The sequence below is a fragment of the Staphylococcus massiliensis CCUG 55927 genome (genome assembly GCF_000298075.1).
In the GTDB taxonomy this organism is placed as follows: domain Bacteria; phylum Bacillota; class Bacilli; order Staphylococcales; family Staphylococcaceae; genus Staphylococcus; species Staphylococcus massiliensis.
Window position 1 is genome coordinate 174,598 of sequence record NZ_JH815593.1, and the last position, 40,646, is coordinate 215,243.

Annotated in this window: 42 protein-coding genes, 1 riboswitch and 3 other annotated features; of the genes, 40 read left to right on the forward strand and 2 right to left on the reverse strand. The window is 36.7% G+C overall.

What is annotated here, in order from left to right; genetic code table 11:
• The first annotated feature begins 685 nt into the window (after positions 1-685).
• The 20 genes from nrdR (at position 686) to A33S_RS0101305 (ending at position 22,991) form a co-directional block, all read left to right on the forward strand.
• Entirely contained in the window at positions 686-1,153 is a 468-nt protein-coding gene (gene nrdR / locus A33S_RS0101205) for a transcriptional regulator NrdR (RefSeq protein WP_009381903.1), read from the forward strand.
• Positions 1,154-1,155: 2 nt separating this feature from the next.
• Positions 1,156-2,544: a replication initiation and membrane attachment family protein gene (locus tag A33S_RS0101210; protein WP_017176465.1), complete on the forward strand. Its 1,389-nt coding sequence runs from the start codon at positions 1,156-1,158 to the stop codon at positions 2,542-2,544.
• The gene (gene dnaI, locus A33S_RS0101215; protein WP_009381892.1) at positions 2,544-3,467 is read left to right on the forward strand and encodes a primosomal protein DnaI; all 924 of its coding nucleotides are present in this window, start codon (positions 2,544-2,546) and stop codon (positions 3,465-3,467) included. Before A33S_RS0101210 ends, dnaI begins: the two co-directional genes overlap by 1 nt.
• Positions 3,468-3,773: 306 nt before the next feature.
• Positions 3,774-5,705, forward strand: coding sequence for a threonine--tRNA ligase (thrS, locus tag A33S_RS0101220; RefSeq protein WP_009381891.1), 1,932 nt, complete (start codon positions 3,774-3,776; stop codon positions 5,703-5,705).
• Positions 5,706-5,760: 55 nt separating this feature from the next.
• A riboswitch (Lysine riboswitch) is annotated at positions 5,761-5,933 on the forward strand.
• A gap of 70 nt (positions 5,934-6,003) precedes the next feature.
• Positions 6,004-7,497, forward strand: coding sequence for an amino acid permease (locus tag A33S_RS0101225; protein ID WP_017176466.1), 1,494 nt, complete (start codon positions 6,004-6,006; stop codon positions 7,495-7,497).
• Positions 7,498-7,560: 63 nt separating this feature from the next.
• Positions 7,561-7,694 (forward strand) — a sequence feature (ribosomal protein L20 leader region).
• A 23-nt stretch (positions 7,695-7,717) separates the two neighbouring features.
• Positions 7,718-8,245, forward strand: coding sequence for a translation initiation factor IF-3 (gene infC, locus A33S_RS0101230; protein WP_009381887.1), 528 nt, complete (start codon positions 7,718-7,720; stop codon positions 8,243-8,245).
• Positions 8,246-8,269: 24 nt separating this feature from the next.
• Positions 8,270-8,470, forward strand: a complete 201-nt coding sequence (gene rpmI / locus A33S_RS0101235) for a 50S ribosomal protein L35 (protein ID WP_009381881.1) — start codon at positions 8,270-8,272, stop codon at positions 8,468-8,470.
• Between the two features lie 57 nt (positions 8,471-8,527).
• Complete coding sequence (rplT, locus tag A33S_RS0101240; protein ID WP_009381875.1) at positions 8,528-8,884, forward strand: 50S ribosomal protein L20; 357 nt, start codon at positions 8,528-8,530, stop codon at positions 8,882-8,884.
• 822 nt (positions 8,885-9,706) lie between these two features.
• On the forward strand, positions 9,707-10,318 hold the full coding sequence (locus A33S_RS0101250; protein WP_009381874.1) for an NUDIX domain-containing protein: 612 nt from the start codon (positions 9,707-9,709) through the stop codon (positions 10,316-10,318).
• A 12-nt stretch (positions 10,319-10,330) separates the two neighbouring features.
• Positions 10,331-11,269, forward strand: coding sequence for a hypothetical protein (locus A33S_RS0101255; protein ID WP_009381873.1), 939 nt, complete (start codon positions 10,331-10,333; stop codon positions 11,267-11,269).
• 73 nt (positions 11,270-11,342) lie between these two features.
• The gene (gene tig / locus A33S_RS0101260; protein ID WP_009381872.1) at positions 11,343-12,662 is read left to right on the forward strand and encodes a trigger factor; all 1,320 of its coding nucleotides are present in this window, start codon (positions 11,343-11,345) and stop codon (positions 12,660-12,662) included.
• 373 nt (positions 12,663-13,035) lie between these two features.
• Positions 13,036-14,298, forward strand: coding sequence for an ATP-dependent Clp protease ATP-binding subunit ClpX (gene clpX / locus A33S_RS0101265; RefSeq protein ID WP_009381871.1), 1,263 nt, complete (start codon positions 13,036-13,038; stop codon positions 14,296-14,298).
• A gap of 108 nt (positions 14,299-14,406) precedes the next feature.
• A complete protein-coding gene (yihA, locus tag A33S_RS0101270; RefSeq protein ID WP_009381869.1) occupies positions 14,407-14,994 on the forward strand; it encodes a ribosome biogenesis GTP-binding protein YihA/YsxC in 588 nt (195 codons plus the stop codon).
• Between the two features lie 162 nt (positions 14,995-15,156).
• A complete protein-coding gene (gene hemA, locus A33S_RS0101275; RefSeq protein ID WP_009381867.1) occupies positions 15,157-16,503 on the forward strand; it encodes a glutamyl-tRNA reductase in 1,347 nt (448 codons plus the stop codon).
• Positions 16,504-16,513: 10 nt separating this feature from the next.
• Positions 16,514-17,350, forward strand: coding sequence for a cytochrome C assembly family protein (locus A33S_RS0101280; RefSeq protein WP_009381865.1), 837 nt, complete (start codon positions 16,514-16,516; stop codon positions 17,348-17,350).
• 29 nt (positions 17,351-17,379) lie between these two features.
• Entirely contained in the window at positions 17,380-18,306 is a 927-nt protein-coding gene (gene hemC / locus A33S_RS0101285) for a hydroxymethylbilane synthase (protein WP_009381863.1), read from the forward strand.
• Between the two features lie 20 nt (positions 18,307-18,326).
• A complete protein-coding gene (locus tag A33S_RS0101290; RefSeq protein WP_009381862.1) occupies positions 18,327-18,992 on the forward strand; it encodes a uroporphyrinogen-III synthase in 666 nt (221 codons plus the stop codon).
• Between the two features lie 8 nt (positions 18,993-19,000).
• Positions 19,001-19,975, forward strand: coding sequence for a porphobilinogen synthase (gene hemB, locus A33S_RS0101295; protein ID WP_009381861.1), 975 nt, complete (start codon positions 19,001-19,003; stop codon positions 19,973-19,975).
• A 12-nt stretch (positions 19,976-19,987) separates the two neighbouring features.
• Positions 19,988-21,271, forward strand: coding sequence for a glutamate-1-semialdehyde 2,1-aminomutase (gene hemL, locus A33S_RS0101300; protein WP_009381860.1), 1,284 nt, complete (start codon positions 19,988-19,990; stop codon positions 21,269-21,271).
• A gap of 649 nt (positions 21,272-21,920) precedes the next feature.
• Positions 21,921-22,991, forward strand: coding sequence for an AbrB family transcriptional regulator (locus A33S_RS0101305; RefSeq protein ID WP_017176468.1), 1,071 nt, complete (start codon positions 21,921-21,923; stop codon positions 22,989-22,991).
• Between the two features lie 22 nt (positions 22,992-23,013).
• Here A33S_RS0101305 and A33S_RS0101310 read toward each other — a convergent pair whose 3' ends face one another.
• Positions 23,014-23,580: a DNA-3-methyladenine glycosylase I gene (locus tag A33S_RS0101310; protein ID WP_009381858.1), complete on the reverse strand. Its 567-nt coding sequence runs from the start codon at positions 23,578-23,580 to the stop codon at positions 23,014-23,016.
• Positions 23,581-23,640: 60 nt separating this feature from the next.
• Positions 23,641-23,861: a binding site (T-box leader), on the forward strand.
• A gap of 38 nt (positions 23,862-23,899) precedes the next feature.
• Here A33S_RS0101310 and A33S_RS0101315 point away from each other — a divergent pair.
• The 5 genes from A33S_RS0101315 (at position 23,900) to A33S_RS0101335 (ending at position 29,812) form a co-directional block, all read left to right on the forward strand.
• Entirely contained in the window at positions 23,900-26,530 is a 2,631-nt protein-coding gene (locus tag A33S_RS0101315) for a valine--tRNA ligase (RefSeq protein ID WP_009381857.1), read from the forward strand.
• Between the two features lie 10 nt (positions 26,531-26,540).
• Positions 26,541-27,803, forward strand: a complete 1,263-nt coding sequence (locus A33S_RS0101320) for a bifunctional folylpolyglutamate synthase/dihydrofolate synthase (protein WP_009381856.1) — start codon at positions 26,541-26,543, stop codon at positions 27,801-27,803.
• A 274-nt stretch (positions 27,804-28,077) separates the two neighbouring features.
• Complete coding sequence (locus tag A33S_RS0101325) at positions 28,078-28,791, forward strand: prepilin peptidase (protein ID WP_009381855.1); 714 nt, start codon at positions 28,078-28,080, stop codon at positions 28,789-28,791.
• A 3-nt stretch (positions 28,792-28,794) separates the two neighbouring features.
• Entirely contained in the window at positions 28,795-29,487 is a 693-nt protein-coding gene (gene radC, locus A33S_RS0101330) for a RadC family protein (protein ID WP_009381854.1), read from the forward strand.
• A gap of 49 nt (positions 29,488-29,536) precedes the next feature.
• Positions 29,537-29,812: a hypothetical protein gene (locus tag A33S_RS0101335; RefSeq protein ID WP_009381853.1), complete on the forward strand. Its 276-nt coding sequence runs from the start codon at positions 29,537-29,539 to the stop codon at positions 29,810-29,812.
• 218 nt (positions 29,813-30,030) lie between these two features.
• On the opposite strand, the gene A33S_RS12155 is transcribed toward A33S_RS0101335, so the two are convergent.
• On the reverse strand, positions 30,031-30,177 hold the full coding sequence (locus A33S_RS12155) for a hypothetical protein (RefSeq protein ID WP_017176469.1): 147 nt from the start codon (positions 30,175-30,177) through the stop codon (positions 30,031-30,033).
• 148 nt (positions 30,178-30,325) lie between these two features.
• Here A33S_RS12155 and A33S_RS0101345 point away from each other — a divergent pair, with 148 nt between their 5' ends.
• The 15 genes from A33S_RS0101345 to A33S_RS11520 all read left to right on the forward strand — a co-directional run.
• The gene (locus A33S_RS0101345) at positions 30,326-30,787 is read left to right on the forward strand and encodes a DUF4930 family protein (RefSeq protein ID WP_009381851.1); all 462 of its coding nucleotides are present in this window, start codon (positions 30,326-30,328) and stop codon (positions 30,785-30,787) included.
• A 71-nt stretch (positions 30,788-30,858) separates the two neighbouring features.
• Positions 30,859-31,008 (forward strand): hypothetical protein, encoded by a 150-nt coding sequence (locus A33S_RS12395; protein ID WP_009381849.1) that lies wholly within the window; start codon positions 30,859-30,861, stop codon positions 31,006-31,008.
• A gap of 186 nt (positions 31,009-31,194) precedes the next feature.
• Positions 31,195-32,040 (forward strand): rod shape-determining protein MreC, encoded by an 846-nt coding sequence (gene mreC, locus A33S_RS0101355; RefSeq protein ID WP_009382713.1) that lies wholly within the window; start codon positions 31,195-31,197, stop codon positions 32,038-32,040.
• A gap of 2 nt (positions 32,041-32,042) precedes the next feature.
• A complete protein-coding gene (gene mreD, locus A33S_RS0101360; protein ID WP_017176470.1) occupies positions 32,043-32,567 on the forward strand; it encodes a rod shape-determining protein MreD in 525 nt (174 codons plus the stop codon).
• Between the two features lie 30 nt (positions 32,568-32,597).
• Positions 32,598-32,671: a sequence feature (ribosomal protein L21 leader region), on the forward strand.
• A 12-nt stretch (positions 32,672-32,683) separates the two neighbouring features.
• Positions 32,684-32,992 (forward strand): 50S ribosomal protein L21, encoded by a 309-nt coding sequence (rplU, locus tag A33S_RS0101365; protein WP_009382708.1) that lies wholly within the window; start codon positions 32,684-32,686, stop codon positions 32,990-32,992.
• Between the two features lie 2 nt (positions 32,993-32,994).
• Positions 32,995-33,315, forward strand: a complete 321-nt coding sequence (locus A33S_RS0101370) for a ribosomal-processing cysteine protease Prp (protein WP_017176471.1) — start codon at positions 32,995-32,997, stop codon at positions 33,313-33,315.
• Between the two features lie 10 nt (positions 33,316-33,325).
• On the forward strand, positions 33,326-33,610 hold the full coding sequence (gene rpmA, locus A33S_RS0101375) for a 50S ribosomal protein L27 (protein WP_009382703.1): 285 nt from the start codon (positions 33,326-33,328) through the stop codon (positions 33,608-33,610).
• A gap of 175 nt (positions 33,611-33,785) precedes the next feature.
• The gene (obgE, locus tag A33S_RS0101380; protein WP_017176472.1) at positions 33,786-35,081 is read left to right on the forward strand and encodes a GTPase ObgE; all 1,296 of its coding nucleotides are present in this window, start codon (positions 33,786-33,788) and stop codon (positions 35,079-35,081) included.
• Positions 35,082-35,092: 11 nt separating this feature from the next.
• The gene (locus A33S_RS0101385; protein WP_009382699.1) at positions 35,093-35,548 is read left to right on the forward strand and encodes an ACT domain-containing protein; all 456 of its coding nucleotides are present in this window, start codon (positions 35,093-35,095) and stop codon (positions 35,546-35,548) included.
• Between the two features lie 12 nt (positions 35,549-35,560).
• On the forward strand, positions 35,561-36,163 hold the full coding sequence (gene ruvA, locus A33S_RS0101390; protein ID WP_009382696.1) for a Holliday junction branch migration protein RuvA: 603 nt from the start codon (positions 35,561-35,563) through the stop codon (positions 36,161-36,163).
• Between the two features lie 20 nt (positions 36,164-36,183).
• A complete protein-coding gene (ruvB, locus tag A33S_RS0101395) occupies positions 36,184-37,176 on the forward strand; it encodes a Holliday junction branch migration DNA helicase RuvB (RefSeq protein WP_009382684.1) in 993 nt (330 codons plus the stop codon).
• Positions 37,177-37,190: 14 nt separating this feature from the next.
• The gene (gene queA / locus A33S_RS0101400; protein ID WP_009382670.1) at positions 37,191-38,216 is read left to right on the forward strand and encodes a tRNA preQ1(34) S-adenosylmethionine ribosyltransferase-isomerase QueA; all 1,026 of its coding nucleotides are present in this window, start codon (positions 37,191-37,193) and stop codon (positions 38,214-38,216) included.
• Between the two features lie 19 nt (positions 38,217-38,235).
• Positions 38,236-39,375, forward strand: a complete 1,140-nt coding sequence (gene tgt, locus A33S_RS0101405; RefSeq protein WP_009382668.1) for a tRNA guanosine(34) transglycosylase Tgt — start codon at positions 38,236-38,238, stop codon at positions 39,373-39,375.
• A gap of 15 nt (positions 39,376-39,390) precedes the next feature.
• Positions 39,391-39,654, forward strand: coding sequence for a preprotein translocase subunit YajC (gene yajC, locus A33S_RS0101410; protein ID WP_009382666.1), 264 nt, complete (start codon positions 39,391-39,393; stop codon positions 39,652-39,654).
• A gap of 287 nt (positions 39,655-39,941) precedes the next feature.
• The coding region (locus A33S_RS11520) for a SecDF P1 head subdomain-containing protein (RefSeq protein ID WP_037556594.1) at positions 39,942-40,646 on the forward strand (705 nt) is incomplete at its 3' end.

The following is a 40,646-nucleotide window of genomic DNA, read 5'->3' on the forward strand; positions in this document are numbered from 1 at the left end:
ATGTTACTATGTTTAATTGAGTTTTTGTAACAAGGCGCCCATATTACATGTTTGATTGAGTCTTTGTAACAAGGCGTCCATGTTACATTGTTTGAGTTGATCTTTGTAACAAGGCGCCCATGTTACATTGTTTGAGTTGATCTTTGTAACAAGGCGTCCATGTTACATTGTTTGAGTTGATCTTTGTAACAAGGCGCCCATATTACATTGTTTGATTAAGTCTTTGTAACAAGGAGAATTTTCGCCATCGAAAATTTTTTCATTATTTGAATCGTTGGTTTAATTATTGATTATGATTTCTATATGATAGCGTTGCCGTTATGCGATTGTTTTATTTTTCTTTCGCGTAACGGCCTCGTTATGCGATTGTTTAAAATTTCTATCGCGTAACGGCCTCGTTATGCGATTGTTTTGAAAATCTTTCGCGTAACGGCCTCGTTATGCGATTGTTTGAAATTTCTTTCGCATAACTGACCCAATACAAGACTATTTAAAATCATATTTTCCTTAAAAGTCTCAAACAAGAAACGTTCGTCTGTTTAGACGAACGTTAACCCGCTTCCTTCTTAACTTTTCAGAAGTATCATCTAAAGGGCTTTTCAAGGAGGGGACACGTCCTTTCTTTTGTGAAAGCGTGATTTATAGTATAATAAAGAGAAATTAAATGGATGAAAGGTGAGAATGGATGAAATGCCCCAAATGTAATGCTACTCAATCTCGCGTGGTAGATTCTCGTCACGCGGATGAAATGAATGCAATAAGAAGACGTCGCGAGTGTGAAACTTGTGGTACACGTTTTACTACATTTGAACATATTGAAGTGAGTCCATTAATTGTAGTGAAGAAAGACGGTACGAGAGAGCAATTCAACCGCGATAAGATTTTGAATGGGCTGGTCCGTTCATGTGAGAAAAGACCCGTACAATTTCAAAAATTAGAGGAAATTACGAATAAAGTAGAATGGCAATTGCGAGAAGATGGTCATTCAGAAATATCTTCACGTGAGATTGGTGAGTACGTGATGGATTTATTGATGCACGTTGACCAAGTATCCTACGTGCGCTTTGCGTCAGTTTATCGAGAATTTAAAGATGTCGATCAATTATTACAATCCATGCAAGGTATTTTAAAAGATAATAAACGGAGTGAGTAAGTATGTCGATGTCGTCTTATGATTTTAGCCTAAGACCTCAAGATGGTTTTAGTGTAGTACAAGACTTTCACTTTTCACATATGCAGCAAAATGTACTAAATAGACTCTTTACGCCGTTAATCGGGCCTAAAGCAGTAGGTATCTATATTTATTTAAGTCAATTTGGCGAAATGATGGAAGCGGTACCGTTAACGCATTATACGATTATGAATGAATTAAAAGTTAATTTGATGAAATTTAGAGCCGCGATGGATGCGTTAGAGGGCATTGGGCTTATTAAATCCTTTGTGCAACATAATCAAGATGCGTCACATTTTATTTATCAACTATTGCCTTTACCTACACCACATCAATTCTTCCAAGATCCAATGTTATCTGTGTATTTATATCAAGCTGTAGAGAAGAAGCGTTACCAACAATTGAAGGCGTATTTTACGAAGCCAAACGAAGACTTAAGTGCTTTTCAAGAGATAACGAAGAAGTTCACGGATGTCTTTGAAATACCTAAGGACGCGCTTAGCTTGGACGCGACGAACGTTCAAGGGGAGCAGAAGTATCAAGGTGTCGACTTATCAGAGCTTAAATTTAACTTTGAGACGTTATATGATTTATTGCAACATCACTATGTGAGTAAGGAAATTGTGTCGAAGGATATTAAGGCGCTCATCATACAACTCGCGACGCTATACGGATTGAATGAGTCGTCGATGAAATCTATCATTCTAAAATCTTTAACGAGTAATCAACGCATTTCGACTGAGTCGCTGCGTAAATATGCGCGTTCGTATTATCTGATGGAGCATGAAAAAGAATTGCCTGAATTAAAACAGCAATCGTATGAGCGCGAGGATTCTAAAACGCGTGAACAGGCGACTTCATCTGAAGATGGAATGGCAGCTTGGTTTGAATTGTTGGATGAGACGAGTCCAATTGATATGTTAGCATCGTGGTCAGAATCTGAACCAACCATACGTCAAAAGAAACTCATAGAAGATTTGATTGAACGTGAGAAATTACCATTCGGCGTTATTAATATCTTGCTACAATATGTCATGCTTAAAAATGATTACACGATTAATCGTTCTTATGTAGAAGAAATTGCGTCAAGCTGGAAGAAAAAGGGCTTACTAAATGCTGAACAAGCCTATGAACACTCTAAGAACATTCAAGAAAGCCAACAAAAGCGAAAAGCTTCTAAAGCGAAATCATCTCAGAAACAAATTGTTTCTAAAGAGAAAACGCCTAAATGGCTTCAAAATAAGAAATCGAATGCATCTAAACCTGCTAAAGGTAAGAAAACATTGTCAGCTGAAGAAGAAGCGGAACTTGAGAAGAAACGACAGGCCTTTTACAAAAGGTTACAAGAAAATTGGGGGGAGGATGACGTATAATGAAATCTTTCGGAAGTATTATGGGAAACCAAGATAAGTTACAAGCGCGCATTGACAAAATCAAACGCGATGTGCTAAAGGATCCTGATGTTAAGGAGTTCTTAGATGCGCATCAATCAGAATTGACGACACATATGATTGATCAAGATTTGAATATTCTGCAGGAGTATAAAGACCAGCAAAAACATTACACAGACAATCATAAGTTCGAAGATTGTCCGAATTTCGTTAAAGGTCACGTACCGAGCCTGTACATCGAGAATGGTCGTATTAAGATCAAATATACGCCGTGCCCATGTAAAATTAAGCACGATGAAGAGAAAGCATTTAAGAATTTGATTACGTCATACCACATGCATCATGATACGTTAAATGCGAACTTGAAAGACATTCATTTAGATGACCATCAACGTATTGAAATTGCGCAGGAAGCTGAGAAAGTGTGTAATGCAATAACGGAAGGTCGTTCTGTAAAAGGTTTTTATATCTATGGGCCTTTTGGCACAGGGAAATCGTTCATCATTGGTGCCATGGCTAATCAATTACGTACTAAAAAAGTGCCGTCAACGGTTGTCTACTTGCCTGAATTTATCCGTGCGTTGAAATCTGGTATTAAGGATGGGTCGTTTGAAGATAAATTAAAATTTGTTCGAGAGGCTAACGTGTTGATGTTAGATGACATTGGTGCTGAAGAAGTGACACCATGGGTTCGTGATGAAATTATTGGACCAGTATTACATTATAGAATGGTGAATGAATTACCGACGTTCTTTACATCTAACTTTGATTTAGACGAGCTTGAACATCACCTTTCAATTACCCGTGGAGGCGCGGAAGCTACGAAGGCTGCACGTATCTTGGAGCGTATTAAAACATTAGCAACGCCATTTTATTTAGATGGTGAAAATTATAGAAACAATTGAAATTTGAGATAAGTGTTGTATAATAGACTTAAATTCAAAGGAAAAATCTCGAGGATACGATAGATGAATCACTGTATGTACAGAGAATTATGCATATGTTGAGAGCATGAGATACATATTTATTTGTTACTCCCTCTTTGTTGGTGTTTGTAATGAACACCCGGCTCAAGACCGTTATCTTAAGTAGAGTTACTTTTAAGTGCGCATGCATTTATGAGTCAATTAGGGTGGTAACGCGATTTAGACCTCGTCCCTTTATGGGATGGGGTCTTTTTTGCGTTTTTTAAAATAAAAGGAGGCAATATCATGGATCAAATTAAAGTAAAATTTCCAGATGGTAATGTGAAGGAATTTGAACACGGTACAACTACTGAAGATATCGCGCAATCTATTAGTCCTGGATTACGTAAAAAAGCAGTTGCCGGTAAATATAATGGGCAAATGGTTGATTTAACACGTCCACTTGAAGAAGATGGAGAACTTGAAATAATTACGCCTGGTAGTGAAGAGGCGTTAGAAGTATTACGTCACTCAACAGCACACTTAATGGCGCAAGCGTTAAAACGTTTATATGGCGATGTTAAGTTTGGTGTTGGTCCTGTTATCGAAGAGGGCTTCTACTATGACTTTGATATGGACACTCGTATTTCAAGTGAAGATTTTGACAAGATTGAAAAGACAATGAAGAAAATTGTCGACGAAAATCATAAAATTGAACGTAAAGTTGTATCACGTGACGAAGCTAAAGATTTCTTTAGCGATGATCCATACAAGCTTGAATTAATTGATGCGATTCCTGAAGATGAGAACGTGACACTTTATTCTCAAGGTGAATTTACTGACCTTTGTCGCGGTGTACACGTACCTTCAACTTCTAAAATTAAGGAATTTAAATTATTATCAACAGCTGGTGCTTATTGGAGAGGCGATAGTAACAATAAAATGCTTCAACGTATTTATGGTACAGCCTTCTTCGATAAGAAAGCATTAAAAGAGCATTTAAAAGTTTTAGAAGAGCGTAAAGAACGTGACCACCGTCGTATTGGTAAAGACTTAGAGCTTTTCACAAATAATCAATTAGTTGGTGCTGGGTTACCATTATGGTTACCAAATGGTGCAACAATTCGTCGTGAAATCGAACGCTATATTGTTGATAAAGAGGTTGCGCTTGGTTATGACCACGTGTATACACCAGTTATGGCGAACGTTGATTTATACAAAACGTCAGGTCACTGGGATCACTATCAAGATGATATGTTCCCGACAATGAAATTAGATGAATCTGAAGAAATGGTAATGCGTCCGATGAACTGTCCACACCACATGATGATTTATGCGAACAAGCCGCATTCTTATCGTGAATTACCAATCCGTATTGCGGAACTTGGTACAATGCATCGTTATGAAGCAAGTGGTGCTGTTTCAGGTTTACAACGTGTTCGAGGTATGACTTTAAATGATGCACATATCTTCGTGCGTCCAGATCAAATTAAAGAAGAGTTCAAACGCGTTGTTGAAATGATTATTGAGGTTTACAAAGATTTCGGATTTGAAGATTACCGTTTCCGTTTAAGTTATCGTGACCTTGAGGATAAAGATAAATACTTCGATGACGATGACATGTGGTTAAAAGCAGAAGGCATGTTAAAAGAAGCGGTTGATGAGTTAGGCTTAGAATATGAAGAAGCAATTGGCGAAGCGGCATTCTATGGTCCTAAGCTTGATGTTCAGGTTAAAACTGCGATGGGTAAAGAAGAAACGTTATCTACAGCACAACTAGACTTCTTATTACCACAAAAGTTTGATTTAACATACATCGGTAGTGATGGTGAACATCACCGTCCAGTCGTTATTCACCGTGGTGTCGTATCAACTATGGAACGTTTCGTTGCTTTCTTAACTGAAGAAACTAAAGGTGCATTCCCAACATGGTTAGCGCCTAAACAAGTCGAAATTATTCCAGTAAATGTAGACTTACACTATGATTATGCAAGACTTTTACAAGATGAGTTAAAATCTCAAGGCGTACGTGTATCAATCGACGACCGTAATGAGAAAATGGGTTATAAAATCCGTGAAGCGCAAATGAAGAAAATCCCTTACCAAATTGTTATTGGTGACAAAGAGGTTGAAAATAAAGAAGTTAACGTGCGTAAATACGGTTCACAAGATCAAGAAACTGTTGAACGCGATACATTTATCTGGGATTTAGTTGACGAAATTCGTCTGAAAAAGTAATGAAAGCTTGAAAATATACACATTATAATGTATAGTTATCTTTAATTAAATATTTAAAGAAGTTAGAGGTCGCAACTTTAATCAGTAGTACTTCAGAAGTTTGATGAAACATATGTTGAAAGTACGAAAGGTAACGTTGCCGAAACAAAGCGTATTCATCGTACGTTTTGTTGGGCCAATTGCCGAAAGGAATTGGACTGTCACAACATGTGATGTGCTACCTATATAAATGACAAAAGGTTGCATTTCAAAATGCAGCCTTTTATTTTTGCCTCTCAACTGAAGAAAGGATAAGAATATGGAAAATAATCATAAGACACAAAATGAAGTACAACGCGGTCTTAAAGATCGTCACGTCTCCATGATTGCTATTGGAGGTTGTATTGGTACAGGATTATTTATGACATCTGGTGGTGCCATTCACGATGCTGGGCCACTTGGTGCCTTACTCGGTTATGCGATAATCGGGATTATGGTATTCTTCTTAATGACCTCACTCGGTGAAATGGCAACATATTTACCGGTTTCAGGTTCATTTAGTACATATGCGACACGATTTGTAGATCCGTCGCTAGGATTCGCCTTAGGTTGGAACTACTGGTTTAACTGGGTCATTACCGTTGCAGCCGATGTAACCATTGCAGCGCAAGTTATACAGTATTGGTCGCCGTTACAATTTTTACCAGCTTGGGGTTGGAGTGCGATATTCTTAGCCATTATTTTTGGACTTAATATGTTAAGTGTTCAAGTATATGGTGAGAGTGAGTATTGGTTTGCTTTAATCAAAGTTTTAACAGTAATCGTGTTTATTATAGTAGGTTTACTTACAATTTTTGGTATTTTAGGTGGACCATTCATTGGATTTGAAACGTTTATGCAAGGTGAAGGACCTATTTTAGGTGATGGCCTTGGTGGTAGTTTCTTAACGATTCTTGGTGTATTCTTAATCGCCGGTTTCTCATTCCAAGGTACTGAGTTAATCGGTATTACAGCAGGGGAATCTGAGAATCCAGAGCGTGCTGTGCCAAAAGCTATAAAGCAAGTATTCTGGAGAATTTTGTTATTCTACATTTTAGCCATCTTTGTAATTGGTATGTTAATTCCGTATACAAGTGGTGCTTTAATGGGTGGCGAAGAAGATATCGCGATGTCGCCGTTTACACTTGTATTTAAGAATGCAGGACTTGCTTTTGCAGCATCATTTATGAATGCCGTTATCTTAACTTCTGTATTATCAGCAGGTAACTCAGGCATGTATGCGTCAACGCGTATGCTTTTCTCAATGAGTAAAGATAAACTTGCTTGGAAACAGTTCGGTCAAACGAATAAACAAGGTACACCGATTATGTCATTATTAGCAACTGCGATTATTGTTATTATCGTATTCTTACTTCAACATATTAGTGGTGAAGCTTATGAGTACATCGTTGCGGCAAGTGGTTTAACAGGCTTTATTGCCTGGGTTGGTATTGCGATTTCCCATTATCGATTTAGACGTGCGTTCAAAGCGCAAGATTATGATAAATCTAAGTTAAAGTATAAAGCGATGTTCTTCCCATTCGGCCCAATTTTCGCTGGTTTACTCTGTGTACTTGTTATCTTAGGTCAGGATGTTGACTTAATTAAAACAGGTGATTTTGATATTAAACGATTCTTCATCACTTACATGGGTATTCCGATATTCTTAGCATTCTTTATCTATCATAAAATAAGATATAAAACGAAGAAGATTCCATTAAAAGAAGTTGATTTAAGTCAAGAGAACTCAATGGATCAAGTAAAACATAATTAATTTAGAAAAAGTGATTGACTTTAATGAACATACTTGGTAAGATAGTAGACGTTGAATACGAAACGGACCAAGTAGAAGCATCCCGCTTCTCACCTGTAGCGACGCACAAGCTGTTGGCAGGTTAACGACAATTACATGTATGTTCATGTGCGTTAAGGAGCGGGAGACATTTATGTCTTTCGCTCTTTTTTGCTTGGACGATTCGTAAATTCATTGGGAGGTGTCAACCATAGCTAAAGATCAAACGCAAGTTAATGAGAGAATCCGCGCAAAAGAATTACGTTTAATCGGTCAAGATGGTGATCAAATTGGAGTTAAATCTAAAAAAGAAGCCCTTGATATGGCCGATCGTGTTGGTTTAGATGTCGTAGTAGTAGCACCTAAAGCAAAACCACCAGTTGCTAGAATCATGGATTACGGTAAATACAAGTTCGAGCAACAGAAGAAAGAAAAAGAAATGAAGAAGAAACAAAAAGTCGTTAACGTAAAAGAAATCCGTTTAAGTCCTACAATTGAAGAGCACGATTTCAATACAAAACTTAAAAACGGGCGTAAATTCTTAACTAAAGGCGACAAATGTAAAGTTTCAATTCGTTTCCGTGGTCGTGCGATTACTCATAAAGAAATTGGTCAACGTGTCTTAGAACAATTCGCTGAAGAATGTAAAGACATTGCGACTGTTGAGCAAAAGGCTAAAATGGAAGGACGCCAAATGTTCTTAATGTTAGCCCCAATCAACGAAAAATAAACAAATCTATAGGAGGAATTATTCATGCCTAAAATGAAAACTCACCGTGGAGCTGCTAAACGTGTTAAAAGAACAGGTTCAGGTAAATTAAAACGTTCTAGAGCTTTCACTTCTCACTTATTTGCAAACAAAACAACTAAACAAAAACGTAAATTACGTAAAGCTTCATTAGTTTCAAAAAGTGATGCTAAACGTGTACGTCAATTATTAACATACGTAAAATAATCTAAATTCAAAGAATGCATGAATAGACATGCGAAAAGTTAAAAGGAGGAATTCTATATGCCACGTGTAAAAGGTGGAACAGTAACAAGAGCGCGTCGTAAAAAAACGATCAAATTAGCTAAAGGTTACTTCGGTGCTAAAAGCACTTTATATAAAGTAGCAAAACAACAAGTAATGAAATCAGGTCAATATGCATACCGTGACCGTCGTCAAAGAAAACGTGATTTCCGTAAATTATGGATCACTCGTATCAATGCAGCAGCTCGTCAACACGACATGAGCTACTCAAGATTAATGAACGGTTTAAAACAAGCTGGTATCGATATTAACCGTAAAATGTTATCTGAAATCGCTATTTCAGACGATAAAGCGTTCGGCGAATTAGTATCAAAAGCTAAAGACGCTTTAAAATAATATAAATGATTCAAACTAGGACATAAGTACGTGTCCTAGTTTTTTTGTTTTTAGATGGGGATTGTTGAAGGCAGTTCGGTTAGGTGGGGATGGATGGGCTGTTATAGAAGGGTTATTTGTAGAAAGGGTGTTGCAGGGGGCTATTATGGTAGTTCCGTTACGCGAAAGAAATTAGAAACAATCGCATAAGGGGTCTGTTACGCGAAAGATTTTAGAAACAATCGCATAAGGAGGCCGTTATGCCAAAGAAATTAAAAACAATCGCATAACGCCCCTCGACACCATATAAAAAACTAAATCAAAATTTACATCTGTGATTTAAATTATGAGAAATTTTCGCTGACGAAAATTCTCCTTATCACAAAGAATAACGCCAACAATGTAATAAGGGCGCCATGTTACAAAGACTTACGCAAACAATGTAATAAGGAAGCCATGTTACAAAGTCTGACGCCAACAATGTAATAAGGGCGCCATGTTACAAAGACTTACGCAAACAATGTAATAAGGAAGCCATGTTACAAAGTCTGACGCAAACAATGTAACATGGACGCCTTGTTACAAAGACCAACGCCAACAATGTAATAAGGAAGCCTTATCATAAAAATTTACATAAACTATGTGACATGGCGATGCATAAATACTTACTATTGCCCAACTGAACGTAAACTGCCAACTTAACTCTTAGGGGCTTTTCCCAACGAAATAAGCTAATCCATCATAATACGCAAGGCCGAATTATTACCAACATCCCGTAACCTCACTTTTGTTTGGAAATTAACTTTGATAAAATAAAGGCAAGTCATAGCAAAGGAGATTATTATGTCTAAATTTGATGAAATGATTACGGTTGTTCCGAGAGAGGTTATCTTTAACAAGGAACAAAATGCGTTTAACGGGTTTATATCTAATGAAGATAAACGTGCAAATGAAATTTATGAAACTTTAAAACAATATGAAATTAAAAGACGTGGCGATATGGAAGAAGATCCAAATTATAAACAATTAATTTCTTACGTTATCTTAGAAAACGAAGATAACGATATTCTTGTATACGAACGTCTTTCAGGTGGCGGCGAAGAACGTTTACACGGTCAATCATCCATCGGCGTTGGTGGTCATATGAATGATGTAGAGGACGCTAAGACGATTGAAGATGTAGTACGTACGAATGCTGCACGTGAACTTGAAGAAGAAGTAGGGCTTTCAGAAGAAGCCTGTAAAAATATGGAACATATCGGATTTATTAACGATGATGGCAATGAAGTAGGCCGAGTTCACATCGGTGTAGTCTTCAAAGTAAAAGTTAATAAAGACGAAGTTGAATCAAAAGAAACGGATACGCTTAAATTAGAGTGGGTGAAAGAAGACGACATTCAAGATCTTTCATCATTTGAATCATGGAGTGCACTCATTTTAAAAGCATTCCAATAAGAGGTGAATACGATGTCAGACATCATACCTTTTCCGCACCTAAAAGAAAAACTTATTCGAGACATTAAGTCCGAGATGGATAAAGGTCAGTATGAAGAGGCCTATGATTCATTCATGGAATATGAGAGACACTATGAAATGTCTGATGAACTGGCGCTTAAGAAATGCGATTTACTATACAAGATGGAAGCGTTTCTCGAGTTACGAGAAGAAACAAGCATCTTACTGAATAAAGGCATCAAAGATTACGATCATCTCATATACTTACACGTCTTAAGTCTGTATGAATTAAAGCAATATTTCATTGCGGTTGAAATTATTGACCAGATTATGGATGAAGTGGTTGAGCACAAGACGCGTTTAAAGTTACTACCGATTAAAGATCAAGCTGAGGAGAAACTTGAGCATAAACGTAAGCATGCGCAAGTGATCTTGCAGGATTTCGAGAATCAGACGATGCGCGAACAGATTCAAATCATGCTGACGTTAATTGATGACAATCAATTCTTATTCAAACATACGGTAGCAGAACTTCTAACGACACAAACGTTCCATCCAAACGTCATGAGTATTATGCTTGAATACTTGCGTTTTGCTACTTTCCGAAAAGAACTTAAGATACAAAAACTTGAACAAACGATTACGGTCGTACCATCGCGATTACCAGGTATAGAAAAAAGTCAATTTAAGACAGATATCATACCTGAAATCGTTGATAAACTTGAAGACGATATGCCATCCATTCTTACCGATGCGTTTACGGTATTAAATACGCATGCAATTCTCATGTATCCTCTAGATATTTATGAGATATTTGATAAGGAAACATGGATAAATGGCTATGTATTTTATTTTGAACAAATGGTCGATCATACGTTAGAATATAATGATGAGTATGATGATTTCATGTCATTTATTAAAAAATTAGAATCAATAAGTATCGGCAGTTGAAAGAACTGTCACCTATGTTATAATGTAGAAGTTGAAAAATTTTAAAATAGGAATATCATGGAGGTTTTTATACATGACAGCAACTTGGGAAAAAAAAGAAGGCAATGAAGGGTTACTAAAAGTAACTGTACCTTCTGAAGAATTAGATAAAGCATTAGACAAAGCTTTTAAAAAAGTAAGTAAACAAATCAACGTACCTGGTTTCCGTAAAGGTAAAGTACCACGTCAAATCTTCGAACAACGTTTCGGTGTGGAAGCATTATATCAAGATGCTGTAGATATCTTATTACCAGAAGCTTATGGTAAAGCTATCGATGAAACTGAAATCAACCCAGTTGATCAACCAGAAGTAAACGTAACTCAAATCGAAAAAGGTAAACCTTTCGAATTTGAAGCTACAGTTACAGTTGAACCTGAAGTTGAATTAGGCGACTACAAAGGCCTAAAAATCGAAAAACAAGATACTGAGTTAACTGATGAAGAAGTTGACGAACAAATCAACCAAAGCTTAGAACAAATGGCTGACATGGTTGTTAAAGAAGAAGGCGCTGTTGAAGAAGGTAACACTGTAAACATCGACTTTGATGGTTATGTTGATGGTGAACAATTTGAAGGCGGCCAAGCTGATGGTTATGACTTAGAAATCGGTTCAGGTATGTTCATCCCTGGTTTCGAAGAACAATTAGTTGGTCTTAAAGTAGGCGAAGAAAAAGACGTTGAAGTAACGTTCCCAGAAGAATACCACGCTGAAGAATTAGCTGGTAAAAAAGCTACTTTCAAAACTAAGTTAAACGAAATCAAACAAAAAGAAGTACCAGAATTAGACGATGAAGTTGCAAATGAATTAGATCCAGAAGCAAATTCAGTAGATGAGTATAAAGAAAACTTACGTAAGCGTTTAGCTGAACAAAAAGAACAAAACGCTGAAAACGCTAAGAAAGAAGAAGCAATCACAAAAGCTACTGAAAATGCTAAAGTAGATATTCCAGATGCAATGATCAAAACTGAAACTGACCGTATGTTACAAGAGTTTGGTCAAAGATTACAACAACAAGGTCTTAACCTTGAAACGTACTTCCAAATCTCTGGTCAATCTGAAGATGACTTACGTGAACAAATGAAAGATGACGCAACTGAACGCGTTAAAACAAACTTAACGTTAAGCGCAATTGCTGACACTGAAAACATCGAAGTTAACGACGGCGATGTTGACGCTGAATTAGAAAACATGAGTAAGCAATTCAACATTTCAGTTGAAGACATCAAGAAAACTTTAGGTAACACTGATATCGTTAAGAATGACGTTCGTGTTAAAAAAGTTATCGACTTATTAGTATCTGAAGCTAAATTAGTTGAAGCTAAAGATAATAAAGAAGACGACAAAGAAGCGTAATTAAAACAATCGTTAAATTAAATAAATGATGTATGGAGCTGGGACAATTCATGTTCTAGCTCCATGCTATTTCTTAAGGAAACTTAAGACGCAAAATTTTAAATAAATCAAGTTAAAACTTTATGTTGATTGCATACAAATCTAATCTAAAAGATAAGCATTAAAATTTGACTATACCTTAAATTTTGTTATATTTTGATAAGACTCCAAAACAAGCGTCATTTTGGTTAATAAATAAAGAGAGATTTACCATTAATTCGCACATTTACACAAAACTAAATATATATCTAAATTAATTTGAACCGAAATGACCTTAAATTTGCATAATAAAGTGTGAAATAGTATAGTCGGTAAGGAATAGGGGTGTAAAAGTATGTTTAAATTTAATGAAGGTGAAGAAAACTTAAAATGTTCATTCTGCGGAAAAGACCAAGATCAAGTTAAAAAACTTGTCGCAGGTAGTGGCGTTTATATTTGTAATGAATGTATCGAATTATGTTCTGAAATCGTTGAAGAAGAACTAGCTCAAAAAGATACAACAGAAGTTACAGAATTACCTACACCTAAAGAAATTATGGAACAGCTTAATAATTATGTTATCGGCCAAGATAAAGCTAAAAAATCTTTAGCTGTTGCTGTTTATAATCATTATAAACGTGTACAACAACTTGGACCTAACGAAGATGAAGTTGAATTACAAAAAAGTAATGTTGCTTTAATCGGACCTACAGGTAGCGGTAAAACATTACTCGCTCAAACTTTAGCTAAGTCACTTAACGTACCATTTGCCATTGCAGATGCGACAAGCCTTACTGAAGCGGGTTACGTTGGTGAAGACGTTGAAAATATCTTACTTCGTCTTATTCAAGCTGCAGACTTTGATATTGATAAAGCTGAAAAAGGTATCATCTATGTCGATGAAATTGATAAAATCGCACGTAAATCTGAAAATACGTCAATTACACGTGACGTTTCAGGTGAAGGTGTACAACAAGCCTTACTTAAAATCTTAGAAGGTACAACTGCAAGTGTGCCTCCTCAAGGTGGACGTAAGCATCCTAACCAAGAATTTATTCAAATTGATACAACTAATATTTTATTCATTCTTGGCGGTGCTTTTGATGGAATCGATGATGTTATCAAACGTCGTTTAGGTGAAAAAGTTATTGGTTTCGCTAGTAATGAAGCTGATAAATACGACGAAGACTCCCTACTTGAGCACATTCGTCCAGAAGACCTTCAAACGTATGGTTTAATCCCAGAATTTATCGGTCGTATTCCAATTGTAGCGAACCTAGAATCACTAGACGTTGAAGCCTTAAAAAATATTTTAACGAAGCCTAAAAATGCGCTTGTTAAACAATATACGAAAATGCTAGAACTTGATAATGTTGATTTAGACTTCACTGAAGATGCGCTTGCTGCAATTAGTGAAAAGGCTATTGAACGTAAGACAGGTGCACGTGGTCTAAGATCAATTATTGAAGAAGCATTAATTGAAATTATGTATGATATTCCATCATCAGATGAAGTAGCTAAAGTCGTGATCACGAAAGATACGATTGAGAATGAAGATGCTCCTGAGTTATATGATTCAGAAGGTAATCTTGTTAATGATGAAAAAACATCAGCATAATCAAACTGCTTAACAATTAGATTGGTGCATTAACGTTGTTTAATGTATCAATCTTTTTTTAATGGGTATGAGTGAAACTATATCAAGTAATTAAGTGAGGAAGAAATTATGGAAATCAATCCTAATGAAATTGAATTATTAATTAGTGCTGTCCGAAAAGACCAATATCCAGAAACAGGTTTATCTGAAGTTGCTTTAAGTGGACGTTCTAATGTAGGTAAATCTACATTTATCAATAGTATGATCGGGCGTAAGAACATGGCACGTACATCGCAACAACCTGGTAAAACGCAAACGCTCAATTTCTATAATCTCGATAATAAGCTCGTGTTTGTCGATGTACCAGGATATGGTTATGCCAAAGTGAGTAAGAAAAAGCGCGAAGAATTCGGTAAGATGATTGAAAAATATATCACTGAACGTGAAAGTTTAAAGCTCGTTGTCCAATTAATCGACATCCGTCATAAACCGACTGAAGATGATATTCTTATGTATGATTATTTAAAACACTTCGATTTACCGACTTTAGTTATCGCAACGAAAGAAGACAAGATTGCTAAAGGTAAGGTTCAAAAGCATATTAAAGTGATTAAAGAAGCGCTAGAACTTGAGCCTGAAGATCAAATTATTAGTTATTCATCTTTAAATACGAATAAAAAGCAAGTTATTTGGGATGCGATTGAAAGTTATTTATAATCGTTATAAAGACGAGATAAGTATTAGGGCGAATGATGATGAAATTCGACAAAATTATGACGATAGATTAAAATCTTTCTAATTTAGGCGTTATCGTATCGCATTGAAAATTAGCCCTATGTTACAATATGAATAATGGAAATTTAAGAAGGGGCGTTATACATGCATTTAATTGCAATAAGTATTAATCATCGTACTGCAGAAGTTTCATTACGTGAACAAGTTGCTTTTAAAAATGATGAAATCGAGCGTGTTCATACGCAATTATTTGATACGAAATCAATTTTAGAAAATGTAATATATTCAACTTGCAACCGTACAGAAGTATACGCTGTTGTAGACCAGATCCACACAGGGCGTTACTATATTCAACGCTTTTTAGCGCAATCATTTAACATGGAAGTTGATGACATTAAAGATATGTCAGAGGTATTCATTGGTGATGCAGCAGTTGAACATTTATTTAAAGTTACGACAGGCCTAGATTCCATCGTTCTTGGTGAAACTCAAATCTTAGGTCAAATTCGTAATGCATTCTTTACTGCACAAGACATGCATACGACAGGAACGATCTTTAATCATTTATTTAAACAAGCGATTACCTTTAGTAAACGTGCACATCATGAAACAGATATCGCAGACAATGCTGTTAGCGTATCATATGCTGCGGTAGAACTTGCGAAGAAGGTATTCGGTAACCTTCATAAGAAACGTGCGTTAATTATCGGTGCCGGTGAAATGAGTGAATTATCACTGCTTAACTTGAAGGGTGCAGGTATGACAGATATTCACATTGTTAACCGTTCCTTTGAAAAAGCAGATGCACTTGCCTCTAAACACAATGTTATGAGTCATGATATGTCTCAGTTAACGACATTACTTCGTGATGTTGATGTGGTGATTAGTTCCACTCGAAAAGATGGCTTTGTACTTGATCGTGACATGGTGCAAGATGCTACGATGCAACGCCATAATGATTCATTAGTAATGATTGATATCGCTGTACCTCGTGATATTGATCCAAAGGTCGCTGACATCGATTGTGTATTCAACTATGACGTAGATGATTTAAATGGCTTAGTAGACGCAAACCTTAAAGAACGTCAATCAGCAGCCAATGAAATTTTATCTATGATTCCAAATGAAATTGATGCGCATAACGATTGGGTAAACATGTTAGGTGTGGTACCTGTAATTCGAGCTTTAAGAGAAAAAGCGATGGGTATCCAACAAGACACAATGGCAAGCATCGACCGCAAATTACCTGATTTAAATGAGAGAGAACGTAAAGTGATATCTAAGCACACGAAAAGTATTATCAATCAAATGCTTAAAGATCCAATTAAACAAGCTAAAGAACTTAGCAATGATAAAAATAGTAAAGCGCGTTTAGAATTATTCCAAGAAATCTTTGATATTGATGTTTTAGATGAATATCAACAAGAAATTGAAACGCGTAAGTCATATTCCAAGAAGCGCAGTATCTTTAATTTAAATCATTTAACATGATGGTGATGTCATGCAAGATTCAATATTTATACGTTTTCATGAAATTATTCTTTTAATCTATGTCTTAAGTATAGGTTTTTATTTCATTGATTTTATTAAACACAACTACAAAGTTAAAATGCTCGGTGTCTATACACTTGGGATTGTTTGGGTTTTGCAAACAATCTCTTTAACTATGTTTATAATTGAAACGAGAGACTTTCCGTTTGGGTCGATATCCGAAGTATTTAATGTTCTAACCTGGCTCATTATACTCGTCTCTCTAATCACACACCGTATTAAGCGATTAGACTTTTCAATATTTTTATTAAACCTTATAGGATTTACGCTACTTACCTTGCACACTTTCCAACCTACACAGTATAGTTCAGGTGGTTTAAGACTTGAAGCTGTAAATGAACTCCTGATGATTCACATTTCACTTGCGATTGTAAGTTATGTCGCTTTTGCTTTCGCATTTGTAAATGGCTTACTCTTTCTCGTTCAATATCGTAACCTCAAGGAAAAGCGCTTTGACCATTCGTACTTCAGAATTGGTAGCGTAGCCTTCTTAGAACAATTATTATTCTACAGTACGTTAACGGGATTTATTATTCTTGTCTTAAGTTTAATATTAGGTGGTCTGTGGGGTTTATTTACGATAGGTAGTGGTATCTTACTTGATCCTAAGGTTATCTCTTCATCAATTATCGCTTTATTGTATGGCATCTTTATTTATTTATTCGTACGACGTAAGCTTAATCCAAAACATTTAATCTATATCAATATCGTGTTATTTTTGCTTTGTATGATTAACATGATCGTTATCACGCAATTATCCACGTTCCATCAATGGACAGGGAAGTAATGTTTAGCCAATTTTGTTAGGAGGCAACTATGAGAAAATTAATCGTAGGTTCTAGACGTAGTAAATTAGCACTTACACAAAGTAAGCAATTTATAGAACAACTTAAAAGTGTATCTGAAGGGCTTGAAGTTGAAATTAAAGAAATCGTTACGAAAGGTGACCAAATTGTAGACCGTCAATTATCTAAAGTTGGCGGTAAAGGGCTTTTCGTGAAGGAAATTGAGCAAGCACTTTATAATCATGAAATCGATTTAGCGATCCATTCGCTAAAGGATGTACCGAGTGTCATGCCTGAAGGTTTAACGCTTGGTTGTATTCCTGACCGTGAGAATCCGTTTGATGCGTATATTGCGATTGACCATGTGCCATTAGATGAACTTAAGCCTGGTAGTATTGTTGGTACAAGTTCGTTGCGTCGTGGCGCGCAAATTCTCGCTAAATATCCGCATCTTGAAATTAAATGGATTCGCGGTAATATTGATACGCGCTTACAGAAGCTACAAGATGAAGATTATGATGCGATTATTCTTGCCGCTGCAGGTTTAAAACGCATGGGTTGGCCAAGTGATATGGTTACGACGTACTTACAACCTGACACGTTAATCCCGGCTATCGGTCAGGGCGCGCTTGGTATTGAATGCCGAAGTGATGATACAGAATTATTAGAATTACTTCAGAAGGTGCATAATGCATCTGTTGAACGTTGTGTGACGAGTGAGCGTACGTTCTTAAAAGAAATGGACGGCAGTTGTTCAGTACCTATCGGTGGTTATGCGACTGAAGATGATGAAGGTACGATTACGTTTACAGGTCTAATTATGACGCCTGATGGTAAAGAGCGTTATGAATGTACGAAAGAAGGCACTGACCCAGTAGCTTTAGGTAAAGCTGTTAGTGATGAACTTAAATCACAAGGTGCTTATGAAATTATTAAAAACTTAAATGAAAATCAATAATACGTAAGGAGGGCTAATTTATGAAACCGACGATTATTATGACACAGTCTACGCGTTATCAACATCCTGATGCGCATGTGTTACATCTACCGTTCATTAAAATTAGTCCTCTTTCTTTACCTTCGAACTTTAATAATCAATCGTATGACTGGTTAATTCTAACGTCTAAAAATGCGGTCACACATTTTAAACCCTATTTAGACCATATCCATTATAAGAAGCTCGCAGTTATTGGAGAAAAGACGAAGCAACTGTGTCATGATTTAGGTTTGAAGGTGGACTTTTGTCCAAAGGACTTTTCACAAGAGGGGTTTCTTGAAGCATTTCATGGAAAGGAAGGACGTGTTCTGATTCCAAGTAGTCTTAAGGCACGACCTAAACTTGCTGAAACGCTTCGAAATCGTGGTTTAGAAGTTACAAAACTTGATTTATATGAGCCAATCGCACATGATAAACATATACAAGAAGCAATTCAATTAATTGAAAGTAATCTAATAAATGCGTTAACATTTGCTAGTAGTTCAAGTGCACGCTATTACTTTTCAAAGGGTGGCGATACGACGTTTCAACATTATTATGTGATTGGTCATGAAACGTTAAAAACTGTTGAAAGTTATGGTGCAAGCGCTAAGGTGGCGCCAATTCAGACGCTAGATGCTATGATGCAAACAATATTAAGAAAGTAGGCGACAATATGCAATTTGATAGACACAGAAAATTACGTAGTTCAGCGACAATGCGTAACATGGTGAGAGAGACACATTTACGAAAAGAGGATTTAATTTATCCAATCTTTGTTGTTGAAAAAGACGATGTTAAGAAGGAAATCAAATCTTTACCTGGTGTTTACCAAATTAGTTTAAATCTGTTACATGAAGAAATTAAAGAAGCTTATGAACTTGGTATCAGAGGCTTAATGTTTTTTGGTGTACCTAATGAGAAAGATGATGTAGGTACAGGTGCTTACCATAATCATGGTGTCATTCAAGAGGCAACACGCATTTCTAAATCGCTTTATGATGACATGTTAGTTGTTGCGGATACATGTCTTTGTGAGTATACGGACCACGGTCATTGTGGTGTAATTGACCCGGATAAAAAAGATGTCGATAATGATAAATCACTAGACTTACTTGTTAAGACGGCTGTATCTCAAGTAGAAGCAGGTGCAGATATTATCGCGCCAAGTAATATGATGGATGGCTTTGTGGCGACGATACGTAAAGGTTTAGATGAAGCGGGTTATGAATATGTGCCAATTATGAGTTACGGTATTAAATATGCGTCAAGCTTCTTTGGACCGTTCAGAGACGCCGCAGAATCAACACCATCATTTGGTGACCGTAAGACGTATCAAATGGATCCTGCTAATCGCTTAGAAGCATTCCGCGAATTAGAAAGTGACTTGAAAGAAGGTTGTGACATGATGATTGTGAAACCTGCTTTAAGTTATTTAGATATCATTCGCGATGTGCGTAACCGTACGAATGTACCAGTTGTTGCTTATAATGTAAGCGGTGAATATAGTATGACGAAAGCGGCAGCTTTAAATGGTTGGATCGATGAAGAGAAAGTTGTTATGGAACAAATGATTTCAATGAAGCGTGCAGGCGCAGATATGATTATTACGTACTTTGCTAAAGACATTTGTCGTTATTTAAATCAATAAGGAGGCCAATTCATGCGTTACAATCAATCAATTGAAGCTCATCAGAAAGCTGAAAAACTAATGCCAGGTGGTGTTAATAGCCCCGTTCGTGCATTTAAATCTGTAGATACACCAGCCATCTTTATGGATCATGGTGAAGGGTCTAAAATTTATGATATCGATGGTAATGAATATATCGATTATGTGTTAAGCTGGGGACCTTTAATCCTAGGACACAAGAATCCTCAAGTTATCGAGAAATTACATCAATCTATCGATAAAGGTACAAGCTTTGGTACGTCAACTTTAGAAGAGAATAAGTTAGCTGAACTTGTTATTGAACGTGTACCATCTATTGAGAAGGTACGTATGGTGTCATCAGGTACTGAAGCGACACTTGATACGTTACGTTTAGCTCGTGGTTATACAGGTCGTAATAAGATCGTTAAATTCGAAGGTTGCTACCACGGTCATAGTGACTCATTACTAATTAAAGCAGGTTCTGGCGTAGCGACATTAGGTTTACCTGATTCTCCAGGTGTCCCTGAAGGTATCGCTCAGAACACAATTACAGTTCCTTATAATGACTTCGATGCCATCAAAGTAGCGTTCGAAGAGTTTGGTGACGATATTGCAGGTGTTATCGTCGAGCCAGTAGCAGGTAACATGGGTGTTGTGCCGCCTAAAGATGGCTTCTTAGAACATCTACGTGACATCACTAAAGAACATGGTTCATTACTTATCTTTGACGAAGTGATGACTGGATTTAGAGTAGGCTATAACTGTGCGCAAGGTTATTTCGGTGTGACACCTGATTTAACTTGTTTAGGAAAAGTCATTGGCGGTGGCTTACCGGTAGGCGCTATCGGCGGTAAAGCTGAAATTATGGACCATATTGCGCCAGTTGGTGATATCTATCAAGCAGGTACACTATCAGGTAACCCACTCGCAATGACAAGTGGTTATGAAACGTTAAGTCAGTTAACTGAAGAAAGTTACGAATACTTTAACGAACTCGGTGACTTATTAGAAGAAGGTCTTAAAGAGGTATTTAGTAAGCATAACGTACCAATTACAGTAAACCGTGCTGGCTCAATGATTGGTTACTTCTTAAACGAAGGTCCTGTAACAAATTTTGATGAAGCAAACAAAAGTGATTTAGAATTATTTAGTAATATGTATCGTGAAATGGCTAAAGAAGGTGTCTTCTTACCGCCATCTCAATTCGAAGGTACGTTCTTATCAATGGCGCATACTAAGGACGATATTGAGAAAACAATTCAAGCTTTTGATACAGCGTTAAGTCGTATTGTTTAACTTTCGTTTTAATAAAAGGGCGATTGTAAGATAACGTTTGATCCAAGGCATTTTAGCTTAAATGCTCTGAATGTCTTGGGTCTTTTTTAGTATTTAATTGTAGTTTGGTTGTTTATATTTATTAGAGAATGGTTTGCTTTTCGCTATGCCTTGCTTACTTAGCTTGTTGGATTGCTCATGCAATCCTCTATGCAAGGGACCTTCCTGTGGCGTCGCTTTGAGCTAAAGCTTCGCTTGGATCTCCCTTCCTCACAGTGCCACGGGAGTCTCAAAGCTTGCATTCTCTAATACTTTTAAAGACAATTCAATTAGATTTAATTAAAACTAGCCCTTATAGCATTAAAGATACTGGTATTACAATTCCTTAAACAGCTGACTCCTAGGGGCGGGGCCCCGGCAAAGGAATTTGCGTAAGCAAATTATCAAGCTATACAAGCCGGGGCTTAAGCGTGGTGCAAAGTAGCAATGCTACTTTGTAAGTCCAACTAGCAAACTGGAAGTTTGAGTTGGACTTTAGAGACTACAGGCTCAGGCCACGCCCCAGGAAAGCATGCTGTTTATTGGAATTGTTTTAATAAAATACGTTTTAAACCAGATATACTTTTATTTTTTTAGATAGGCTCATTTAAGCTTTATTAGGAGGGATGATTTGAAACGAAGTGATCTCAATAAAGTAATCATCTTACTATTATCTGTCGTATGTGGCTTTATCCTACAAGCATTACATATCATATTACCTTGGATGTTCGGTCCCATTATTGCAAGTTTAATTTGTACGAAGCTTTTCAAGATGCAAATTAAATGGCCGACATGGCTAAGTAACCTTGGGTTAATAGCACTCGGCATTCAAATTGGAACGTCATTTACGAAGACCGTAATCGGTGATATCAAAGATGATTGGATTTCTATTATATTAGTAAGTATCTTATTGCTTATGCTTGCGTTAATCATTTCTATACCTTTCAGAAAGATAGCGGGCATCAATCGAGAAACGGCGATACTAAGTGTTATCCCAGGTGCGCTCAGCCAAATGCTTGTCATGGCTGAAGAGAATAAGAAAGCGAATATGTTGATCGTGAGTTTGACGCAAACTTCACGCATTATCTTCGTCGTGATGTTGGTACCTTTATTATCATTTCTCTTCCAGGAAAAGGATGCTAAGAACCAATCGAGCTTTGACACGTCGTATCTAACTGAGACGCTTAATATTTGGCATGTGTTGATACTTGTAGCAGGTATCGTTGTCGTATATTACATCATGAAAGCAATCAAATTCCCAACTAAAATCTTATTAGCACCGATTGTTGTGCTTATCGTGTGGAATTTATCAACGGAAATCACGTTTACGCTAGACCCGTGGTTAATCGCCATTGCGCAAATTATTTATATGATTCGAATTGGGCTACAAATATCGAACTTACTAAATGATTTAAAAGGGCGTATCGCGATTGCAATTGCCTTTCAAAATATCATGCTTATTTTAACGGCTTTACTTATGGTGATCGTATTACATTTCTTTAATCATCAATCTATTAATGAGTTGTTCTTAGGTGCTGCACCTGGAGGCATGAGCCAGATTATACTCGTTGCATTAGAAGTAGGCGCAGATGTGGCGATGATTTCAAGCTATCACATCTTTAGAATTTTCTTTATCTTGTTTATCATCGCGCCTCTAGTTGGCTATTATTTAAAATACATGAATCAAAAAAAGCAGGAATGAGGTATAAGCTCATTCCTGCTTTTTATTTGTTCTCAGGGTTGTTAGGGCAATCTACAAGATGTCCATTGTACATCCCACAAGCTTCCATAAAGGAGTAAACAGTTACCGGTCCTAAAAACTTAAAGCCATATGTCTTAAGATCCTTAGATAAGCGTTTAGCACGTTCATCAACTGTAATAGCTTCACGTTCTTCTCGTGTTTTAAATTTAAAATTAATAGGTTCATGGTCTACATATGACCATAGAAAATCGCTAAAACTTCCAAATTCTGCTTCAATCTTTAGAAAGCCTTTTGCTTGAGAGACAATGGCTTCTAATTTCTTGCGATTATGCACAATATTAGGAAACGACATTAATTCATCGATGTCAGCTTCAGTCATTTCAGCAACTTTAGTAGGTTCAAATTGATGAAAGGCGTCTTCATAGCTTTCCTTTTTCTTAAGTATCGTTAACCAGGAAAGACCGGCGTGCTGTGATTCAAGGGCAATTAATTTAAACAAGTCTTTTGAATTATACATGGGTTGTCCCCAAACGTTGTCGTGATATGCGATATAGATAGGATCTTTCGTTCCAAAAGCACAAGGGTTCATGTGTAGCAACCTCCCGTATATTGACTTATGACCAATATCAGTATACTATATTAAAGTAGATGAATATAGTTTAGGGAAGAGTATGTTATGTGACGTTTTAAGAGAGTGTACGTGTGCTGTGAGTACATAGCGTTCATAATTGAAGGTAGCCCGAGATAACTTTTGCTGAAATGGGAAAGACTAGGTAAAAGCGTGATTGAGCGTTAATCAAATTGGAGTGCTTCATAATACGTTGTTATTATGTCGAATATAGGTGGTACCACGGAACATCCGTCCTATTATGGACGGGTGTTTTTTATATTTTAAGGAGGTTTTTGATATGGAAATGAAGCCTAAATATAATCCAAATGAAGTTGAAAGTGGTCGTTATCAAAAATGGTTAGACCAAGGGCTTTTCAAAGCAGGACAAGATGAATCTAAAGAAACATACACGATTGTGATCCCGCCTCCGAATGTGACAGGTCGTTTACATTTAGGTCATGCATGGGATACAACGTTACAAGATATGATTACGCGTATGAAACGTATGCAAGGTTATGACACATTATATTTACCAGGTATGGACCATGCTGGTATTGCGACGCAAGCTAAAGTGGAAGCTAAGATGCAAGAACAAGGTATTTCACGTCATGACATTGGTCGCGACAAATTTATGGAAAAGGCTTGGGACTGGAAAGAGGAGTATGCGTCATTTATTCGTGAACAATGGGCGAAACTTGGTCTAGGCTTAGATTATAGTCGTGAGCGCTTTACTTTAGATGAAGGTTTAAGTAAGGCTGTTAAGAAAGTCTTTGTGGATATGTATAACAAAGGTCTGATTTATCGCGGCGAACGTATTATTAACTGGGATCCTAAAGCGCGTACGGCTTTATCTGATATTGAAGTGATTCACGAAGACGTTGAAGGTAAATTCTATCACTTTAAGTATCCATATGCGGATGGCGATGGATATATTGAGATCGCGACGACTCGTCCTGAAACAATGCTTGGTGATACAGCGATTGTGGTTAACCCTGATGACGCGCGTTATCAAGACGTTATTGGTAAGTATGTGACGTTACCGATTGTAGGTCGTAAGTTACCAGTTATTGCGGATGATTACGTTGATATGGAATTCGGTAGTGGTGCGATGAAAGTTACGCCTGCACACGACCCGAACGACTTTGAAATCGGTAATCGCCATGATTTAGAACGCATTGTTGTAATGGATGAATCTGGTTGCATGAACGATAAAGCGGATAAATACGAGGGTATGGATCGCTTTGAATGTCGTAAGCAACTTGTTAAAGACCTTGAAGACGAAGGTTTAGTTATCAAGATTGAAAGTCATATGCACTCAGTTGGTCACTCAGAACGTAGTGGCGCGATTGTGGAACCTTATCTTTCAACGCAATGGTTCGTTAAGATGAAGCCGCTTGCTGAGCGTTCGCTTAACAACCAAGATACTGATGAACGTATCGAATTCGTTCCGCCTCGTTTTGAAAAGACCTTTGCGAGATGGATGAATGAAATTAGAGACTGGACTATTTCTAGACAGTTATGGTGGGGTCATCAAATTCCAGCTTGGTATCATAATGAAACAAACGAATTATACGTTTCAGAAACGCCACCTGAAGACATTGAGAATTGGACGCAAGATCCAGACGTTTTAGATACATGGTTCTCAAGTGCGTTATGGCCGTTCTCAACGCTTGGTTGGCCAGATGAAGATAGCGCAGATTATAAACGCTTCTACCCAACTAACGTGCTTGTGACAGGTTATGACATCATATTCTTCTGGGTAGCACGCATGATATTCCAAGGTTTAGAATTTACAAATCAAAAACCATTCAACGACGTGTTATTACACGGCTTAGTACGTGCTGAAGATGGCCGTAAAATGAGTAAATCATTAGGTAATGGTGTAGACCCAATGGATGTTATCGATGAATACGGTGCAGATAGCTTACGTTACTTCTTAGCTACAGGTTCATCACCAGGCCACGACTTACGTTACTCAACTGAAAAGGTTGAATCTGTATGGAACTTCATTAATAAGATCTGGAACGCTGCACGATTTAGCTTAATGAATATTGGTGAAGACTTTAAGTATGAAGATATTGACTTAAGTGGTGAATTATCACTAGCAGATAAATGGATTTTAACGCGTTTAAATGAAACGATTCAGACGGTTACAGATTTAAGTGATAAGTATGAATTCGGTGAAGTTGGTCGTAACTTATACAACTTTATTTGGGATGAATTCTGTGATTGGTATATCGAAATGAGTAAGATCCCGATGAATGGTGACGACGAAGCGCGTAAACAAACAACACGTTCTTTATTAAGTTATACATTAGATCAAATTATGCGTATGTTACATCCATTTATGCCATTTGTAACGGAACATATTTGGCAAAACTTACCACATCAAGGTGACTCTATTGTTACCGCATCTTGGCCGAAAGTCGATACGTCACTTCAATTTGAAGATAGTAAAACGACGATGGAACATCTCGTAGAAATTATCAAAGCAGTACGTCAGTCTCGTTTAGAAGTGGATACACCACTTTCTAAAGAAATTCCGATTCGTATTCAAGCTAAAGACGACAATGTTAAAGCAGTTCTAAACGACAACCGCGACTACATCGAGCGATTCTGTAATCCAAACGAACTCGTTATTGATACTGATGTTGAGATTCCTGAAAAGGCTATGACATCAGTAGTGACTGCAGGGGAAGTGATTTTACCATTAGAAGGTTTAATCGATATGGATAAAGAGCGTAAACGTTTGGAAAAAGAACTTGAAAAATGGCAAAAAGAATTAGACCGCGTTGAAAACAAATTAGCTAACGAAAACTTCGTTAATAAAGCACCAGAAAAAATTATCCAAGCTGAACGTGATAAACAAAAAGATTACCAAGAGAAATACGATGGTGTAAAATCAAGAATAGAACAATTAAACGTATAGGAGTCTTACTATGAATTACCTAGACAGCTTATATTGGATACATGAGCAAAAGAAATTTGGAATAAAACCTGGTGTTAAACGCATGGAATGGATGCTAGAGCAACTAGACCATCCTGAGCGTCAAATACGAGGTATTCACGTTGGTGGCACGAATGGTAAAGGATCAACTGTTTCCTATTTAAAGAGTGCGCTTGTCGACAATGGTTATGACGTTGGAACGTTTACGTCTCCATATATTGAAACGTTTAACGAACGTATCAGTTTTAACGGTCATCCTATCACGAATGATGAACTTGTAGATCTTGTAGCGCGTGTTAAACAGATATGTGAGGCATTAAGCGTTGAAACAGATCTTGGTACGGCAACAGAATTTGAAATCATTACTACAATGATGTTCTTATACTTTGGTCAAATCAGACCTGTAGATTTCGTTATTGTGGAAGCTGGTCTCGGTGTTAAAAATGATTCAACAAACGTCTTTAAGCCGATCATGTCTATCTTAACAAGCATCGGTTTAGATCATACTGACATTTTAGGTCAAACATACCTTGATATCGCCCGTGATAAAGCACATATCATTAAAGAAGATACGCCAGTGATATATTCAGTCAAAGATCCAGACGCTCTGAAATACATTCGCGAGTTCGCAGAGAAGAGTAATGCGAAAGCGATTGAAATTGGTCGAGAAATCACGGTTATCTCAGAAGATGATGAATTCACGTATCGCTATAAAGACTATGAACTTGAGAATTTAGTGCTGAATATGATTGGTGATCATCAAAAAGAGAACGCTTCATTAGCAATTACTGCGCTGTTAGAGCTTAAAGAAGCAGGCATCGTTGAACTCGATTTCAATAAGATGATAGACGGCATTGAAGCGGTTAATTGGACAGGGCGTTTAGAACAAGTTAGCGAATCACCATTAATCATTTTAGATGGTGCACATAATACTGAGAGTATTGAAGCCTCGGTAAAGAGTATTCGTGACTATTATCATCTTGATCAGGTAGACGTATTGTTTGCGGCGATAGACGGTAAACCTGTTCAATCTATGATTCATCAGTTATCTCAAATCGCGACAACGTTCAATGTTACGGATTTCGACTTCCCTAAAGCACTACCACGTCATACGTTATATGACGAAGTCGAACATGATAACAAGGCCTTAATTCACGACTATCAAACATTCATCAAAGAATACGAAGGACCAGGTTTATTAATTGTTGGAAGTCTATATTTTATTAGCGAAGTTAAATTAAATATGAAATTTTAATCCCCTTGAAAAGCCCTTTAGATATACGATGATGTTTTCGGAACAGCGTAGCGTTTGTAAGGGTAAAGGATTGAAAACATTTCTTAAGTTATTAACTTAAATAGAAGAGGTTAGGGCGACATATCGCTCTAACCTCTTTTTTTGGCGTTTTATATGTAAGTTAAGATGCAGTTTTGGATAAAGTGTATCTTTTTATTTATTTTAATAAAAATTAAATATTATTGTTATATTATTAGACGCAATGTGGTATGCTTATTTCAAGGTGGTCGATGTTATGTATGTTTTATTAATTCTGTTAAGTTCATTGATGTTCAGCTTCTTATATCAACTATGCTTTGTAGTTGATCTTAAATTTAAATATTTCACATCGCGCTCTAAATGCGACGCATGTCGTTCAACGCTTAGAAAAAGAGATCTTATTCCCGTCGTTAGTTATCTCTTACTCAAAGGGCGAACGCATTGTTGTGATAAACCTTTATCACGCTTGTATTTAGTTGGTGAAATTTTAATAATTGCATGCATCACATTGCCATCTTACATTCAAGTTCATTTTCAAACTGAACTTTATTTACTCTTTATATTCTTTTTACTTGCACTTTCTATGTACGACATTCGATCACAAATGGTGCCTGACCATATGCTTATCTTATTGTCGATACTCATCATATATTTTTCTCCTTACGTTTTTGAAGACATTTTCATTAAAGTAAGTATTATTTTAGGATTACATATGCTTTATGCTATTAGTCGAGCATCTATTGGCTATGGTGATATTAAACTACTGTGTGTGCTTTTAATGGGGCTACCTCTATACGAATTTATGATGCTCTTTATGTTTACATTTATACTCGGTGGTATATTTGCCTTAATCTTAATGGCATTTAAGCGTCGTAAAATAAAAGGTGTGCCGTTAATTCCGTTTGTATTTGCTGCCTTCCTATTTTTGAACACTTACTTTGAAATGATTAATTTATACATCGGAGGTTAGTTTATGGGGAATTTAAATCAACTTGCATCTAATGAAAAGCCTAAAGAACGTTTTGTTTCCCAAGGCCCCAACAGTTTATCGAATAGTGAATTACTTGCCATTTTAATTAATACTGGACGAAAGGGCTTTTCAAGTGTGGAACTCGCCCAAGAAGTCTTAAAACATTCAAGAGATTTAAAACAACTCTCTAATGTAAGCTTACATGAATTACAAGCAATCAAAGGAATTGGCGCGCATAAGGCCATCGTATTAAAAGCCGCATTTGAATTAGGTCGACGTATGAACTCACAGTCTCTGAACGATAAGGTGTTTATTAAGTCACCTCATGACGTGTTAATGTATCTTGAAGGGAGAATGACTGACCTTGAACAAGAACATTTCGTAGCACTCTTCCTGAATAGTAAGAATCAAATCATCCATGAAAAAACCTTGTTTATAGGGACGTTAAACGCTTCGCTCGTTCATCCACGTGAAGTATTTAAAGAAGCTGTGAAATGTGCTGCGCATGCGATTATCGTCGCACATAATCATCCTTCAGGAGACCCTACGCCGTCTAAAGAAGATATTCGTACGACTAAACGTCTGTGTGAATGCGGTGTTGTGATAGGTATTGAATTGTTAGATCATATTATTATCGGTCAACAAAGATTTGTGAGTTTATCAGAAGAAGGCTATATAGATGGCGGAAATGCTTAGTTAATATACGTAAAATACAGTATAATAATGGTGTTTAGGAGGTACATCTATGAATTTCATCATATTGATCGCATTATTAACACCAGTATTCTACATTTACAAGCTACACCAACAAAATTTGACTTTAAATATCTCAAGGATTCGGAACACCTTGCTTATTTCGATGGTCTCGTTAACGATTGGTGTCCTCATCAAATGGTTTGTAATTGGTATCACTAAGTCCATTTTAATTCACATTTTAAGTGGGCTCATTGTGGGAGTCGTGTGGGCAGTACTTATTCTCATAACATACTTTTTCTTTACTAAGTTAAAGGCTATCAAATAAAATAGCGAGGCTGGGACATAAGTTGTGAAATAGAGCATTTGAGCTTTATTTCACACAATTCTCAAAACAGCTGACTCCTAGGGGAGTAGCATGAGACCGGAGACTACAGGCTCCGGCCATGCCCCAGGAAAGCATGCTGTTTAAGGGAATTGTAGTATTATGTCCCAGCCCCGTTTATAGATCGTATGTATCATTGTAATCGGTAAAATGTTCTAAAATCACATCATTAAAGTTACACCTTGATAAACTAAATATAATACAAGTGCAAGAATGCATAGTTTAATTATAAATCGAAACACTTGTAGGCTAAATTTAAATAGAAGTACAACTAAAAAGATGACAATCAGTGCAATTAAGATGTTCATACGTTTCTCTCTCCTTTAAGTATATCTTATCTAAGCTGTATAAAGCTGTCATCAGTCTACAGTAAATTATATTATACGCCTAGAGTCCGATGTTACACAAATTTCCATTTGATATAATTTGGTTCGTTGAATAAAGGAGGGGGATAATATGCGATTTATATTTCGTATGATAAAAAATCTAATTGCCCTTGCTATAATCTTATTTGTGGTATATATCGCTTTAAATCACGCACCTTTTCTAAAAAAGCAACCATGGAATCCATTTAGTGACCAAAACACGGAACAAATGAACAATAATGGTGCACCGGTGCCTCAAAACGGTGTCAGTTATTCGCTTGAAGATAATGAATTCTTTCAAAACGTACCATTAGGTCAAACTAAAAATGTATTTCAATGGTTAAATAAATCTGAATTTATGTCAGTAACAGGACTATCAGAAATGGGTTACGATGACGAATATATTGTAGGTAAGCGAGATTCGCAGTTTATTGTCTATAAGTTTGGTGAGGACCAAATACGTGTTTATGCGACAGAGCAAGAAATGACTCAAGATATGGAAAACCTTGGTCATTCTATAGAAATGAAACCTGCTGAAGCATATCAAAAATAGATTATTTGAAAGTTATTTCGAATTACGGTAACCTTTGTTTATAAAGAACTAAAAAGGTTTAGGTGATTTGAATGTCTGAAGATAAAGCACAACAAAGTAATGAACAAGCCAAAGCGCAAAACCTATTCGCTAAGTGGCGTCAAGACGAAGTACTTTATAAAGAAGACGAAGAAAAAGACAACAAAGAATCTGACGACAATGACAACGACAAAGAAGCATAAATTTAAATGTTTAGGGTAAGGCTTATAAGGTCTTACTCTTTTTTTGTACCATAATGATTTACGCATACCGCATAGATTTAACTGAATTTTATAACTTTCTCATCATACTACTTTATTTAGGCTAAATTGTAATATAAAATAATATAAGAACTTAAAAAATACATATTGTTAATAGAGGTGTTCGGTTTGTCTAATTTTTTGAAAAATAACAAACTCATCGTGTTTCTGTGTGGTTTGATATTATTTATTTCACTTATAGGATTATCTATCCGTTCTCAACATCAATCACCGGTAGAACAATATGCAGGCGATACGGTTTCGTTTGGACAACGCGCTTTTACATACCCTGCACATATTGTTACAGGTGCTATAGGTGATTTATTTAACTTTAAGGATGAACAACCAGAAGCCGATGACAAAGTTAAACAGCTAGAAGCGGAGAACCAAAGATTAGAGGCAGAGAATAAGAAGTACGAAAAAGAATTAGACATCAAAGATATATCGAAATATGAGCCTATTTCAGCGACTGTGTTAGCGCGTAACCCGGATCAATGGATGAACCGTATCGTAATCGATAAGGGTGAAAAAGCTGGCATTGATTCGAATATGGCTGTTATGACAGCTTCTGGATTAGTAGGTCGTATTTCAAAGGTTAACCAATACTCATCCCAGGTAGAAATGATCACGACTAAGTCACGTGCTGGTAAATTATCTGTAAATATCCAACATGAAGATGATAATGTGTTTGGTTTAATCGATCATTACGAAGAAGAATCCAATGAACTTGTGATTAGTGATATCGATAATAGTAAGAAAATTAAAGAAGGCGACAAAGTTGTAACAAGTGGTTTAGCAGACCAATTACCGAAAGGGCTTTTCATTGGTGAAGTAACTAAAGTTGAAAATGACCAATATGGTTTATCTAAACAAGTTAGAGTTAAGCCTGCAGCAACGATGAAAGATTTAAATCACGTATACATTGCGAAGCGTGATCCTAAGTCAATTCCTTCAGAAGAAGAGCGTGGTGAGTAACCATGAGAGTGCTGTACTACGTTTTAATTGGTATCCTATTATTCTTTATAGATACGTTGCTTACGTTTTTATCACCAATTTTCATTTTCGGTCAAAAAATTGTATTTGCGCCGCATTTATTCTTTTTATTCCTCATGATTATTTCGGTGTATAAAGATGTGAGGTTCAGTCTTATCTTCGCCACATTCTTTGGAATCTTTATTGACCTGTACTTTGGTCAGCTTTATGGCTTGTATTTATTTGGCTATCTCATATTTGTGTTATTGGTTCACTATTTCGTAAAGGTCTTCTACAGAGATTACGAAATACTATTTGCGTTGATATTAGCCTTAACATTTCTATTTGAACTCTTTATCTTTGCTGTGTACGCGATGGTAGGTCTGATAGATGTAAAACCTATAAGCTTTATCTTATATAGACTTATTCCAACATTTATCATGAATTTCATCTTGTTACTCATCATGTTCCCAATCGTGATGAAAGTTATAGAAAAAGTTCAATCAAAGATTGACAGACGTCATGCGTAATGTTATTATGCAGTAGTTGAGTAGTTCAATAGCTACGTACAACCGCTCGAAATCAGGTTTAAGTACACTTTTGTCACCTGTTTTTGGCGTGACTTATTATACAGGAGGTGCAAAGTATGTTTGCTATTATTGAAACAGGCGGTAAACAAATCAAAGTAGAAGAAGGTCAAGAAATCTACGTTGAGAAAGTAGATGCTAACGAAGGTGACGCTTTTACATTTGATAAAGTTTTATTCGTAGGTGGAGATTCAGTTAAAGTTGGTGCGCCAACAGTTGAAGGTGCAACAGTTACAGCGACAGTTAACAAACAAGGTCGCGGTAAGAAAATCACTGTATTCACTTACAAACGTAGAAAAGATTACAAACGTAAAAAAGGCCATCGTCAACCTTTCACTAAATTAACTATCGACAAAATCAACGCTTAATTATGATTACTGTTGATATATCTTTAAATGATGAAGGTCAAGTCACAGACGTGATTATGGATGGTCATGCTGATTTTGATGAGCATGGAAAGGACATCGTTTGTGCAGGCGCTTCAGCCGTATTATTCGGTAGTGTTAACGCAATTATTGGATTAACGAGTGAGAAACCAGATATCGATTATGAAGACGATGGTGGCTACTTCCATATAAGAAGTGTGGATACGAATAATAAAGAAGCTCAGTTGATATTACAAGCAATGTTGGTCTCATTACAGACTTTAGAAGACGAATACAAAGCATATATTAAACTAAATTATAAGTGAGGTGTAACTCATGCTAAAATTAAACTTACAATTTTTTGCATCGAAAAAAGGGGTAAGTTCTACAAAGAACGGTCGTGACTCTGAATCAAAACGTTTAGGTGCTAAACGTGCTGACGGTCAAGCTGTTAGAAGTGGTGGCATTATCTTCCGCCAACGTGGAACTAAGATTCACCCAGGTGAAAATGTAGGTCGCGGTGGCGATGATACATTATTCGCCAAGATTGATGGCGTTGTTAAATTCGAACGTAAAGGTCGTAACAAAAAGCAAGTTTCTGTATACGCAGTAGCTGAATAATTTGTTAAAGACATAAATCTTTTATAACGAAGTTAAGCTCGGAACAAATCCATTTTGTCCCGAGCTTTATTTTTTGCAAATAACGTATGAGTTACTACATTCATTTTGTAATTTTCTTGAAAATGATATAATTAAATAGATTATGTACGGAAATAGACAAGAAAGAGGTGACAACATGTTTGTCGATCAGGTAAAAATATTTTTAAAAGCTGGTGATGGAGGTAATGGTATCACTGCTTTTAGACGAGAAAAATACGTACCATTCGGTGGCCCAGCTGGTGGCGATGGTGGTAAAGGTGCTTCAGTTGTATTCGAAGTAGACGAAGGCCTACGTACACTTCTTGACTTTAGATATCAAAGACAATTTAAAGCTAAAAAAGGTGAGAACGGTCAAAGTAGTAACATGCATGGTAGAAATGCTGATGACCTCATTTTAAGAGTCCCACCAGGTACAATTATTAAACCAGTTGATTCCGATAACGTGTTAGCTGACCTAGTTGAACATGGTCAACAAGCTGTAATCGCTAAAGGTGGTCGTGGCGGACACGGTAACTCTAGATTCGCATCACCTAAAAACCCTGCACCAGACTTCAGTGAGAATGGTGAACCAGGTGAAGAAATCGAAGTTACCCTAGAGTTAAAACTACTCGCTGACGTTGGTTTAGTCGGTTTCCCAAGCGTAGGTAAATCTACGTTACTTTCTATTGTGTCAAAAGCCAAGCCGAAAATCGGTGCGTACCACTTCACTACAATTAAACCTAATTTAGGTGTCGTTTCAACGAAAGATAGCCGTAGCTTTGTTATGGCTGACCTACCAGGTTTAATTGAAGGTGCTTCAACCGGCGTAGGTTTAGGTCATCAATTTTTAAGACACGTAGAGCGTACGAAAGTTATTGTTCATGTTATCGATATGAGTGGCATGGAAGGCCGCGAACCTTACCAAGACTATGTCACGATCAATAATGAACTTAAGGCTTATGAACAACGACTTGAAGATCGCCCTCAAATTATTGTTGCTAATAAAATGGATATTCCAGGCGCAGAAGAACAACTTGAAACGTTTAAGTCTCAAACTAAAGATCAAGACGTTAAGATTATTCCAGTTTCGTCATTTACACGAGAGAATATTGATGAACTCTTATACACGATTGCGGACACATTAGATTCCGTTAAAGACGTGGACTTTTCTAAAAAGGATGAAGATGATGTCGGTGTAAACCGAGTTGTTTATAAACACATTCCATCTAAAGATAAATTCAATATTACAAGAGACGACGATGGTGCTTATGTTGTAAGTGGTGATCAAATCGAACGTACATTCAAGATGACTGACTTTAACAGCGACCCAGCTGTACGCCGATTTGCGCGTCAAATGCGCTCAATGGGTATTGATGATGCGCTAAGAGAACGTGGTTGTGAAAATGGAGATATTGTACGCATACTTGGCGGAGAATTTGAATTCGTAGAATAAGAGGTGCTCAGATGAAGGAGAAAGATTATAAGAAATTTTACTTAATCAGAGAAGATGTTTTACCTGAATCTGTCATAAAAACGTTGCAGATTAAGGATGCTTTAAAAAAGGATAATCAGTTATCTATATTTGAAGCAGTTAAACAATTTAATCTTTCGCGTAGTGCTTTTTATAAGTATCGAGATACAATATTTCCTGTCGATGAGAAGACGGAGAAATCAAGAGAATTTACGTTAATCCTGTATGTAGATGATGTGATTGGTATGCTTGCTATGGTGATGGGTACGGTTTCAAGCTTAAAATTGTCTGTTCTTACCATTCATCAAAGCTTACCTATCGATCAAAAGGCGACAATCACATTGTCTTTAAATGCTAAAGGATCTCAATATTCTATTAATGAAATTATCAGTGCTTTAAAAGATATCGATAACGTTTCGAACGTAGAACTTATTGGAATGACGATGTAAGGAAGTGTGACGATGTATTCATATATTAAAGGAGAACTTACTAAGATTTATCCAACTCATGTAGTTATAGAGACTAGAGATGGCGTGGGCTATGAAATTCAAACACCGAACTCGTATCGATTTCAGCATCAATTAAACCAAGCTTTAACTTTATACACGTCGCTTGTCGTACGTGAGGATGCTCAACTTTTATATGGCTTCAAAAATGAAGAAGAAAAAGAGATGTTTTTAAGCCTAAATAAAGTTACTGGCATCGGGCCAAAGTCAGCGCTTGCTATACTTGCAAGTAGTACACCGGATGAAGTTAAACAAGCCATTGAAAATGAAAATGATCAATACTTAACAAAGTTCCCCGGAATTGGTAAGAAAACGGCACGTCAAATTGTATTAGATTTAAAAGGTAAGGTTAAAATTACTGATTTAGCTAAGCAAGATGTGTTACAAGTTGCATCACCTGATGAACAAAATAAAGTGGTTGACGAAGCAATTCTAGCGCTTGAAGCATTAGGTTATTCTAAGCGAGAGCTTAATAAGATTAAAAAGGCACTTCAAGCTTCTTCTATTGATAGTGTGGATGAAGCGGTTAAATACGGTCTTCAGCTCTTAATTTCATAATTTAAGGAGGTACGATAGAGATGGATGACAGAATGGTTGATCAAACGATGCATGGTGATGAATCAGAATTTGAATTATCTTTACGACCTCAATATTTGCGACAATATATCGGTCAATCTTCAATCAAGTCTAACTTAGAAGTATTTATCAAAGCCGCAAAGTTACGTGAAGAACCATTAGACCATGTACTCTTATTTGGACCTCCAGGCTTAGGTAAAACAACATTATCTTACATTATAGCGAATGAAATGGATGTTAATGTTCGTACAGTTTCTGGCCCGTCTATAGAACGTCCAGGTGATTTAGCAGCGATATTGTCAGGGTTACAACCTGGGGATGTTTTATTTATTGATGAAATTCATCGTTTAAGTAGCGTTGTTGAAGAAGTTTTATATCCTGCTATGGAAGACTTCTTTTTAGATATCGTTATTGGAAAGGGCGATGAAGCGAGAAGTATCCGTGTTGATTTACCACCATATACTTTAGTCGGGGCTACAACACGTGCAGGAAGCTTAACTGGTCCGTTACGTGATCGTTTTGGTGTTCATTTACGTTTAGAATATTATAAAGAACACGAACTTAAAGAAATTATTACCCGCACTGCAGAAGTGCTTGGTACATCCATCGATGAAGAGAGTGCGCTTGAAGTTGCGAAACGAAGTCGTGGGACACCTCGTGTTGCGAATAGGCTTTTAAAGCGTGTGCGAGATTTCCAACAAGTTAATGGCGATGAACAAATTTATATCGAAACGACGAAACATGCGTTAAATTTACTTCAAGTAGATGATGAAGGTTTAGATTATATTGATCACAAAATGATGTCATGTATTATAGAACAGTATAAAGGTGGGCCAGTTGGTTTAGACACGATAGCTGTTTCTATCGGTGAAGAGCGCATTACGATTGAAGATGTGTATGAGCCTTTCTTAATTCAAAAAGGCTTCTTAGAGCGCACGCCACGTGGTAGAAAAGCAACACCTTATGCATACGACCACTTCAAGTATGATGAATAGAAAGAGGGAATGAAGTGAATATAGAAGAATTTAATTATGATTTACCTGAATCACTGATTGCACAAACGCCGCTTAAAAATCGTGATGAAAGTAGACTCTTGCATTTAAACCGACATACCGGTGACGTATCGCATCACACTTTTAAAGATATCATTTCCTTTTTAAAAGCTGGTGACACGCTTGTATTAAATGATACACGCGTGATGCCGGCGCGTCTTTTTGGTTTAAAAGAAGATACTTTGGCTAAAATTGAAATGTTAATGCTTACGCAAATTGAAGGTGATGATTGGGAAGTACTAATTAAACCTGCGAAACGTATTAAGGTAGGTCAGAAGGTTTCTTTTGGTGAAGGGAAAATTATTGCAGAATGCATTGAAGAACAAGCTCAAGGTGGACGTATCATGCGTCTATCATATGAAGGCATCTTACAAGAACGTCTAGATGAACTTGGTGAAATGCCATTACCACCTTATATTAAAGAGCGTTTAGATGAACGTGAGCGTTATCAAACGGTATACGCTAAAGAAGTAGGGTCTGCGGCAGCCCCTACAGCAGGACTTCATTTCACGACGCCTTTACTTGAAGCAATAAAAGCTAAAGGTGTTGACCTTGCTTATGTTACGTTACATGTTGGCTTAGGTACCTTTAGACCTGTGAGCGTAGATAACATTGATGACCACACGATGCATAGTGAGTTCTATCAAATGTCTGAAGAGACAGCCGCTTTATTAAACGAAACTAAAGCACGCGGCGGTCGTATTATTTCAGTAGGTACGACTTCTACGCGTACTCTTGAAACAATACGCGCTAAACATGACACGTTTGTATCCTCAAGTGGGTGGACGGATATATTTATTTATCCTGGCTATGAGTTTAAGGCGATTGATGGCCTGATTACGAATTTCCATTTACCTAAATCGACACTCGTCATGCTTGTTTCTGCATTTTCAACAAAGCAATACGTGTTGAATGCATATCAGGAAGCGGTAGAATCTAAATATCGATTCTTTAGTTTTGGAGATGCGATGATAATTATTTAATAATGAAAGGAAGGTTCATATGCCTGCAGTAACGTATGAACATATTAAAACTTGTAAGCAATCAGGTGCACGACTCGGTATCGTACATACACCGCACGGGTCTTTTGAAACACCAATGTTTATGCCGGTTGGAACAAAAGCAACGGTTAAAACGATGAGCCCTGAAGATCTTACAAATATGGAAGCGAAAATCATCCTAGGTAATACGTACCATCTATGGTTACAACCTGGTAATGATATCATTAAAAAAGCGGGTGGCTTACACAAGTTTATGAATTGGGACAAGCCGATCTTAACGGATTCAGGTGGCTTCCAAGTATTTAGTTTAAGTAACCTTCGCGAAATTAAAGAAGAAGGTGTTCATTTCAGACACCATGCGAATGGCTCTAAGTTATTCTTAAGTCCTGAAAAATCAATGGAAATTCAAAATGATTTAGGTTCAGACATTATGATGGCTTTTGATGAGTGCCCACCAATGCCTGCTGAGTATGAGTACGTTAAGAAATCAATAGAGCGCACTACGCGCTGGGCAGAACGTTGTTTAAAAGCGCATAAACGTCCTGAAGACCAAGCGTTATTTGGCATTATTCAAGGTGGCGAATATAAGGATTTACGTGAACAAAGTGCTAAAGAACTTGTGGCGTTAGATTTCCCAGGATACGCAATTGGTGGCTTATCAGTTGGTGAGCCAAAACCAGTGATGTATGATATGGTAGAACATACTGTGAAGTACATGCCTCATGATAAACCGCGTTATTTAATGGGTGTTGGGTCACCTGATGCGCTAATTGAGTGTAGTATACGAGGTATGGATATGTATGATTGCGTGTTACCAACGCGTATTGCTCGAAATGGTACATGTATGACATCAAATGGTCGCTTGGTTATTAAGAATGCGAAATTCCAAGATGATTTAAGACCGCTTGATGAAAACTGTGATTGTTATACATGTCGTAATTACTCTAGAGCTTACATTCGCCATTTAATTAAAGCTGAAGAAACGTTTGGTATACGATTAACTACTTATCATAATCTACATTTTCTGCTAAAATTAATGGAGAATATCAGACAAGCTATTAGAGATGATCGTTTGCTTGATTTCAAAGAAGAATTCTTTGAACAATATGGGCTCAATAAAGAGAACCCAAAAAACTTTTAGAATGGAGTATCATAAATGGGTAGTTTAATTTCTATTATTCCTTTTTTACTGCTTTTTGTTGTGATGTATTTCTTTATGATCAGACCTCAACAAAAACGTCAAAAAGAACACCGTGAAATGGTGAGTCAATTAGAAAAAGGTCAACGTGTTACAACAATTGGCGGTATTAAAGGTACAGTACGCGCAGTGGACGAAACAACTGCAGTTATTTCAATTAACGGACAAGGTACTGAAATGACTTTTGAAAAAGGTGCGATCAAACAAGTTGATCCATCTTAATTAAGATGTTTATAAGTGCTAGGGCAAATCTTATTTGGCGATGTATGAATTGTTTTTTAAGATTTTGTCCTAGTACTTTTTTATTCTTGAAATAGATTTTTATATTAAGTAATTTGTGGTAAAATGATGTGATGCAAAGAGTCATTTTCTCATCAATAAAAGCTCATCTTAAAGAGATAATAGAAAAGATGTATTGAAGGAGAAAATCAATGTATTTTTTGTATTATTTGCACAGTGCTCATACTTTCGAGTATGCTAGTCCCATAAGTTAATAATGAGGTGTTCATGTGAAAAAGAGTAGTAGAATTATTGCATTTTTATTGATTGTAACGTTACTCTTTGCAGGTATGGCGTTTACATATAAGAATGTAGTAAAAAATGTAAGTCTTGGTTTGGACTTACAAGGTGGATTTGAGGTACTTTATCAAGTTAAGCCTTTGTCAAAAGGTGATAAAGTAGACGATACTGCTGTTCAGTCGACAGCTAAGACCTTAGAAAACCGTGTCAACCAACTCGGTGTTTCTGAACCTAAGATTCAAGTTGAAAAACCGAACCGTATTCGTGTTCAACTTGCCGGTGTTAAAAACCAAAACGAAGCAAGGGATATCTTGTCATCTCAAGCTAATTTAACCATTCGTGATGCTGATGATAAGGTATTATTAAATGGTAATGACTTGGTTGAAGGCTCTGCGAAACAAGAGTTTAAACAGAACACGAATCAACCCGCTGTAACGTTTAAATTAAAAGATAGTGACAAATTTAGACAAGTTACAGAGAAGATTTCTAAAAAAGAAGAAAATGTGATGGTCGTTTGGCTAGACCATGAAAAAGGAGATACTTATCAGAAAGAAAAAGATAAGAAAGATCCTAAATACGTATCTGCAGCTTCTGTAGACAAACCAATTAACTCAGAAAATGTAGAAATTTCAGGTGGCTTTAACGGTGAAGAAGGCGTTAAGAAAGCTAAACGTATTGCTGACTTACTTAATGCA

Excerpts from the sequence above, each read along its gene's own strand:
- A33S_RS0101335 (WP_009381853.1), top strand. The coding sequence starts at position 29,537 with ATGAATTTCATCATATTGATCGCATTATTAACACCAGTATTCTACATT.
- tig (WP_009381872.1), top strand. The coding sequence starts at position 11,343 with ATGACAGCAACTTGGGAAAAAAAAGAAGGCAATGAAGGGTTACTAAAA.
- A33S_RS0101320 (WP_009381856.1), top strand. The coding sequence starts at position 26,541 with ATGAATTACCTAGACAGCTTATATTGGATACATGAGCAAAAGAAATTT.
- rplT (WP_009381875.1), top strand. The coding sequence starts at position 8,528 with ATGCCACGTGTAAAAGGTGGAACAGTAACAAGAGCGCGTCGTAAAAAA.
- A33S_RS0101290 (WP_009381862.1), top strand. The coding sequence starts at position 18,327 with ATGAAACCGACGATTATTATGACACAGTCTACGCGTTATCAACATCCT.
- A33S_RS0101325 (WP_009381855.1), top strand. The coding sequence starts at position 28,078 with ATGTATGTTTTATTAATTCTGTTAAGTTCATTGATGTTCAGCTTCTTA.
- rplU (WP_009382708.1), top strand. The coding sequence starts at position 32,684 with ATGTTTGCTATTATTGAAACAGGCGGTAAACAAATCAAAGTAGAAGAA.
- A33S_RS0101210 (WP_017176465.1), top strand. The coding sequence starts at position 1,156 with ATGTCGATGTCGTCTTATGATTTTAGCCTAAGACCTCAAGATGGTTTT.
- hemA (WP_009381867.1), top strand. The coding sequence starts at position 15,157 with ATGCATTTAATTGCAATAAGTATTAATCATCGTACTGCAGAAGTTTCA.
- hemL (WP_009381860.1), top strand. The coding sequence starts at position 19,988 with ATGCGTTACAATCAATCAATTGAAGCTCATCAGAAAGCTGAAAAACTA.
- A33S_RS0101225 (WP_017176466.1), top strand. The coding sequence starts at position 6,004 with ATGGAAAATAATCATAAGACACAAAATGAAGTACAACGCGGTCTTAAA.
- A33S_RS0101345 (WP_009381851.1), top strand. The coding sequence starts at position 30,326 with ATGCGATTTATATTTCGTATGATAAAAAATCTAATTGCCCTTGCTATA.
- ruvB (WP_009382684.1), top strand. The coding sequence starts at position 36,184 with ATGGATGACAGAATGGTTGATCAAACGATGCATGGTGATGAATCAGAA.
- yihA (WP_009381869.1), top strand. The coding sequence starts at position 14,407 with ATGGAAATCAATCCTAATGAAATTGAATTATTAATTAGTGCTGTCCGA.
- rpmA (WP_009382703.1), top strand. The coding sequence starts at position 33,326 with ATGCTAAAATTAAACTTACAATTTTTTGCATCGAAAAAAGGGGTAAGT.
- A33S_RS12155 (WP_017176469.1), bottom strand. The coding sequence starts at position 30,177 with ATGAACATCTTAATTGCACTGATTGTCATCTTTTTAGTTGTACTTCTA.
- tgt (WP_009382668.1), top strand. The coding sequence starts at position 38,236 with ATGCCTGCAGTAACGTATGAACATATTAAAACTTGTAAGCAATCAGGT.
- hemC (WP_009381863.1), top strand. The coding sequence starts at position 17,380 with ATGAGAAAATTAATCGTAGGTTCTAGACGTAGTAAATTAGCACTTACA.
- hemB (WP_009381861.1), top strand. The coding sequence starts at position 19,001 with ATGCAATTTGATAGACACAGAAAATTACGTAGTTCAGCGACAATGCGT.
- rpmI (WP_009381881.1), top strand. The coding sequence starts at position 8,270 with ATGCCTAAAATGAAAACTCACCGTGGAGCTGCTAAACGTGTTAAAAGA.
- A33S_RS0101370 (WP_017176471.1), top strand. The coding sequence starts at position 32,995 with ATGATTACTGTTGATATATCTTTAAATGATGAAGGTCAAGTCACAGAC.
- A33S_RS0101255 (WP_009381873.1), top strand. The coding sequence starts at position 10,331 with ATGTCAGACATCATACCTTTTCCGCACCTAAAAGAAAAACTTATTCGA.
- clpX (WP_009381871.1), top strand. The coding sequence starts at position 13,036 with ATGTTTAAATTTAATGAAGGTGAAGAAAACTTAAAATGTTCATTCTGC.
- dnaI (WP_009381892.1), top strand. The coding sequence starts at position 2,544 with ATGAAATCTTTCGGAAGTATTATGGGAAACCAAGATAAGTTACAAGCG.
- A33S_RS0101310 (WP_009381858.1), bottom strand. The coding sequence starts at position 23,580 with ATGAACCCTTGTGCTTTTGGAACGAAAGATCCTATCTATATCGCATAT.
- A33S_RS0101315 (WP_009381857.1), top strand. The coding sequence starts at position 23,900 with ATGGAAATGAAGCCTAAATATAATCCAAATGAAGTTGAAAGTGGTCGT.
- mreD (WP_017176470.1), top strand. The coding sequence starts at position 32,043 with ATGAGAGTGCTGTACTACGTTTTAATTGGTATCCTATTATTCTTTATA.
- nrdR (WP_009381903.1), top strand. The coding sequence starts at position 686 with ATGAAATGCCCCAAATGTAATGCTACTCAATCTCGCGTGGTAGATTCT.
- thrS (WP_009381891.1), top strand. The coding sequence starts at position 3,774 with ATGGATCAAATTAAAGTAAAATTTCCAGATGGTAATGTGAAGGAATTT.
- yajC (WP_009382666.1), top strand. The coding sequence starts at position 39,391 with ATGGGTAGTTTAATTTCTATTATTCCTTTTTTACTGCTTTTTGTTGTG.
- A33S_RS0101250 (WP_009381874.1), top strand. The coding sequence starts at position 9,707 with ATGTCTAAATTTGATGAAATGATTACGGTTGTTCCGAGAGAGGTTATC.
- ruvA (WP_009382696.1), top strand. The coding sequence starts at position 35,561 with ATGTATTCATATATTAAAGGAGAACTTACTAAGATTTATCCAACTCAT.
- A33S_RS0101280 (WP_009381865.1), top strand. The coding sequence starts at position 16,514 with ATGCAAGATTCAATATTTATACGTTTTCATGAAATTATTCTTTTAATC.
- A33S_RS12395 (WP_009381849.1), top strand. The coding sequence starts at position 30,859 with ATGTCTGAAGATAAAGCACAACAAAGTAATGAACAAGCCAAAGCGCAA.
- radC (WP_009381854.1), top strand. The coding sequence starts at position 28,795 with ATGGGGAATTTAAATCAACTTGCATCTAATGAAAAGCCTAAAGAACGT.
- A33S_RS0101385 (WP_009382699.1), top strand. The coding sequence starts at position 35,093 with ATGAAGGAGAAAGATTATAAGAAATTTTACTTAATCAGAGAAGATGTT.
- obgE (WP_017176472.1), top strand. The coding sequence starts at position 33,786 with ATGTTTGTCGATCAGGTAAAAATATTTTTAAAAGCTGGTGATGGAGGT.